56 protein-coding genes, 1 tRNA gene and 1 pseudogene (1 of these 58 cut by a window edge) are annotated in these 56,641 nt (G+C 65.2%); 21 read left to right on the forward strand and 37 right to left on the reverse strand.

Features of this window, described 5'->3' with window-relative positions:
* The first annotated feature begins 426 nt into the window (after positions 1-426).
* The 4 genes from HWX03_RS21295 to HWX03_RS21310 all read left to right on the forward strand — a co-directional run bounded on the left by HWX03_RS21295 (position 427) and on the right by HWX03_RS21310 (position 4,245).
* Positions 427-1,644 (forward strand): DUF2863 family protein, encoded by a 1,218-nt coding sequence (locus tag HWX03_RS21295; RefSeq protein ID WP_174388161.1) that lies wholly within the window; start codon positions 427-429, stop codon positions 1,642-1,644.
* A 211-nt stretch (positions 1,645-1,855) separates the two neighbouring features.
* On the forward strand, positions 1,856-2,698 hold the full coding sequence (locus tag HWX03_RS21300) for a response regulator transcription factor (protein ID WP_175822382.1): 843 nt from the start codon (positions 1,856-1,858) through the stop codon (positions 2,696-2,698).
* A 76-nt stretch (positions 2,699-2,774) separates the two neighbouring features.
* Positions 2,775-3,449, forward strand: coding sequence for an energy-coupling factor ABC transporter permease (locus HWX03_RS21305; RefSeq protein ID WP_175872597.1), 675 nt, complete (start codon positions 2,775-2,777; stop codon positions 3,447-3,449).
* 139 nt (positions 3,450-3,588) lie between these two features.
* Positions 3,589-4,245: a hypothetical protein gene (locus HWX03_RS21310; RefSeq protein ID WP_175872598.1), complete on the forward strand. Its 657-nt coding sequence runs from the start codon at positions 3,589-3,591 to the stop codon at positions 4,243-4,245.
* An 84-nt stretch (positions 4,246-4,329) separates the two neighbouring features.
* Here HWX03_RS21310 and HWX03_RS21315 read toward each other — a convergent pair whose 3' ends face one another.
* Together HWX03_RS21315 and yaaA are read right to left on the reverse strand one after the other, a co-directional pair.
* Positions 4,330-5,484 (reverse strand): carboxypeptidase family protein, encoded by a 1,155-nt coding sequence (locus HWX03_RS21315; RefSeq protein ID WP_175872599.1) that lies wholly within the window; start codon positions 5,482-5,484, stop codon positions 4,330-4,332.
* A 286-nt stretch (positions 5,485-5,770) separates the two neighbouring features.
* On the reverse strand, positions 5,771-6,553 hold the full coding sequence (gene yaaA / locus HWX03_RS21320; protein ID WP_175872600.1) for a peroxide stress protein YaaA: 783 nt from the start codon (positions 6,551-6,553) through the stop codon (positions 5,771-5,773).
* Between the two features lie 57 nt (positions 6,554-6,610).
* On the opposite strand from yaaA, the gene HWX03_RS21325 reads away from it, so the two are divergent.
* The gene (locus HWX03_RS21325) at positions 6,611-7,108 is read left to right on the forward strand and encodes a putative toxin-antitoxin system toxin component, PIN family (RefSeq protein ID WP_175872601.1); all 498 of its coding nucleotides are present in this window, start codon (positions 6,611-6,613) and stop codon (positions 7,106-7,108) included.
* A gap of 28 nt (positions 7,109-7,136) precedes the next feature.
* Entirely contained in the window at positions 7,137-8,309 is a 1,173-nt protein-coding gene (locus HWX03_RS21330; RefSeq protein ID WP_175872602.1) for a pyridoxal phosphate-dependent aminotransferase, read from the forward strand.
* A gap of 42 nt (positions 8,310-8,351) precedes the next feature.
* Here the strand turns inward: HWX03_RS21330 and HWX03_RS21335 are convergent, their stop codons facing one another.
* Entirely contained in the window at positions 8,352-9,008 is a 657-nt protein-coding gene (locus HWX03_RS21335) for a glutathione S-transferase (protein ID WP_175872603.1), read from the reverse strand.
* 202 nt (positions 9,009-9,210) lie between these two features.
* On the opposite strand from HWX03_RS21335, the gene HWX03_RS21340 reads away from it, so the two are divergent.
* Entirely contained in the window at positions 9,211-10,002 is a 792-nt protein-coding gene (locus HWX03_RS21340) for an enoyl-CoA hydratase (protein ID WP_175872604.1), read from the forward strand.
* 219 nt (positions 10,003-10,221) lie between these two features.
* The gene (locus HWX03_RS21345) at positions 10,222-10,914 is read left to right on the forward strand and encodes a glutathione binding-like protein (RefSeq protein ID WP_175872605.1); all 693 of its coding nucleotides are present in this window, start codon (positions 10,222-10,224) and stop codon (positions 10,912-10,914) included.
* A gap of 47 nt (positions 10,915-10,961) precedes the next feature.
* Here the strand turns inward: HWX03_RS21345 and HWX03_RS21350 are convergent, their stop codons facing one another.
* From HWX03_RS21350 to HWX03_RS21485, 28 genes are all read right to left on the reverse strand, one after another.
* Positions 10,962-11,438 carry a MaoC family dehydratase gene (locus tag HWX03_RS21350; protein WP_089435387.1) on the reverse strand — a complete coding sequence of 159 codons (477 nt, stop codon included), beginning with the start codon at positions 11,436-11,438 and terminating at the stop codon, positions 10,962-10,964.
* A complete protein-coding gene (locus tag HWX03_RS21355) occupies positions 11,435-11,896 on the reverse strand; it encodes a MaoC family dehydratase (protein ID WP_006478281.1) in 462 nt (153 codons plus the stop codon). Before HWX03_RS21355 ends, HWX03_RS21350 begins: the two co-directional genes overlap by 4 nt.
* 38 nt (positions 11,897-11,934) lie before the next feature.
* Complete coding sequence (locus HWX03_RS21360) at positions 11,935-13,068, reverse strand: acyl-CoA dehydrogenase family protein (protein ID WP_175872606.1); 1,134 nt, start codon at positions 13,066-13,068, stop codon at positions 11,935-11,937.
* Positions 13,069-13,087: 19 nt separating this feature from the next.
* Positions 13,088-14,284: an acyl-CoA dehydrogenase family protein gene (locus tag HWX03_RS21365; RefSeq protein WP_059781350.1), complete on the reverse strand. Its 1,197-nt coding sequence runs from the start codon at positions 14,282-14,284 to the stop codon at positions 13,088-13,090.
* Between the two features lie 52 nt (positions 14,285-14,336).
* Complete coding sequence (locus HWX03_RS21370) at positions 14,337-14,759, reverse strand: DUF1178 family protein (RefSeq protein WP_006750470.1); 423 nt, start codon at positions 14,757-14,759, stop codon at positions 14,337-14,339.
* Positions 14,760-14,895: 136 nt separating this feature from the next.
* Entirely contained in the window at positions 14,896-15,486 is a 591-nt protein-coding gene (locus HWX03_RS21375; RefSeq protein WP_006478277.1) for an NUDIX hydrolase, read from the reverse strand.
* 39 nt (positions 15,487-15,525) lie between these two features.
* A complete protein-coding gene (locus tag HWX03_RS21380; RefSeq protein WP_006478276.1) occupies positions 15,526-15,822 on the reverse strand; it encodes a DUF2818 family protein in 297 nt (98 codons plus the stop codon).
* Complete coding sequence (gene nuoN, locus HWX03_RS21385; RefSeq protein WP_175822396.1) at positions 15,822-17,276, reverse strand: NADH-quinone oxidoreductase subunit NuoN; 1,455 nt, start codon at positions 17,274-17,276, stop codon at positions 15,822-15,824. The genes HWX03_RS21380 and nuoN overlap by 1 nt, the downstream gene beginning before the upstream one ends.
* A 39-nt stretch (positions 17,277-17,315) precedes the next feature.
* Positions 17,316-18,806, reverse strand: coding sequence for an NADH-quinone oxidoreductase subunit M (locus HWX03_RS21390; RefSeq protein ID WP_175822369.1), 1,491 nt, complete (start codon positions 18,804-18,806; stop codon positions 17,316-17,318).
* Positions 18,807-18,824: 18 nt separating this feature from the next.
* The gene (gene nuoL / locus HWX03_RS21395; protein WP_175872607.1) at positions 18,825-20,879 is read right to left on the reverse strand and encodes an NADH-quinone oxidoreductase subunit L; all 2,055 of its coding nucleotides are present in this window, start codon (positions 20,877-20,879) and stop codon (positions 18,825-18,827) included.
* A 17-nt stretch (positions 20,880-20,896) separates the two neighbouring features.
* The gene (gene nuoK, locus HWX03_RS21400) at positions 20,897-21,202 is read right to left on the reverse strand and encodes an NADH-quinone oxidoreductase subunit NuoK (RefSeq protein WP_004185739.1); all 306 of its coding nucleotides are present in this window, start codon (positions 21,200-21,202) and stop codon (positions 20,897-20,899) included.
* A gap of 18 nt (positions 21,203-21,220) precedes the next feature.
* Positions 21,221-21,871 carry an NADH-quinone oxidoreductase subunit J gene (locus HWX03_RS21405; RefSeq protein ID WP_174388177.1) on the reverse strand — a complete coding sequence of 217 codons (651 nt, stop codon included), beginning with the start codon at positions 21,869-21,871 and terminating at the stop codon, positions 21,221-21,223.
* 112 nt (positions 21,872-21,983) lie between these two features.
* Positions 21,984-22,472 (reverse strand): NADH-quinone oxidoreductase subunit NuoI, encoded by a 489-nt coding sequence (gene nuoI / locus HWX03_RS21410; RefSeq protein WP_124453079.1) that lies wholly within the window; start codon positions 22,470-22,472, stop codon positions 21,984-21,986.
* A 10-nt stretch (positions 22,473-22,482) separates the two neighbouring features.
* Complete coding sequence (gene nuoH, locus HWX03_RS21415; protein ID WP_174388178.1) at positions 22,483-23,550, reverse strand: NADH-quinone oxidoreductase subunit NuoH; 1,068 nt, start codon at positions 23,548-23,550, stop codon at positions 22,483-22,485.
* The gene (gene nuoG, locus HWX03_RS21420) at positions 23,551-25,881 is read right to left on the reverse strand and encodes an NADH-quinone oxidoreductase subunit NuoG (protein WP_175872608.1); all 2,331 of its coding nucleotides are present in this window, start codon (positions 25,879-25,881) and stop codon (positions 23,551-23,553) included.
* Positions 25,882-25,963: 82 nt separating this feature from the next.
* Complete coding sequence (gene nuoF / locus HWX03_RS21425; protein ID WP_006478267.1) at positions 25,964-27,274, reverse strand: NADH-quinone oxidoreductase subunit NuoF; 1,311 nt, start codon at positions 27,272-27,274, stop codon at positions 25,964-25,966.
* The gene (gene nuoE, locus HWX03_RS21430; RefSeq protein WP_006478266.1) at positions 27,271-27,756 is read right to left on the reverse strand and encodes an NADH-quinone oxidoreductase subunit NuoE; all 486 of its coding nucleotides are present in this window, start codon (positions 27,754-27,756) and stop codon (positions 27,271-27,273) included. The genes nuoF and nuoE overlap by 4 nt, the downstream gene beginning before the upstream one ends.
* A gap of 184 nt (positions 27,757-27,940) precedes the next feature.
* Positions 27,941-29,194 (reverse strand): NADH-quinone oxidoreductase subunit D, encoded by a 1,254-nt coding sequence (locus HWX03_RS21435; RefSeq protein WP_034184888.1) that lies wholly within the window; start codon positions 29,192-29,194, stop codon positions 27,941-27,943.
* Between the two features lie 9 nt (positions 29,195-29,203).
* Complete coding sequence (locus tag HWX03_RS21440) at positions 29,204-29,806, reverse strand: NADH-quinone oxidoreductase subunit C (protein WP_006478264.1); 603 nt, start codon at positions 29,804-29,806, stop codon at positions 29,204-29,206.
* A gap of 21 nt (positions 29,807-29,827) precedes the next feature.
* Positions 29,828-30,307 (reverse strand): NADH-quinone oxidoreductase subunit B, encoded by a 480-nt coding sequence (locus HWX03_RS21445; protein WP_006398799.1) that lies wholly within the window; start codon positions 30,305-30,307, stop codon positions 29,828-29,830.
* A gap of 62 nt (positions 30,308-30,369) precedes the next feature.
* Positions 30,370-30,729 carry an NADH-quinone oxidoreductase subunit A gene (locus HWX03_RS21450; RefSeq protein ID WP_006398798.1) on the reverse strand — a complete coding sequence of 120 codons (360 nt, stop codon included), beginning with the start codon at positions 30,727-30,729 and terminating at the stop codon, positions 30,370-30,372.
* 153 nt (positions 30,730-30,882) lie between these two features.
* Positions 30,883-30,967: transfer RNA gene (locus HWX03_RS21455), tRNA-Leu, on the reverse strand.
* Positions 30,968-31,076: 109 nt separating this feature from the next.
* Positions 31,077-31,454: a preprotein translocase subunit SecG gene (secG, locus tag HWX03_RS21460; RefSeq protein WP_174388180.1), complete on the reverse strand. Its 378-nt coding sequence runs from the start codon at positions 31,452-31,454 to the stop codon at positions 31,077-31,079.
* Positions 31,455-31,526: 72 nt separating this feature from the next.
* A complete protein-coding gene (gene tpiA / locus HWX03_RS21465) occupies positions 31,527-32,282 on the reverse strand; it encodes a triose-phosphate isomerase (RefSeq protein ID WP_124679318.1) in 756 nt (251 codons plus the stop codon).
* A 140-nt stretch (positions 32,283-32,422) separates the two neighbouring features.
* Positions 32,423-33,442 carry an NAD(P)H-quinone oxidoreductase gene (locus HWX03_RS21470; protein WP_175872609.1) on the reverse strand — a complete coding sequence of 340 codons (1,020 nt, stop codon included), beginning with the start codon at positions 33,440-33,442 and terminating at the stop codon, positions 32,423-32,425.
* A gap of 148 nt (positions 33,443-33,590) precedes the next feature.
* Positions 33,591-35,738, reverse strand: coding sequence for a polyribonucleotide nucleotidyltransferase (pnp, locus tag HWX03_RS21475; protein WP_174388182.1), 2,148 nt, complete (start codon positions 35,736-35,738; stop codon positions 33,591-33,593).
* A 290-nt stretch (positions 35,739-36,028) separates the two neighbouring features.
* Positions 36,029-36,298, reverse strand: a complete 270-nt coding sequence (rpsO, locus tag HWX03_RS21480; RefSeq protein ID WP_006398792.1) for a 30S ribosomal protein S15 — start codon at positions 36,296-36,298, stop codon at positions 36,029-36,031.
* A gap of 107 nt (positions 36,299-36,405) precedes the next feature.
* A complete protein-coding gene (locus tag HWX03_RS21485; protein ID WP_175872785.1) occupies positions 36,406-37,665 on the reverse strand; it encodes a branched-chain amino acid ABC transporter substrate-binding protein in 1,260 nt (419 codons plus the stop codon).
* Between the two features lie 166 nt (positions 37,666-37,831).
* On the opposite strand from HWX03_RS21485, the gene HWX03_RS21490 reads away from it, so the two are divergent.
* Positions 37,832-38,344, forward strand: a complete 513-nt coding sequence (locus HWX03_RS21490) for a hypothetical protein (protein ID WP_175822360.1) — start codon at positions 37,832-37,834, stop codon at positions 38,342-38,344.
* Between the two features lie 496 nt (positions 38,345-38,840).
* Positions 38,841-40,973, forward strand: a pseudogene (locus HWX03_RS21500) (SulP family inorganic anion transporter); the annotation flags it as partial.
* Positions 40,974-41,045: 72 nt separating this feature from the next.
* Here HWX03_RS21500 and HWX03_RS21505 read toward each other — a convergent pair.
* The 6 genes from HWX03_RS21505 to HWX03_RS21530 form a co-directional block, all read right to left on the reverse strand.
* Positions 41,046-42,590, reverse strand: a complete 1,545-nt coding sequence (locus HWX03_RS21505) for a 2-isopropylmalate synthase (RefSeq protein ID WP_175872612.1) — start codon at positions 42,588-42,590, stop codon at positions 41,046-41,048.
* 322 nt (positions 42,591-42,912) lie between these two features.
* Positions 42,913-43,785 (reverse strand): CDP-diacylglycerol--serine O-phosphatidyltransferase, encoded by an 873-nt coding sequence (pssA, locus tag HWX03_RS21510; protein ID WP_174388187.1) that lies wholly within the window; start codon positions 43,783-43,785, stop codon positions 42,913-42,915.
* Between the two features lie 15 nt (positions 43,786-43,800).
* Positions 43,801-44,445, reverse strand: coding sequence for a phosphatidylserine decarboxylase (locus tag HWX03_RS21515; RefSeq protein ID WP_027784995.1), 645 nt, complete (start codon positions 44,443-44,445; stop codon positions 43,801-43,803).
* A gap of 139 nt (positions 44,446-44,584) precedes the next feature.
* Positions 44,585-45,601, reverse strand: a complete 1,017-nt coding sequence (gene ilvC, locus HWX03_RS21520) for a ketol-acid reductoisomerase (protein WP_006750446.1) — start codon at positions 45,599-45,601, stop codon at positions 44,585-44,587.
* 105 nt (positions 45,602-45,706) lie between these two features.
* Entirely contained in the window at positions 45,707-46,198 is a 492-nt protein-coding gene (gene ilvN, locus HWX03_RS21525; protein WP_006750445.1) for an acetolactate synthase small subunit, read from the reverse strand.
* 110 nt (positions 46,199-46,308) lie between these two features.
* Positions 46,309-48,072 carry an acetolactate synthase 3 catalytic subunit gene (locus tag HWX03_RS21530; protein ID WP_175822355.1) on the reverse strand — a complete coding sequence of 588 codons (1,764 nt, stop codon included), beginning with the start codon at positions 48,070-48,072 and terminating at the stop codon, positions 46,309-46,311.
* A 356-nt stretch (positions 48,073-48,428) separates the two neighbouring features.
* Between HWX03_RS21530 and HWX03_RS21535 the strand changes: the two genes are divergently transcribed.
* The 11 genes from HWX03_RS21535 to HWX03_RS21585 all read left to right on the forward strand — a co-directional run.
* On the forward strand, positions 48,429-48,992 hold the full coding sequence (locus tag HWX03_RS21535; RefSeq protein WP_174388189.1) for an RNA polymerase sigma factor: 564 nt from the start codon (positions 48,429-48,431) through the stop codon (positions 48,990-48,992).
* Positions 48,989-49,408, forward strand: a complete 420-nt coding sequence (locus HWX03_RS21540; protein ID WP_175872613.1) for a DUF3619 family protein — start codon at positions 48,989-48,991, stop codon at positions 49,406-49,408. Before HWX03_RS21535 ends, HWX03_RS21540 begins: the two co-directional genes overlap by 4 nt.
* 26 nt (positions 49,409-49,434) lie before the next feature.
* Positions 49,435-50,202 carry a DUF3106 domain-containing protein gene (locus tag HWX03_RS21545; protein WP_175872614.1) on the forward strand — a complete coding sequence of 256 codons (768 nt, stop codon included), beginning with the start codon at positions 49,435-49,437 and terminating at the stop codon, positions 50,200-50,202.
* A gap of 6 nt (positions 50,203-50,208) precedes the next feature.
* Complete coding sequence (locus HWX03_RS21550) at positions 50,209-50,715, forward strand: RDD family protein (protein ID WP_175872615.1); 507 nt, start codon at positions 50,209-50,211, stop codon at positions 50,713-50,715.
* 225 nt (positions 50,716-50,940) lie between these two features.
* On the forward strand, positions 50,941-51,879 hold the full coding sequence (locus HWX03_RS21555) for a UDP-2,3-diacylglucosamine diphosphatase (protein WP_174388193.1): 939 nt from the start codon (positions 50,941-50,943) through the stop codon (positions 51,877-51,879).
* Positions 51,880-51,907: 28 nt separating this feature from the next.
* Positions 51,908-52,942, forward strand: a complete 1,035-nt coding sequence (locus tag HWX03_RS21560; protein WP_174432786.1) for a glycosyltransferase family 1 protein — start codon at positions 51,908-51,910, stop codon at positions 52,940-52,942.
* Positions 52,939-53,475 carry a diacylglycerol kinase gene (locus HWX03_RS21565; protein ID WP_174388195.1) on the forward strand — a complete coding sequence of 179 codons (537 nt, stop codon included), beginning with the start codon at positions 52,939-52,941 and terminating at the stop codon, positions 53,473-53,475. Before HWX03_RS21560 ends, HWX03_RS21565 begins: the two co-directional genes overlap by 4 nt.
* Before the next feature lie 201 nt (positions 53,476-53,676).
* A complete protein-coding gene (locus tag HWX03_RS21570; RefSeq protein ID WP_175872616.1) occupies positions 53,677-54,435 on the forward strand; it encodes a TetR/AcrR family transcriptional regulator in 759 nt (252 codons plus the stop codon).
* Positions 54,432-55,013 carry a TIGR00730 family Rossman fold protein gene (locus HWX03_RS21575; protein WP_175872617.1) on the forward strand — a complete coding sequence of 194 codons (582 nt, stop codon included), beginning with the start codon at positions 54,432-54,434 and terminating at the stop codon, positions 55,011-55,013. Before HWX03_RS21570 ends, HWX03_RS21575 begins: the two co-directional genes overlap by 4 nt.
* 22 nt (positions 55,014-55,035) lie before the next feature.
* Positions 55,036-55,797, forward strand: a complete 762-nt coding sequence (locus HWX03_RS21580) for an SDR family oxidoreductase (RefSeq protein ID WP_175872618.1) — start codon at positions 55,036-55,038, stop codon at positions 55,795-55,797.
* A gap of 227 nt (positions 55,798-56,024) precedes the next feature.
* A protein-coding gene (locus HWX03_RS21585) for a glycosyl transferase (RefSeq protein ID WP_175872619.1) crosses the window boundary here: on the forward strand, positions 56,025-56,641 show its start. Its footprint extends 1,276 nt past the window's final position; only the first 617 of its 1,893 coding nucleotides appear in the window; its start codon is at positions 56,025-56,027; its stop codon lies off the right edge, out of view.

The following is a 56,641-nucleotide window of genomic DNA, read 5'->3' on the forward strand; positions in this document are numbered from 1 at the left end:
TCCATCAAGCGCCCACACTTATCGGCTGTTAATTTTTAAAGAGCATTTCTGCGAGGAACCTGAAGTTTCTCAGCAGCGCTGCGTTTTCAGCAGCAGAGAAGCGAGATTATGAACCGTGTTTCGCAGATCGTCAACAACTTTCTGAACTACATCGTTGCGACTGCGGGGCTCAACTTCCGTACCGCCAAGGCTCGCTACCACCGAACCCCAACAGCACCGCTTCCCTTCCCCCGCGCCGTGTTTCCGTTAGCGCGAAAGAGGCGTGATTCTAAGCAGCTCACGCCGTGAGCGCAAGGGGCTTGAAGCAACTTTTTTACAAACGCCGCAATTCGGCCGTCTGGCCGTGCCTGGGCACGATACCGCTTATGGTGCAAAGAACGGACTAGAATGTGAGGTTCTTCGCCTCTTTCTATATACGTCTTTAATATGCGCCAGCGAATCGCCAAACGCCTCCCCCCCGATGCCGACAAACTGGTCGGTCTGTCGCTTGCGCTCTTCGCGTCGGGCAGCCGCATCGAGGATCGCTTCTGGGAAGCGAAGCTCGATGCGCTGCTCGCCAAGATTGTCCGCAACGGCAATCAGACCACGCTCGATGCCGCGCTCGACCATCTTCAGCAGAATCATCCCGACGCCTACGGCGCGCTCGCCGACATGGCCGAGACGCACAGCGAGTCGATGGTGATCGAACACGACGGCCAACCGTACGATGCGCTGCTGGTCGCCGTCCCGGTTCTCGCCTGGACGCGCTACATGATTCCGTCCGGCCCGCTCAAGGGCGACGTTACCGACGCGCTGCGAACGCACCTGCAGGCGCACGTGCTCGCGAACGGCACGCTCGTCGGGCTCGCACCGTTCCTCTACAGCATCGACCAGTTGCCGCGGCACCACGTGGAAACCTACCGGCTGGCCCAGCAACTCGCCCATGCGGCAATCGGCCAGCACACCCCGAAGCTGAGCTTCGGCGACCTGCCGGAAACCTCGCCGATCCTGGCCGATCCGCGCTTCCTGCTGGCGGTCGTCGCCGCGCCGGCCGGCTCGCCGCTGTTCCGCTGGCAGGAAGAAGAAAACGGCAGCCGGATCGAGCGCGGCCAGTGCCTCGAACAATGGACGGCCCAGGGCGGCCCGAACCTGTCGATCGCGCTGCCCGGCTGCGAGTTCGAATGCCTGCTTCCGGACGCGTACTACTCGGCCTGTCGCGATGCGGACGAACGCGTGCGTCCGCACACCGTCCGAACGGCCATTCGTTATCTATTCGACACACTTGGTGCGGCGCCGCAGGAGCTTCGCGCGGTGGTCGCCGGCTTCGGCGAACGTCGTATCGACGAGTACCGCGTCGGCTTCACGCGGCGTGCCAGCAACGACGTGATCTACGGCGTCGTGTGGCCGCTCTACGGCCGTGAAAACGGCGACGTATCGATCGACAACGCGACGCTCGAAGGCGAAGCGCCGATCGAAGGGCCGCTCGAGGAAATCGTGAGCCTGCTGAAAGAATGCGGCGTAACCGACGTCCGCCGGCACGCGGGCCGCTTCGAACCCGAATACTGCGACGACTGCGGCGTGCCGCTTTACGCCGATCCGCTCGGTGAAATCGTCCATGCGGAAATGCCGGAAGATGCGTCGCCCGCCCAGCCGCACTTCCACTGACCCACCCCCGCAGGCCCCGACAGCCTGCCCTGCCCAAAGCCGCTTTCGGTGCCCACCGAAGCGGCTTTTTTCTTATCCGATGCCCCGTCGCCCAAAATTTCGAACTTTTCCTAAGCCTTTCAGCCAAGCAGACATCGTGTAAGGTCTTTGTCATTATCGGGCCCAGCCAATACCCGACAGCAGTCAATGACTCACTTCACGGAGGTTGAATATGCGGTTCTTGGTACTTAACTCAGACGCCGAACGGCGTGACGGACTGAAGACCCTGTTGCGGCAGATCGACCGGCACGCCAGCATCAACGATGCCCCTGACGGTTTCCAGGCGCGCCGGCTGCTGCGCACCCAGCGTTTCGACCTCGTCGCGATCGACTGGCTGGACGTAGGCCGGCTCAGCGAGCTTCAGGCACTCGGCAACGCGTGCTCGCCGACACCGGTCGCCGTTCTGGTCGACGACATCTCGCCCGAAGCTATCCAGCGCTTCTTCAATTACGGCGTCGCGGGCGTGATCCCGCATTCCACGCGGCCGCACCTGATCGTGCGAGCGCTCGAGATCGTCCTGCTCGGCGGACACTACATTCCGCCGATCGCCCTCAGCCTGCTGCCGTCCACGGCGACGACGACGGCGCGCCACGACGCCCATTTCCAGAAGCTCGCCGGCTCGCTGCCCCGGCGCCCGCCGAGCGGCCTCCTGTCGCCGCGCCAAGCGCAGATCATGCGGTTCGTCCACATGGGCAGCACGAACAAGATGATCGCGCGTACGCTCGGCATCAGCGAAGGCACCGTGAAGATCCACCTCGCGAGCATCTTCCAGCAGCTCGGCGCCGCAAACCGCGCCGCCGCGGTCGCGATCTACAACGGCTGGCTGTCGCCCCACCTCGAGGTACTGCTGGCGAACCGCAACCGCGCCCGCAAACCGGCCATAGGAGAACACGGCCCGGCTCCGCTGCGTACACAACGGCACGACCGTCCGTACCCGTTGCCCACCGCGAATGCCGACACGCAGGACCTGCCGCTCGCCGCCGAGCCGCCGGCACGGTTCCGGCGCGGACGCTAGGCAAACAGTCTCGATATTGCGACGGTCGGGCATGTGCAGGCTCCCACCTTTGATGCTCAACGAGTAATATGGACGCATGGGTTTTCTTTTCACACCGCTTCCGCTCTGGGTTGGCATCGGTGGCTGGATCGCCGCCGTGGCCCTGCTCGCGCTCGCGATCTGGAATCGCCCCTTCGTACGCCTGCAAGACGCCACGCTTCAGCACGTGTGGCTTGCACTCGTCACTGCGATCACGGTCCTGTGGGCCTCGAACGCATGGCTCGAAGATGGCATCGTCATGCATCTGCTCGGCGCAACGTTGCTCGTCACGCTGTTCGACTGGACACTCGCACTGATCGCGATGGGCGCCGTCACGGCGATCGCCGCGGTCATCTTCGACGCGCCGTGGCAAGGCATCGGCCTGACCTATCTGATCTACGGTGCGCTGCCTGTCGGCGTGTCGGCGTTGCTGCAACGCGCCGCGCTCGCCTGGTTGCCGCACAACCTCGCGTCGTTCATCACCGGGCAGGGTTTCCTGTCGCCAGCCATCGCGATCGTCGCGGTCGCCGCCGCGGCGGCCGGTGTCCAACTCGCGCTCGCGGACGGCGTGCCCGTCGTGATTCCGGCCGGCTATCTGCTGAACACCGCGCTGCTCGCGCTCGGCGAAGCATGGTTCACCGGCATGGCAACGGCACTCATCGCCGTCTATCGCCCAGCGTGGGTCACGACCTTCGACGTCCGGCGCTACCGCCTCGGCGGCCCGCGCGCCTGAATTTCCTCCGGATCGGCTCGGCGCACACGCGTACCGGCGGCACTTCCGCGGCGCGCGCCGAATACGCCACCTACTGCCGCACAACTTTTTTACGCTAAGATTGAACTCCTGTTCTTCATCGGGCATCTATACGTGCCCGATGTCTCCTTCGCTCCTCACCAATAACCAGATGGACAGCTCACCTGCCTCGCTCCGGATTTTCCGGGCGCTCGGCAAGCTGGCAGCCTGTATCGCGGGCCTGTCGCTTGCGCTTCCCGCTCCGGTATTCGCCGACCTGCTCGACCAGCGCTCCGAACTGATCAACAAATTCGTCAACGAGATGCATGCCGATCCGCTCGCCGCCGATTGTGCGGCGCACGGCAGCTTCATCGCCAGCACGTCGACGGCCTTCGACCGCGTCGACTTCGCGCCGAACGCATTCGACAGCGGCAACGCGACGATCACGCCGTGGAACGACTCGTTCGACCAGGGCAAGCAGCGCGTGAAAGTCGACAATATCGTCACCGTCGACGGGCTCGGCATCCACAGCAACGGCAGCGATCCGACGCCGCTGAAATTCCGTTGCGGCTATGTCGGCCAGCAAATGCTCGCGTTCAGCTGGAACGACCCGGTTCCGCCGCTGAAGCCGCGCGTCGAGCGCTCGTCGTCTTCGACGAAGAAATTCAAGGGCAAGTCGCACCGCGGCAAAGCCAAGGCGAAAGCATCGAGCCGTACCGGCAGCAAGAAGGCAGTGGCGACGAAAAAATCAGGCGGCCAGAACAAAGCCGTGAAGAAAAAAACCGCGAAGAAGTCCTGATACGACGGAGCGGCAACGACAACAGCAAAAAAAGCCGGCGCATCTCGCGATGCGCCGGCTTTTTTCATGCGACGACGGCGGTGCTTACGCGAACGTGTCGACGTGCACGAGGATCGCGGCCAGCATCGCCGCGCCGAGCGCCGCGCTGCGCTCGCCGTTCCAGCCGACGCGCTCGTCGGGCAGGTTCGCGTTGTCCTTGAACGGCATTTCGAGCGTCAGCGACAGGCAGCCGAACTGATGGCCAACATACTTCGACGCGAGCTTCAACGCATCTTCCTTGTACTTGCTCGCCGCGTAGCCATGCTCGGTCTGGAAGTCGGGGCTTGCGACCTTGAACGCGTCGATGAACGCGGCCTGCTCCTTGCCCTGCTGCTCGGTAAAGCTCGGCAGCATCTCCGAGCCGGCGACGAACACGTACGGCAGATCCTCGTCGCCGTGAATGTCGAAGAACATGTCGCAGCCGATCGCGTGGATTGCGTCGCGCACGGCCAGGACCTCAGGGCTGCGCTCGGCATCGGGCGCCATCCACTCGCGGTTCAGGTTCGCGCCGGCCGCATTGGTGCGCAGGTTGCCGTGCACGCTGCCGTCCGGGTTCATGTTCGGGACGATGTAGAACGTCACGCGATCGTAGAGCTTGCGCGCCACCGGATCGCCGGCCCAGTCGCCCCATCCGGCCAGCCGTTTGACCAGGCCTTCGACGAACCACTCGGCCATCGACTCGCCCGGATGCTGGCGCGCGATGATCCACACCTTCTTCTTCGGCGCACCGTCCGTTTCCGGCGTGCCGAGCGTCAGCAGCGACATCGGACGGCCTTCGACCGTACGGCCGAGCTCGATGACGCTCGCCTGCGGCAACTGCTGAACCGCGCCGAGAAACGCCGCGTGACGCTCTTCCGAGTACGGTTCGAAATACGCGTAGTAGATGCTGTCGAACTCCGGCGTATGGTCGATGGTCATCGTCTTGCCGTCGAACGTCGTCGGCACGCGGAACCAGTCGACCCGGTCGTAGCTCGCCACCGCGTGGTAGTTGCGCCAGCCGGACGGATACGCGCATTCGGCTGCGTTCTCGAACGTCATCACGCATCGCTCGCCGCGCGCACCCGTCAAGCGGTAGTAAAACCATTGCGCGAATTCCGAACGATTGTCGCCGCGCACGCGCAGCCGGATCGCGTCGGGGCTGTCGCACGACACGACGTCGATTGCGCCGGCGTCGAAATTACTGGTGATCGAAAGGGCCATCTGTCTATCTCCTTTGTCGACTGGCGTTAGCGCTTTAGCGCTTACGCCAGTCCCATGCAAAGCGGTCGACTGGCGTTAGCGCTTTAGCGCTTACGCCAGTCCCATGCAAAGCTGTCGACCGGCGTTAGCGCTTTAGCGCTTACGCCAGTCCCATGCAAAGCGGTCGACCAGCGTTAGCGCTTTAGCGCCTACACCGGTCCCATGCAAAGCTGTCGACCGAAGCAGGCGTCGCACCGCCCGTCCGGCCTCATGCATGCGCCGGCCGTCTCGTGAACGGCCAACAGGGTCACTCGCCGACACGCCGGCGATATACGTAAGTCGAATCGTTCGACGCAGCCGCATCGAACGCATAGCCTTCGGTCGCGAATGCCTTCAGCGCCTTCGGGTCGGTGATACGGTTCTCGACGACAAAACGCGCCATCAGGCCGCGCGCGCGTTTCGCGTGGAAGCTGATGATCTTGTAGCGGCCGCCCTTCCAGTCCTCGAATACCGGCGTGATGACCGGTGCGGCCAGCTGCTTCGGCTTGACCGACTTGAAGTATTCGGTCGACGCGCAGTTGACGAGCACGCGCGCCGCGCCGCTGCGCGTCTCGAGCTGCTCGTTCAGCGCCCGCGTGATGCGGTCGCCCCAGAACGCGTACAGATCCTTGCCGCGCGCGTTCGCGAAACGCGTGCCCATCTCGAGCCGGTACGGCTGCAGCAGGTCGAGCGGACGCAGCAGCCCGTACAGGCCCGACAGCACGCGCACGTGCTGCTGCGCATAGTCGAGATCGGTGGACGACAGCGATTTCGCGTCGAAACCCTCGTAGACGTCGCCGTTGAACGCCAGCACGGCCTGCTTCGCGTTGGCCGGCGTGAAGGTCGGCGACCAGTCGGCGTAGCGCTGGAAGTTCAGGCGCGCGAGCGGATCGGAGATATCCATCAGCGTCGCGATGTCCTGCGGTGACAGCTTGCGCAGGCCGTCGATCAGCTCCGACGCGTCGTCGACGAATGCAGGCTTCGTGTAAGACTGGACGTGCGGGGGCGTATCGTAGTCGAGGGATTTAGCGGGAGAGAGAACGATTATCATAGAGGCTCGCTGGCACGCCGTGCCTTGCGGTCAGACGAAAACCACCGATTGTAACGAATGCCCCGCTCTCTCGCCCCGCACGCCGCACACCGCGTCGTGCTCGACTCGAACGTCTGGATCGACATCCTCGTATTCGACGACCCCGCTACGCGCCCGATCCGTGCCGCGCTGGAGCACGGCATGCTTGCCGCCGTGATCGACGGCCGCTGCCTGACCGAACTCGAATACGTGCTCGACTATCCGCAGTTCCAGTCGCGTGCGATCGACAAGGTTGCCGCGCTCGCCGCGGTCGCCCGACTCGCGAGCCTCGTCGAACCGCCGCCCGTCGACGCCGACGCGCCGCCGCTGCCGAAGTGCAAGGACCGCGACGATCAGAAATTTCTCGAACTCGCCCGCGCCGCGCAGGCCGAGTGGCTCGTGTCGAAAGACCGCGCGCTGCTGAAGCTCGCGAAGCGCACCGCACGCGACTTCGGTTTCCGGATCGCGCAACCCGCGCCGTTTGTGGAAGCCTGCGCACTCGACGCCGCGCCGCCCGCCACGGCGACGCCCGCCTGACGCACTCCATCCGAATTCGACCGTATCGATGAACGCTCCTTCAGATATGCCAACGACGCCCGTTTTCCCCTCGCGCCTGCCGAACGTCGGCACGACGATCTTCACGGTCATGAGCGCGCTCGCCGCCGAAAAAGGTGCGGTGAATCTCGGCCAGGGTTTCCCGGATTTCGATTGCGATCCGCGCATCGTCGATGCGGTCGCAACCGCGATGCGCAACGGGCACAACCAGTATCCGCCGATGGCCGGCGTCGCGCCGCTACGCGACGCGATCGCCGACAAGATCGCGCAGGTGTACGGCCGGCGCTACGATCCGGGCACCGAAATCACCGTGACGGCCGGCGCAACGCAGGCGCTGCTGACGGCGATCCTGTGCGCGGTGCAGCCGGGCGACGAAGTGATCGTCGTCGAGCCGACCTACGACAGCTACCTGCCGTCGATCGAGCTCGCTGGCGGCAAGCCCGTGTTCGTCACGCTGGAGGCGCCCGACTACGCGATCCCGTTCGACCGTCTCGCGGCCGCGATCACGCCGAAAACGCGGATGATCCTGATCAACACGCCGCACAACCCGACGGGCACCGTGTGGCGCGAGGCGGACATGCGCAAGCTCGAGGACATCGTGCGCGGCACCAACGTGCTGATCCTGTCCGACGAAGTCTACGAACACATGGTCTACGACGGCGCGCGCCACGAGAGCGTCGCGCGCTACCCGGCGCTCGCCGCGCGCAGCTTCATCGTATCGAGCTTCGGCAAGACCTATCACGTGACGGGCTGGAAGGTCGGTTACGTCGCGGCGCCTGCCGCGCTGACCGCGGAATTCCGCAAGGTCCACCAGTTCAACGTGTTCACGGTGAACACGCCGATGCAGATCGGCCTCGCCGACTACCTGCGCGACCCGGCGCCGTACCTGTCGCTCGCGGGCTTCTACCAGCAGAAGCGCGACTTCTTCCGGGCCGGCCTCGAGCGCACGCGCTTCAAGCTGCTGCCGTGCACGGGCACGTACTTCCAGTGCGTCGATTACTCGGCGATCAGCGACCTGCCCGAAGCGGAATTCTCGAAGTGGCTCACGTCGGAAATCGGCGTGGCCGCCATTCCGGTGTCGGCGTTCTATCACGAGCCGCACGAATCGGGCGTCGTCCGCTTCTGCTTCGCGAAGCAGGAAAGCACGCTCGCGTCCGCGCTCGAACGGCTCGCCCGCCTGTAAGACCCGCACGGGCGGCCGCACGCCGCCCTTCGGGAACCGCGCTTACGAACGCACGACGTTCGCCGCTTCGACATACGCCTTGCGCTCGGCTGCCACGCGTTGCGCGGCCGGGCGTTCACTCACCGTCTTCGCGTGCGCCTTCCAGTCGATGCCTGCATCGAGCAGGAAGTCGCGGCCGAAGATGGCCTTCGTCGCCATTCCGATGACCGGCAGATGGACCCACGCGGCAATGTCCGCGAGGCCGAACGACACGCCGAGCACATACGGCGAAAACTGCGTCATCTGCCTGAATGCATCGATCGCGCGCGGCAGGCGCTTCTCGACGTGCGCCTTCATCCCGTCGCTCACCTTGCCGCCGAAAAACGCTTCCGTGTACACCTCGCGCGCCATCCATTCGAGATACAGCTCGAGCGTCTCGACCAGTTCGCGCACCTTCGCCGCCGCAAACGGACTCGCGGGGAAAATGCCTTTCTCGGGATAGCGCGCCGCCAGGTATTCGATGATCACCTGCGACTCGAACAGCGCGCCCTCTTCGGTCTTCAGGAACGGAATCTTGCCGAGCGGCGAATCGGCAAGCTGCGCCGGATCGCTGATCGGCAAACCGCACACCGCTTCCTCGAACGGAATGTCGTGCTCGAGCAGGACGAACTTCACCTTGTTGTAGTAGTTGGACAACGGAATACCGCACAGCTGTAGCATCGGAGTCTCCTTCCTTGCTGAAGCGCGGCCGCGTCGACGCCGGCCGCATCGGGATTCATTACGCTGAAAAGCACGTTCGTGCTAGTCTAAAGCAAGTTGTGCGTTCGTCACGACAACATGACCTCCGCTGCGGCGTCGGCTCCGCCTGTCCGCGCGACACATGCGGCGTCGCCGCCGCGCCACCCGATGGAGACACGCTCGCATGAGTGCTGAACTGCTGGCCTCGCGTCCGCCCGAGAGCGAATCGACGCTCGTCCTCACGCTGTCCAATCCCGGCGCGCGCAACGCGCTGCATCCCGACATGTACGCGGCCGGCATCGAAGCGCTCGCCACCGCCGAGCGCGATCCGGCGATTCGCGCCGTCGTGCTGACGGGTGCCGATCGTTTCTTCTGCGCAGGCGGCAACCTGAACCGGCTGCTCGAGAATCGCTCGAAGGATCCGTCCTTCCAGGCCGACAGCATCGATCAGCTCGCGGCATGGGTCACGGCGATCCGCGCGTCGACGAAGCCGGTGATCGCGGCCGTCGAAGGCGCCGCGGCCGGCGCGGGTTTCTCGCTCGCGCTCGCGTGCGACCTGATCGTCGCCGCACACGATGCGAAATTCGTGATGTCGTATGCGCGCGTCGGCCTGACGCCCGACGGCGGCGGCTCGTGGTTTCTCGCCCGCGCGCTGCCGCGTGCGATCGCGGCCGAGATCCTGTTCGAAGGCAAGCCGGTTGCCGCCGAACGCCTGCATGCGCTCGGCGTCGTCAACCGGCTCGCCGCGCCCGGCACGGCGCTGAACGACGCACTGGCATGGGCCGACGCGCTCGCCGGCATCTCGCCGAATGCGCTCACGCGCATCAAGTCGCTGCTCGACGACGCGACCGCGCAACCGCTGGACGTGCACCTCGGCACCGAGCGCGATCATTTCGTCGCGTCGCTGCATCATGCGGACGGGCTCGAAGGCATCACCGCCTTTCTCGAGAAGCGCCAGCCGCGCTACAAGCGCTGATCCGCCGCGTCGGCCTTCGAACCGACGCCACACCGCCGCGTCCATCCGATGCGGCCCGTCGACGCCGCGCACAACGTCGCGGCGATCTCCGGCCCGGCCGCGCATGCCCGTCGGCACGCGCGTTTCCGTCGCCAGCAGCCCGTGTCGATCCATGCTCTAATGACCGCCTGTCGCGGCGCCGCCGGCGCCGTTTTCGCGCATGCCACACAGGAGTTGACGATGATCGACGTCTATAGCTGGGCGACCCCGAACGGCCACAAGGTGCACATCATGCTCGAGGAAACGGGCCTCGCGTATCGTGCGCATCCGGTCGATATCGGCGCGGGCGACCAGTTCGAGCCCGAGTTCCTGAAGATCAGCCCGAACAACAAGATCCCCGCGATCGTCGATCCGGACGGCCCCGGCGGCCAACCGATCTCGCTGTTCGAATCGGGCGCGATCCTGATCTACCTCGCGGAGAAGACCGGCAAGTTCCTGCCGACCGATCCGGCCGCGCGCTATACGACGCTCGAGTGGCTGATGTTCCAGATGGGCGGCGTCGGCCCGATGCTCGGGCAGGCGCACCACTTCCGCCTGTATGCGCCGGAAAAGATCGAGTATGCGGTCAACCGCTACACGAACGAAGCGAAGCGGCTGTACAACGTGATGGAAAAGCGCCTCGGCGAATCCGAGTATCTCGCGGGCGACACGTACACGATCGCAGACATTGCGACGTTCCCGTGGACGCGCTCGTGGCAGAACCAGGGCATCGTGCTCGACGCGTTGCCGAACGTGAAGCGCTGGCACGAGGGGATCGCCGCGCGACCGGCCGTGCAGCGCGGCGTCGAGGTGCTCGCGTCGATGCGCAAGCCGCTGCAGGACGACAAGGCACGCGAGGTGCTGTTCGGCGCAACGCAATACGCGAAGCACTGACAAGCGTGTGACGAGCCGAGCGGCATCCGTGCATGCCGCTCGGCGCTTCAGAAGTAATGCAGCGTGATGAACTCCGCCGCGCATACCGGCAGCGGCGCGTCGGGGCGCTCGACCTGCATCGATACCGACCACGTTACCTGGATGCCGCCGCGCGCGGCGTCGGCGGTTTCCTTCACCGCGAACAGCGCACGCACGCGCGCCCCGACCGGCACCGGCTTCAAAAACCGCACGCGGTTCAGCCCGTAGTTCACGCCCATCTTCTGCTCGAAGCGCATTGCGTCGGTCATCAACGCAGGAATCAGCGACAGCGTCAGGAACCCGTGCGCGATCGGTCCGCCGAACGGCGACTCGCGCCGCGCGCGCTCGGGGTCGACGTGAATCCATTGATGATCGCCGGTCGCGTCGGCGAAACCGTCGACGCGCGGCTGGTCGATCTCGATCCAACCGCTCGCGAGCGGCTCCGCGCCGACCCGCGCCTGCAGCGCCTGCGCCGAGGCGATCAGCGGCAAGGTCACGTCGGTCATGGGTTCGCGCCCCCCGGATGGCGCAGCCCGAAAATCACCTTGGTGTGCACGCTGATCACCGTCTCGCCTGCTTCGTTCACGCCGACCCATTCGGTCGACACGATGCCGCGGTCGGGCTTGCTCTCCGACACGCGCTTGTCGTGCACCTTCTGATACATCGTGATCGTGTCGCCGGCGCGCACCGGCTTCAGCCAGCGGATCGAATCGATGCCCGGCGAGCCCATGCTGGTCGAATCCGGCCCGAGCTTCTGGACCAGCAGGCTCATGAACACCGAGCACGTATGCCAGCCGCTCGCGACGAGGCCGCCGAAATGCGATGCCTTCCCCGCTTCCTCGTCGACATGGAACGGCTGCGGATCGTAGCGCTTCGCGAACGTCTTGATGTCGTCGGGCTCGAACGTGTAGCGGCCCACTTCGGTGGTACTGCCGACCACCAGATCTTCGTAACTGATGCCCACTGATGAGTCTCCTTGTCTGGCGCGCTCGCGCGTCGCCGTCATGCTACGTCGGTCTGCGCGAAATCGGGTAGCGCCGCGATGCGGGCGAGGTGATGATCGGTATCGCCGAGCGTCGTCTCGATGATCGCCAGCCGCTTGAACAGGTGCGCGGCGGCCACCTCGTTGGTCACGCCCATGCCGCCGTGCAGCTGGACCGCCTGCTGGCCGACGAAGCGCGCGGCCGTACCGACCCGCGCCTTCGCGGCCGACACGGCCTTGCGCCGCGCATCGGCATCGCCGTTCGCGTAGCGCACCGCCGCGAGATAGGTCAGCGAACGCGCCTGCTCCGCATGGATCAGCATGTCGACCATCCGGTGCTGCAGCGCCTGAAAACGCGCGATCGGCACGCCGAACTGCTCGCGCGTCTTCGTGTATTCGACCGTCGCGCGATTCAGTTCGTCGAGCGCGCCGACCGCTTCCGCGCACAGCAGGAAGGTTGCGTAATCGGCGATCTGCTCGAGTGCCGCCGCATCGCGCGCACCGCCCGTCAGCAGTCGGGCCGGCGTGTCGTTGAACGCGATCGTCGCGGCACGCTGACCGTCGATGGTCCGGTAGTCGACCACCTTCGCGTTGGCCGCATCGCGTTCGACGACAAAGAGGCCGATGCCGCCGCCGTCGACCCGCGCAGGCACGATCCACACGTGCGCCTGGGCGCCGTGCTGAACCACCGACTTGGTGCCGGTCAGCCGGTATGTGCCGCCCTGCTCGCGCGCGCGCGTGTCGAGTTCGTACAGATCGTAGCGCGCCTGCGGTTCGTGGAACGCGACCGCCACCCGCTTTTGCCCCTGCGCGACCGCCTCCAGCAGCACGGCGTCGTCGCCTGTGCCGGAGCCGGCGATCCGCAGTGCTTCGACGCCAACCGCCGTGGCCCAGTACGGCTCGATCACGAGCGCGCGGCCGAGCTCCTGCATCACGACCAGCATGTCGACCGGCCCACCGCCGAAGCCGCCCTGTGCGTCCGGCACGGGCAACGCGGTCAATCCCAGTTCGGTGAATGCGCTCCACTGCGCGTCCGACACGCCGGTATCGCTGCGCACGATCGCCTGGCGCGCTTCGAAGCCGTATTGCTCGCCGAGATACCGGCGCAGCGCGTCGGCGAACTGCTGCTGCTCATCGGTAAAGCTGAAATCCATGGTTGTCTCCGTTCCCTGATCACAGCCCCAGAATCATCTGCGCGATGATGTTCTTCTGGATCTCGTTCGAACCGCCGTAGATCGACGTCTTCCGGTAATTGAAGTAGTACGCGGCGAGCGGCGCCGCATCGTCGTCGCCCGCGATGCTGTGTTCGCGCTCGCCGTCGAGGAACGGCACGTCGAACGGGGCGGCCAGCGGGCCGATCGCTTCGACCATCAGCTCGGTGAGCGCCTGCTGCACCTCGGTGCCCTTGATCTTCAGCATCGACGCCTCGGGGCCGGGCCCCTTGCCGCTCGTCTCGCGGCTGACGACGCGCAGCACCGTCACTTCCAGCGCCATCAACTCGACTTCGAGCGCCGCGACCTTCGCGGCGAACACGGGATCGGCGAGCAACGGCTTGCCGTTCTTGCGCTGGTTCGACGCCACCCGCTTCAGGAACGCGAGCTCCCGCTTCGACGCGCCGACGCGCGCGATGCCGGTGCGTTCGTGGCCGAGCAGGTATTTCGCGTAGGTCCAGCCGCGGTTCTCGTCGCCGACGAGGTTCTCGACCGGCACCTTCACGTCCTCGAAGAACACCTCGTTGACCTCGTGGTCCTCGTCGAGCATCACGATCGGGCGCACCGTGATGCCGGGCGTCTTCATGTCGATCAGCAGGAACGAGATGCCCTCCTGCTTCTTCGCAGCCGGATCGGTGCGCACGAGGCAGAACATCATGTCGGCGTACTGGCCGAGCGTGGTCCAGGTCTTCTGGCCGTTGACGACGTAGTGATCGCCGTGGCGCTCGGCGCGCGTGCGCAGCGACGCGAGGTCGGATCCGGAACCCGGCTCCGAATAACCCTGGCACCACCAGTCCGAGCCGTCGAGGATGCGCGGCAGATAGTGGCGCTTCTGCGCTTCGCTGCCGTATTTCATCAGGACCGGCGCGACCATCGACACCCCGAACGGCAGCACGGTCGGCGCACCGATCCGCGCGCACTCCTCGTCCCAGATGTGCCGCTGCGTCGCGTTCCAGCCCGGGCCGCCATATTCGACCGGCCAGGCGGGCGCGGACCAGCCGCGCTGGCCGAGAATCCGGTGCCAGCTCGCGAAATCCTCGCGGTCGAGTCGTTTGTGATCGAGTACCTTGGCGCGCAGTGCGTGAGGCAGGTTGGCCTCGAGCCAGGCGCGGACGTCGGCGCGGAACGCGTCGTCGGCGGGGGAATAATCCAGATCCATGCGCAGTGTCTCCTGTCCGCGGCCGTCCCCGGCCAAGGACACACTGCGTACGTCATTGCAGCGGTTCTTTCAGCGCGGCTGGAATCGGCAGCGGCATCACGTCGATGCCTTCTTCGACCAAGGACTGCGCATCCTCCGGCGTCGTGACGCCGCGAATGCTGCGTGCCGGCGCCTCGTTGTAATGGATGCGCCGCGCTTCCTCGGCGAAGCGCTCGCCCACGTTCTCGGTCTTCTCCAGCACCTCGCGCAGCGCGCGCATCACCTGCGCCTGCAGCGCACGCGGATCGGCCGGCTGCGCTTGCGTCGCGCCCGACAGGTTCAGGCGCGGCGCCGACGGCATCCGGTTGATCTCCGTCGTTCCGCACACCGGACATTCGACCAGCTTGCGGGACAACTGCGCTTCGAATTCATCGGCGGAAGCGAACCAGCCTTCGAACCGATGACCGTGCGGACACTGTAAATCGAGGACCTTCATGCTGAATCAGGGCGTGTAACGAGTGTAGCGCAAAAAGCGGTTTTGTGAACGATCGTGCTAAATCCAGATCACGCGACACGAACGCGCCGCGTCACCGGATTGTAACGCGGCGTTCCGGCCGCCGCTGACGCCGTGCTCAGGGCGTGACGACCGGCCCGAGCGGCCACGTGCCGGACAGCACCTTGTCGAGCCACATCGTGCCGATGATCGTCTTCACGTCGGAGATCTGGCCCGTGCGCACCCATTCCTGCAGGTCGGCCAGCGTCGCGGTGAAGGTTTCGAGGAATTCGCCTTCGTCGAGCTTGCGCTCGCCGGCCGTGAGCCCGCGCGCGAGGTACAGGTCGATGAATTCGGTCGAATAGGAAATGATCGGATGAATGCGGGCCAGGAACACGTATTCACGCGCCGTGTAGCCCGTTTCCTCGCGCAGTTCACGCACCGCGCACGCGAGCGCGCCTTCGTTCGGATCGAGCTTGCCGGCCGGGAATTCGGCCATCACCTTGCCGATCGGATAGCGGAACTGGCTTTCCATCAGCACGCGGCCGTCGTCGAACAGCGGGATCACCATCACCGCGCCCGGATGCTGCACGTATTCGCGCGTAGCCTTCTTGCCGTCCGGCAGACGGACGGTGTCGCGCTTGAGCTTGAGGAACGCGCCTTCGAAGATCGCCTCGCTCTCGAGGCAGGTTTCGGTCAGTGCGGCGTCGTGATTGGGTAGTTCGGCCATCGGCGGCTCCTGAATGAGCACGACGGACGGCCGGAGCCGTCAGCGTCGTTTGACGAGATACTGGAACGTGAAGCCGGGAAACGCGAACACGACGAAGAGACTGAACGTGATCGCGTAAAACTGCCAGCCCTGTTCGAAGCGGTTGCCGGCGCGCGACTCGAGCCAGAAGCCGAGCGCGCCGACGACGAAGTACAGCACGATCAGCTCGCCGATCCGCACCCACGCATTCTTCTTCGTCGCGCCGAACGGCACGACGGCGAAGAGGCGTTGGTTCAGGAACGGCAGGTTGGCGCAGACGAGCGCCAACAGCACGATGAACCAGCCGGCTGCCGACATTACAGCGGCAGCGTGTGACGGATTGCCTGCAGGCAGGCGGTCAGCAGCGGGCTCGGGATCAGGCCGAGCACGACGACCGCCAGGCCGTTCAGCACGAGGATCGTGCGCTTGCAGAAATCGCCCGAGATCGGCGTCGAATCCTGCGGGGCATCGAAGTACATCAGCTTGACGATGCGCAGGTAGTAGAACGCGCCGAACAGCGACGTGATCACGGCCAGCACGGCCAGCCACGTGAGGCCCGCGTTGACGGTCGCCTCGAGCACGGCGAGCTTCGCGTAGAAGCCGACGGTCGGCGGGATGCCGGCCAGCGAGAACATCATGACCATCATCACGAACGCGAACACCGGGCTGCGCTTGTTGAGGCCCTTGAAGTCGTCGATCGTTTCCGCTTCGAAATCGCGGCGTGCGAGCAGCATCACCACGCCGAACGAGCCGAGCGTCGTGATCAGGTAGACGATCGCGTAGAACATCGCCGAGCTGTATGCGTTCGCCGGTGCCGCCGCGTCGCCCTTCACGATGCCCGCGAGCAGGCCGAGCAGCACGAAGCCCATGTTCGAGATCGCCGAATACGCGAGCATCCGCTTGATGTTGCGCTGGACGATACCGGTGATGTTGCCGACGATCAGCGACAGCGCGGCGAGAATCACGAGCGCGGTCTGCCAGTTCTGCGCGAGCGGCAGCAGGCCCATCACCAGGAAGCGCAGGCCCCACGCGAACGCGGCAACCTTCGGGCCGCCGCCGACGAACAGCGTCATCGCGGTCGGTGCGCCCTGGTAGACGTCCGGCACCCACATGTGGAACGGCACGGCGCCGAGCTTGAACGCGATACCGGCGACGATGAAGATCACGCCGAACATCAGCACGGCCGCGTCGGTGTTGCCGCCGACCGCCTTGTACACCTCGCCCAGCTCGAGCGAGCCGGTCGCGCCGTAGAGCATCGAGATGCCGTACAGCACGAAACCCGACGCAAGCGCGCCCAGCACGTAGTACTTCATCGCGGCTTCGCTCGACTGCGGAGCGTCGCGGCGCAGCGCGATGACCGCGTACAGCGACAGCGACATCAGTTCGAGGCCGAGGTACAGCGTCAGGAAGTTGTTGCCCGACACCATGACCAGCTGGCCGAGCAGCGAGAACATGCCGAGCAGGAACACGTCGCCGCGGAACATGTCGCGGTCTTCGAGGTACTTGCGCGAATAGACGAGCGAGACCGCGAAACCGAACGACACGACAGCCTTCATCGTGCTCGCGAACGAGTCGACGACGACCATCTTCGAGAAGAAGTAGTACTGCTGCGGGTCGAGCGCCTGGACCGCGAACCACACGCCGGCGACGACCGACGAGACGACCGCGATCAGATAGGTCAGGCGGCGGCCGGACGCACCGGTAAAGGTGTCGTTCAGCCAAGCGACGACGATGGCGGCCAGCACCAGCGCGTCAGGCAACAGGACATTCATAGGGGCGTTTTGCATGATCTTGAGTTCCTCCGCTCGCGATTACTGGGCCAGCGGCAGCTTCGACTGCGCGACGTGGGAGAGGAGGTTTTCCACGGAAACGTGCATCACGTCGGTGAAAGGCTTCGGATACAGGCCCATCAGCATCGTGAACGCGGCGAGCACGGCCAGCATCAGGAATTCGCGACGGCCGATGTCCTTCAGCTTGGCAACGTGATCGTTCGCCACCGCGCCGAAATACACGCGCTTGTACATCCACAGCGTGTAGGCCGCGCCGAGGATCAGCGTGAATGCCGCGCCGAATGCGATCCAGAAGTTGTACTGGACGGCCGCGAGAATCACCATGAATTCGCCGACGAAACCCGACGTACCCGGCAGGCCGCAGTTGGCCATCGAAAACAGCATCGCGAATGCCGCGAACTTCGGCATCACGTTCACGACGCCGCCGTAATCGGCGATCTGGCGCGAGTGCAAGCGGTCGTACAGCACGCCGATGCAGAGGAACATCGCGCCCGACACGAAGCCGTGCGAGATCATCTGGATGATCGCGCCTTCGACGCCGAGCTGGTTGAAGATGAAGAAGCCGAGCGTGACGAAGCCCATGTGCGCGATCGACGAATACGCGACCAGCTTCTTCATGTCGGCCTGCACCATCGCGACGAGGCCGATGTAGATCACCGCGATCAGCGACAGCGTGATCACGACGGGCGCCAGGAAGTGGCTCGCGTCAGGCGTGATCGGCAGCGAGAAGCGCAGGAAACCGTATGCGCCGAGCTTCAGCATGATCGCTGCCAGCACGACCGAGCCGCCCGTCGGCGCTTCCACGTGCGCGTCCGGCAGCCACGTGTGCACCGGCCACATCGGCACCTTCACCGCGAACGCGAGGAAGAACGCAATGAACAGCAGGATCTGCGGCGTCATCGCGATCTTCGCGTTCTGCCACGTCGCGAGATCGAACGAGTGCGTTTCCGTGTACAGGTAGATCAGCGCGACCAGCATCAGCAGCGAGCCGGCCAGCGTGTACAGGAAGAACTTGAACGCCGCATACACGCGGTTCGGACCGCCCCACACGCCGATGATGATGTACATCGGGATCAGGGTCGCCTCGAAGAACACGTAGAACAGCAGGCCGTCGGCCGACGAGAACACGCCGATCATGATCCCGGACAGGATCAGGAAGGCCGCGAGGTACTGCGCGACGTTCTCGGTAATCACTTCCCAGGCGGCGATCACGACGATCACCGTGATCAGCGCGGTCAGCACGACGAACCACATCGAGATGCCGTCGACGCCGAGGTGATACGAAATGTCGAAGCGTTCGATCCAGGTCGACTTCTCGACGAACTGCAGCGCAGCCGTGCTCGCGTCGAAGCCCGTGATCAGCGGGATCGTGACCGCGAGGCCGAGCAGCGCACCGATCAGCGCGACCCAGCGGGCCGTCCCCGGATTTTTGTCGTTACCCACCGCAAGCACGAGGAGGCCGAAAACGATCGGCAGCCAGATCGCGGTACTGAGAATCGGAAAAGCGTGCATTAGTGTTGTCTCCCCGCCTTATTTGCCGCCGAGCGTTACAAACAGGGTCAGGAGCCCCAGCATGCCGATGATCATGGCGAACGCGTAGTGATAGATGTAACCGGATTGGAGGAAGCGGATCACGCCGGCGAACCAGCCGATGAACCGGGCGCTGCCGTTGACGAGGCCGTCGATCACCACGACGTCACCCTCCTTCCACAGGCCGCGGCCGATCGCCACCGAACCGCGGGCGAACACCACTTCGTTGATCTTGTCCATGTAGTACTTGTTGTCCAGCAGCGTGTAGATCGGGCCGAACGCGCGGCGGATCGACGCCGGCAGTTCCGGACGCTTCAGGTACAGGAACCACGCGACGACGACACCGGCGAGCGCCAGCCACACCGGCAGGCCCGACACCGAGTGCAGGCCCATGCCGACCCAGCCGTGGAACTCTTCGGCCATCTCGGCCAGCGCCGGGTGGTTTTCGCCGATGAAGATCACCTTGTCGAATGCGACGCCGTGCTGGAAGAAGTCGCCGAACAGCATCGGGCTGATCGCGAACGCACCGATGATCACCGACGGGATCGCCAGCAGGACCAGCGGCACCCACACGACCCACGGGGTCTCGTGCGGCTCGTGCGCGTGGTCGTCATGACCGTGGCCATGGCCGTGGTCGTCGTGGCCGTGCGCGGCCGCCATGCCCATCGGCGATTCCGGATGCTTCGGCTTGCGGAAGCGCTCTTCGCCGTGGAACACCAGGAAGTACATGCGGAACGAGTACAGCGCCGTGACGAACACGCTCGCGACGACCGCGAAGTATGCGAAGCCCGAGCCCGGCAGGTGCGACAGCTTCACCGCGTCGATGATCGAGTCCTTCGAGTAGAAGCCCGAGAAGAACGGCGTACCGATCAGCGCGAGCGAACCGACGAGCGACGTGATCCACGTGATCGGCATGTACTTGCGCAGGCCGCCCATGTTGCGCATGTCCTGGTCGTGGTGCATGCCCATGATGACCGAGCCGGCGCCGAGGAACAGCAGCGCCTTGAAGAACGCGTGCGTCATCAGGTGGAACACGGCGACCGGGTAAGCGGACACGCCGAGCGCGACGGTCATGTAGCCGAGCTGCGACAGCGTCGAATACGCGACCACGCGCTTGATGTCGTTCTGGATGATGCCGAGGAAGCCCATGAACAGCGCCGTGATCGCGCCGATCACCGTGATGAACGACAGCGCGGTATCCGACAGTTCGAACAGCGGCGACATGCGCGACACCATGAAGATGCCGGCCGTGACCATCGTCGCCGCGTGAATCAGCGCCGAGATCGGGGTCGGGCCTTCCATCGAGTCCGGCAGCCACACGTGCAGCGGGAACTGCGCCGATTTACCCATCGCGCCGATGAACAGGCAGATACAGGCAACGGTCAGCAGGCCCCAATCGGTGCCCGGGAAGTGCAGGCTCGCGAGCTCCGCGCGCTTCGCGAACACTTCGCCGTAGTTCATCGAGCCGGCGAACGCGAGCAGCAGGCCGATGCCGAGCAGGAAGCCGAAGTCGCCCACGCGGTTCACGAGGAACGCCTTCATGTTCGCGTAGATCGCGCTCTCACGCGTGAAGTAGAAGCCGATCAGCAGGTACGACACCAGACCCACCGCTTCCCAGCCGAAGAACAGTTGCAGGAAGTTGTTGCTCATCACGAGCATCAGCATCGAGAACGTGAACAGCGAGATGTACGAGAAGAAGCGCTGGTAGCCGTCCTCTTCCGCCATGTAGCCGATCGTGTACACGTGCACCATCAGCGAGACGAAGGTCACGACGACCATCATCATCGCGGTCAGCGAATCGACGAGGAAGCCGACTTCGAGCTTCAGCGAGCCGACGTTCATCCATTCGTAGACGGTCGCGTTGAAGCTCGCGCCGCCCATCACGTCGAAGAAGACTTTCGCCGACAGGAGGAACGCGATCAATACGCCGAGGATCGTGATCCGGTGTGCGCCCTTGCGCCCGACTGCGTTCCCGAACAGCCCCGCAATCAGCGAGCCGGCCAGCGGAGCGAGCGGAATCGCCAGCAGCAGGTTTTCATTGAGTGTCGTTGACATAACAGCGTTGCCTGAAATTAACCTTTGAGCTGATCGAGATCCTCGACATTGATCGTGTCGAGCTTGCGGAACAGGGTCACCAGAATCGCGAGGCCGATCGCGGCTTCCGCTGCGGCGACGGTCAGCACGAAGAACACGAAGATCTGGCCGTGCACGTCGCCGAGGTAATGCGAGAACGCGACGAAGTTGGTATTCACCGCCAGCAGCATCAGTTCGATCGCCATCAGGATGATGATGATGTTGCGGCGGTTCAGGAAGATCCCGACGATCGCGATCGCAAAGAGGATCGCGCCGAGCACGAGGTAATGAGCAAGAGTCAACATGGTTTCCTTTTCCTCCGCTTAGCCGTTGGTGCCCGAACCGGCTTCGCTCTGCGCCGTTTCCGGCTCCGGCTTGTCCGCTTCCATCTTCACGAGGCGCACGCGGTCGTCGCGGCGCACCTTGACCTGATCCGACACGCGCTGGCGCTTGCTGTCCTTGCCCTTGCGCTCGGTCAGCCCGATCGCGGCAATGATCGCGACCAGCAGCACGAGGCCGGCGATTTCGAACGCGAAGATGTAGTCGGTGTAGATCACCTTGCCGATCAGGCGCGTGTTCGACCAGTTGGCCATCTCGCCCGTCGCCATCGCATGCACGGTGTGCGTGTCGCCGTAACCGCGCCACAGGATCAGCGCGGTTTCGATCACGATGATCGCGCCGACCACGGTTGCCATCGGCACGAAGCGCTTGAAGTCGCGGCGCAGGTAGTCGATGTTGATGTCCAGCATCATCACGACGAACAGGAACAGCACCATCACCGCGCCCACGTAGACCAGCACCAGCAGGATCGCGAGGAACTCCGCTTCCAGCAGCATCCAGATCGCGGCGGCGTTGAAGAACGCCAGCACAAGGAAAAGCGCAGACGCCACCGGGTTGCGCGAAGTGATCACCTTCAGCCCTGATACCACCAGGAGCAGCGCGAAGATGTAGAACAGTACGGTCGTGAATTCCATGATTACCGGTTCATCGTTAGGCCATAGTCAGGCGCGGCTTGCGGAACGCCCGCACCCGTCGCGGCGGCTCGGCCCGTTCATCGTTCATGCCGGGCCGGCACTGCAAACACAATCAACGATACGGCGCGTCGGCAGCCTTCGCCGCGGCGATGTCCTTCTCGTAGCGATCGCCCACCGCGAGCAGCATTTCCTTCGTGAAATACAGGTCGCCGCGCTTTTCGCCGTGGTACTCGAGAATCTGCGTCTCGACGATCGAATCGACCGGGCAGCTCTCTTCGCAGAAACCGCAGAAGATGCACTTCGTCAGGTCGATGTCGTAGCGCGTCGTGCGGCGTGTGTTGTCCGCGCGGGTTTCCGATTCGATCGTGATCGCCAGTGCGGGGCACACGGCCTCGCACAGCTTGCACGCGATGCAGCGCTCTTCGCCGTTCTCGTAGCGGCGCAGTGCATGCAGCCCGCGGAAACGCGGCGAAATCGGGGTCTTCTCTTCCGGGAACTGCACGGTGACCTTGCGCTTGAACGTGTAACGACCGGTCAGCGCGAGCCCTTTCAGCAGCTCGGTCAGGAAGAAGGTTTTAAAGAAGTGTTGGATAGCCGTCATGATTTCGTCCTTACTTCACCCAGATGTTCAGCGGCGACATCATCCAGAAGCCGACCACGACCACCCAGACCACCGTGACGGGCAGGAACACCTTCCAGCCCAGACGCATGATCTGGTCGTAACGGTAGCGCGGGAACGTCGCGCGGACCCAGATGAACACCGACAGCAGTGCGAAGACCTTCAGCACCAGCCAGAAGATGCCCGGGATGAACGACAGGAATTCGAACGGTGCGTCCCAGCCGCCGAGGAACAGCGTCGCAGCCAGCGCCGAGATCACGATCATGTTGATGTACTCGGCGAGGAAGAACAGCGCGAACGCCATGCCCGAGTAGTCGATCATGTGACCGGCGACGATTTCCGACTCCCCTTCCACCACGTCGAACGGGTGACGGTTCGTTTCGGCGATGCCCGAGATGAAGTAGACGACGAACGCCGGCAGCAGCGGCAGCCAGTTCCACGACAGGAAGTTCACGCCGTGGCCGGCGAAGAAGCCGTGCTGTTGCGAATTGACGATTTCCGACATGTTCAGGCTGCCGGCCGTCATCAGCACGAGCACCAGCGCGAAGCCCATCGAGATTTCGTACGAGACCATCTGCGCCGCGGCGCGCATCGCGCCGAGGAACGCGTACTTCGAGTTCGACGCCCAGCCCGCGAGGATCACCGCGTACACGCCGATCGACGAGATCGCCATCGCGTACAGCAGGCCCGCGTTGATGTTCGCGAGCACGGCCTGGGCCTGGAACGGGATCACGGCCCACACGGCGAACGCCGGCACGACGGTCATGACCGGCGCGATCAGGTACAGCCAGCGGCTGGCGGCGCTCGGCTGAATGACTTCCTTCAGCAGCAGCTTCAGCACGTCGGCGATCGGCTGCAGCAGGCCGCCGGGGCCGACGCGGTTCGGGCCGAGACGCACGTGCATCCAGCCGATCAGCTTGCGTTCCCACAGAATCAGGTACGCGACGCACAGCAGGATGACGACGGAGACGACGAGGATGCGCACGACTGCCCACACCGTCGGCCACGCGAAGCCGAGAAGCTCGGCCCCGCCCGCGTTGATCGTATCGAACAAGCTCATTTACGCCTTCTCCACCACCAGTTCACCGGACAGGCTGCCGAGCGCTGCGCCGGCAGGCGTCGCCGCCGACACGCGAACGACCGTCTCCGCAAGATTCGCGTCGCGCACGGCCGGCAACTGCACCGCACGCTCGCCCTGGCGCACGCGCACGGCGTCGCCTTCCTTCAAGCCCAGCTTGTCGAACAGCGCGGCCGGCAAGGCTGCGGCATTCGCCGCCTTCGCGGCGGCCGTCAGGTGCAGCGCACCTGCGCGGCGCACGAGCGCGTCGGCGTGATAGATCGGCACATCGGCCAGGCGCTCGAAACCGCCGTTCGCGGCATTCGCCGCGGCACGAGCCGGCGCGACCGACGTCTGGTTCGACAGGCGGCCCGCGAGGCCGGCTTCGCCGAGCGCGGCAAGACGTACTTCTTCCGCAGTCTCGTATTCGAAGTTCGGCAGGCCGAGCAGGCTGCCGAGCACGCGCAGCACCTTCCAGCCCGGACGCGTGTCGCCGAGCGGGCGCACGACGCCGTTGAAGCCCTGCACGGTGCCTTCGGCGTTGACGAACGTACCGGCCGTTTCGGTGAACGGCGCAACCGGCAGCAGCACGTCGGCGTAGTCGAGGCCGTGCTTGAACGGCGACATCACGACGACCATCTCCGCCTGGTTCAGCGCGGCCAGTGCCTGCGCCGGATCGGCGGTGTCGAATTCCGGTTCGACGTTCAGCAGCACGTAGCCCTTGCGCGGCTGCGCGAACGCTTCGCGTGCGTTCAGGCCGCCTTCACCCGGCAGTGCGCCGACGACGTGCGCGCCGACCGTGTTCGCCGCTTCCGTCAGGAAGCCGAACGTGGCGCCGGTGTTGTCGGCGATCCACTGCGCTACGGCGTGCAGCTTCGCGAATTGCGGATGACGGACCGCGACGTTGCCGAGCAGCACCGCACGGCGCTCGCCGTTCGCGAGCGACTGTGCGACAGCCTGGGCAGCGGCCGATGCGGTGACGCCCGCGAGCGCGTCGGGCAGCGCGACGCCGCGCAGTTGCGCGACGGCCGCGGCGATGCCGGCCAGCTCGTCGAGCCATGCGGACGGCGCGGCGACGATGCGTTGCGCGGTCGGGATCAGCGAATCGTCACCGGTCGCGTGCAGGAAGTGCAGCTTCGCGCCGTTCTTCGCAGCCTGACGCAGGCGCGATGCGAACAGCGGGTGGTCGCGGCGCAGGAACGAACCGACGACGAACGCGGCGTCCACGTTCGACAGATCTGCGATCGGCATGCCGAGCCACGGTGCGCCCTGCACCGGTGCCGAGAAATCCTGCTGACGCAGACGGAAGTCGACGTTCGGCGTCTTCAGTTCGTTGGCGAGCTGCTTCACGAGGAACAGCTCTTCCGCGGTGCTGTGTGCGCTCGCGAGCATCGCCAGCGCGTTCGCGCCGTGATCCGCGGCGATGCCCTTCAGGCCCTTCGCGACGTATTCGAGCGCGGTCTGCCAGTCGGTTTCGATCCACTGGCCGCCCTGCTTCAGCATCGGCTTCGTCAGGCGCTCTTCGCTGTTGAGGCCTTCATACGAGAAGCGATCCTTGTCCGAGATCCAGCACTCGTTGATGGCTTCGTTCTCGAACGGCAGCACGCGCATCACGCGGTTGTTCTTCACCTGCACGACGAGGTTCGCGCCGACGGAATCGTGCGGGCTCACCGACTTGCGGCGCGACAGTTCCCACGTACGGGCGCTGTAGCGGAACGGCTTGCTGGTCAGCGCGCCGACCGGGCACAGGTCGATCATGTTGCCCGACATTTCGGAATCGACCGTCTTGCCGACGAACGTCGTGATTTCCGAATGCTCGCCGCGGCCCAGCATGCCGAACTCCATCACGCCGGCGATTTCCTGGCCGAAGCGGACGCAGCGCGTGCAGTGGATGCAGCGCGACATTTCTTCCATCGAGATCAGCGGGCCCACGTTCTTGTGGAACACCACGCGCTTTTCTTCCGAGTAGCGCGACGACGACTTGCCGTAGCCGACCGCCAGATCCTGCAGCTGGCATTCGCCGCCCTGATCGCAGATCGGGCAATCGAGCGGGTGATTGATGAGGAGGAATTCCATCACCGACTGCTGCGCCTTCACAGCCTTGTCGGACTGCGTGCGGACGATCATGCCGGCCGACACGGGTGTCGCACAGGCAGGCACGGCCTTCGGCATCTTCTCGACTTCGACGAGACACATCCGGCAGTTGGCCGCAACCGACAGTTTCTTGTGATAGCAGAAGTGAGGAATGTACGTATCCGCCTTGTGCGCAGCCTGGATCACCATGCTGCCTTCGGGCACCTCGACCTTCTTGCCGTCTATTTCAAGTTCAACCATGATGGTGAATGGTCCTTAACCTATTTCCGCCCGTTCGCGCCTTGGCCCGACCGTGCGCTCAAATTCCGCAACCGGGTGCTCTTCAGGCTGCCGCCGCGTGCGCGTGGCCGCCGACCATGCAGTGCTTGTGCTCGACGTGGTACGCGAATTCGTCCCAGTAGTGCTTGAGCATCCCGCGTACCGGCATCGCCGCCGCATCGCCGAGCGCACAGATCGTGCGTCCCATGATGTTCTCGGCCACCGAGTTCAGCAGGTCCAGATCTTCCTGGCGCCCTTCGCCGTGCTCGATACGGTTCACGACGCGATACAGCCAGCCGGTGCCTTCACGGCACGGCGTGCACTGGCCGCACGATTCCTCGTAGTAGAAGTACGACAGGCGCAGCAGCGAGCGCACCATGCAGCGCGTCTCGTCCATCACGATCACCGCGCCGGAACCGAGCATCGAACCCGCCTTCGCGATCGAATCGTAGTCGAGATCCGTCTGCATCATGATGTCGCCCGGGATCACCGGCGCCGACGAACCGCCCGGAATCACGGCCTTGATCTTCTTGCCGCCGCGCATCCCGCCGGCGAGCTCCATCAGCGTCGCGAACGGCGTGCCGAGCGGCACTTCGTAGTTGCCCGGACGCTCGACGTCGCCCGACACCGAGAAAATCTTCGTGCCGCCGTTGTTCGGCTTGCCGATCTCGAGGTAATTCTGCGGCCCGATGGACAGCAGGAACGGCACCGCGGCGAACGTCTCGGTGTTGTTGATCGTGGTCGGCTTGCCGTACACGCCGAAGCTCGCCGGGAACGGCGGCTTGAAGCGCGGCTGGCCCTTCTTGCCTTCGAGCGACTCGAGCAGCGCCGTTTCCTCGCCGCAGATGTACGCGCCGTAACCGTGGTGCGCATGCAGCTGGAACGAGAATTCCGAGCCCATGATGTTGTCGCCGAGGAACCCGGCCGCGCGCGCTTCATCGAGCGCGGCTTCGAAGCGTCGATACACTTCGAAGATTTCGCCGTGGATGTAGTTGTAGCCGACGGTGATGCCCATCGCGTACGCGCCGATGGCCATGCCTTCGATCAGCGCGTGCGGGTTCCAGCGCAGGATGTCGCGATCCTTGAACGTGCCCGGCTCGCCTTCGTCCGAATTGCAGACGAGGTACTTCTGCCCCGGGAACTGGCGCGGCATGAAGCTCCACTTCAGGCCGGTCGGGAAGCCCGCACCGCCGCGGCCGCGCAGGCCCGACGCCTTCACGTCGGCGATCACCTGCTCGGGCGGAATCTTTTCTTCGAGAATACGGCGCAGCTGCTTGTAGCCGCCGCGCGCGACGTAATCTTCGAGGTGCCAGTTCTCGCCGTTCAGACCAGCGAGGATCAGCGGTTTGATGTGACGGTCGTGGAGGGACGTCATTTCGAGAGCTCCTCAAGCAGCTGGTCGATCTTCTCGCGGCTCATGAAGCTGCACATTCTGTGATTGTTCACCAGCAGCACCGGCGCATCGCCGCACGAGCCCATGCATTCGCCTTCCTTCAGCGTGAACTTGCCGTCGGGCGTGGTCTCGCCGAAGCCGATGCCCAGCTTCTGTTTCAGGTAGTCGGCAGTCGCTTCCGCGCCGCCGTGCGGGCCGAGCTGGCACGGCAGGTTCGTGCAGAGCGTGATCTTGTGCTTGCCGACCGGTTTGAGCTCGTACATCGTGTAGAACGTCGCGACTTCCTGCACGGCAACCGCCGGCATGCCGAGATAGTCCGCGACGAACTGCATCAGTTCGGGCGACAGCCAGCCGTGCTCTTCCTGAGCAACGGCCAACGCCGACATCACGGCGGACTGTTTCTGATCGGCGGGATACTTCGTCAACGCTCGATCGATTTCCTTCAGGCCTTCAGCTGAGATCATTTTCAGACACGACTCTTTCAATTCCTACCGAACGAACAACCTGCCGCACACTGGGGTGCATGGACGGCAGACCTGGCGCTCACTCTGTTGACAGCTTGCGAAGCCGCGCTGGTTCAGCGCATACCGCATGTGACTTCGCATGTGACTGACTGCTCGCCGCCCGCGCTCGCGGGCGGCGCAACCATTAGCGATCGATTTCGCCGAACACGATGTCCTGCGTACCGATGATCGTGACGGCGTCGGCGATCATGTGACCGCGCGCCATTTCGTCGAGCGACGCCAGGTGCGCGAAACCCGGCGCGCGAATCTTGAGGCGATACGGCTTGTTGGCGCCGTCGGACACGAGGTAGATGCCGAACTCACCCTTCGGATGCTCGACCGCCGCGTACGCTTCGCCTTCCGGCACATGGAAACCTTCGGTGAAGAGCTTGAAGTGGTGAATCAAGTCTTCCATGTTGGTCTTCATGCCGACGCGCGACGGCGGGGCAACCTTGTGATTGTCCGTCATCACCGGGCCCGGATTCTTGCGGAGCCACTCAATACACTGTTTCGCGATGCGGATCGACTGGCGCATTTCTTCGACGCGCACCAGATAGCGGTCGTAGCAATCGCCGTTCACGCCGACCGGCACGTCGAAATCCATCCGATCGTACACTTCGTAGGGCTGCTTCTTGCGCAGGTCCCATGCGATGCCCGAGCCGCGCAGCATCGGGCCCGTCAGGCCCATCTGCAGCGCACGTTCGGGGCTCACCACGCCGATCCCGACCAGACGCTGTTTCCAGATCCGGTTGTCGGTCAGCAGCGTTTCGTATTCGTCGACGCACTTCGGGAAGCGCGTGAAGAAATCGTCGATGAAGTCGAGCACCGAGCCGCTGCGCGCTTCGTTCATCTTCGCGAGCGCCTTCTCATTGCGAATCTTCGACGCCTTGTATTGCGGCATTGCGTCAGGCAGGTCGCGGTAGACGCCGCCCGGGCGATAGTACGCCGCGTGCATCCGGGCGCCGGACACCGCTTCGTACACGTCCATCAGGTCTTCGCGTTCGCGGAAGGCGTACAGGAACACGGCCATCGCGCCGACGTCGAGCGCGTGCGCGCCGATCCACATCAGGTGGTTCAGCACGCGCGTGATTTCGTCGAACAGCACGCGGATGTACTGCGCGCGCTCCGGCACGTCGATGCCGAGCAGCTTTTCGATCGCGAGCACGTAGCCGTGCTCGTTGACCATCATCGACACGTAGTCGAGACGGTCCATGTACGGCACGGACTGGATGAAGGTCTTGGATTCCGCGAGCTTTTCCGTCGCGCGGTGCAGCAGGCCGATGTGCGGATCGGCACGCTGGATGACTTCGCCGTCGAGCTCGAGCACGAGGCGCAGCACGCCGTGCGCTGCCGGATGCTGCGGGCCGAAGTTGAGCGTGTAGTTCTTGATTTCTGCCATGACGCCCCCTTAATGTTTCAGACCGCCATAGCGATCCTCGCGGATCACGCGCGGCGTGATTTCGCGCGGCTCGATCGTCACCGGCTGGTACACGACCCGCTTCTCTTCCGGGTCGTAACGCATTTCGACGTAGCCCGACACCGGGAAGTCCTTGCGGAACGGGTGACCGATGAAGCCGTAGTCGGTGAGGATGCGGCGCAGGTCGGGGTGGCCTTCGAACACGATGCCGTACAGGTCGAACGCTTCGCGCTCGTACCAGTTCGCCGAGGTCCAGATGTCGACCAGCGACGCCACGATCGGCAGATCGTCGTCCGGCGCGAATGCGCGCAGGCGCAGGCGCCAGTTGTTCGTGACCGACAGCAGGTGCGACACGGCCGCGAAGCGCGGACCGTCGTAGGCGCCGTCGCCGAAGGTCTGGTAGTCGACGCCGCAGAGGTCGATCAGTTGCTCGAATCGGAGCTTCGGATCGTCGCGCAGCGTCTTTGCGACTTCGAGGTAATCGCTCGCCTTCACGACGAGCGTCAGTTCACCGATCGCTTCGGTGAGGCTCACCACGCGCGCGCCGAGCGCGGCTTCGAGGTTTGCCTTCAGGGTCTCGATTTTGCTTGCCATATTGAGGGGACGCTCGGGGCTTTATTGACGGGCGATGGTATTGGTGCGGCGGATCTTCGCCTGAAGCTGGATCACGCCGTAGACCAGCGCCTCGGCCGTGGGCGGACAGCCCGGCACGTAGACGTCGACCGGCACGATCCGGTCGCAGCCGCGGACCACCGAGTACGAGTAGTGGTAGTAACCACCGCCGTTCGCGCACGACCCCATCGAGATCACCCAGCGCGGCTCGGCCATCTGGTCGTACACGCGGCGAAGCGCGGGCGCCATCTTGTTGCACAGCGTGCCGGCGACGATCATCACGTCCGACTGACGCGGGCTCGGACGGAATACGACGCCGAACCGGTCCAGATCGTAACGGGCCGCACCCGCATGCATCATCTCGACGGCGCAACACGCGAGCCCGAACGTCATCGGCCACAGCGAGCCGGTACGCGTCCAGTTGATCAGCTTGTCAGCCGTCGTGGTGACAAACCCTTCCTTCAAGACCCCTTCGATACTCATTTGCTTTCCACTCCAGACGAGCGACCGAGCGTGGCCGCTCATGCAAACCGGCGATTAACCCATCACTCCCAGTCGAGCCCGCCTTTCTTCCAGATATAGGCAAAGCCCAGCAGGAATTCGAGCAGAAAAATCATCATTGCGATGAAACCCGGCCAGCCGATGTCCCGGAGCGCGACGCCCCACGGGAACAGGAATGCGGTTTCGAGATCGAAGATGATGAACAGGATGGCGACGAGGTAATACCGAACGTCGAATTTCATCCGGGCGTCTTCAAAGGCTTCGAAGCCGCACTCGTATGGTGCGTTCTTCTCGACGTCCGGCTTGTTGGGACCAAGGAGCTTGCCGATGCTGACCAGCGCTATACCTAAACCAGTGCCCACGAGGAGGAACAACAAGACGGGGTAATAGGCTGCGAGGTTCAAGGCAATCCTCTATCGGTTGGTTCTGAGCGTCCGGAGAATACCACTTCCGGAGGAAGGAATCATTTCGGAGTCCCGGCGATCGCAAGACAATCGCAAGCGCACCCCACAAATGAAAAATGCCAGCCACTAGAAGCGGCTGGCATTGAGTAACTTTGGTGCCGACGGCGAGACTCGAACTCGCACAGCTTTCGCCACTACCCCCTCAAGATAGCGTGTCTACCAATTTCACCACGTCGGCACTGCATGCAACTCGGGTTGTGCTGCTTGTTCCCGCGAATCGCTTCAAGAATTAAATTCTAACCCGAGTTCCAGATTTGTTCAACGCACAACCGCAAAAAATTGACTTTTTATTTCGGGACATCCTGGCCCGGCGCGCTTGCGGCCGAACCGGCGGCAGCGGACGCCGCGACGGCTGGCGCCGATGCTGCGGAGGTCGATGCCGGCGCAGTCACGGCCGCGCCGAGCACGCCTGCCGACGGCGTCGACTTGTACGAACCGAGGTACGTCAGCGCGAGCGTCGCGACGAAGAAGATCGCCGCGAGAATGCCCGTCGTGCGCGACAGGAAGTTCGCCGAACCCGTCGCACCGAACAGGCTGCCCGACGCGCCGCTGCCGAATGCAGCGCCCATGTCGGCACCCTTGCCGTGCTGCAGCAGCACGAGCCCAATCACACCGAGTGCAGACAGCACCTGCACCACAATAATCAGCGTCTTGAATAACAGCATCACACCCACCCGATTGGATCGGGCGACCGGACCGACCGGCCGCCTTCATGGTTCAATTCGATCTCGGACCGCTCAACGCGCGGCCCGGCAGATCGCCAGGAAATCTTCCGCCTTCAGCGACGCGCCGCCGATCAGGCCGCCGTCGATGTCCGGCTGCGCGAACAGCTCTTCCGCGTTGTCCGGCTTCACGCTGCCGCCGTACAGCACGGACACGTCCGCCGCACCCTTTGCCGCGAGACGCGTACGCAGGAACGCGTGCACGTCCTGCGCCTGCGCCGACGTCGCGCTCTTGCCCGTGCCGATCGCCCAGACCGGCTCGTACGCGACGACGATGCGGGCGGCTTCGTCGGCCGTCAGCACGGCCAGCACCGCGTCGAGCTGCGCCCCGACGACCTGCTCGGTCGCACCCGACTCGCGCTCGTCGAGCGTCTCGCCGACGCACACGACCGGCGTGAGACCTGCCGCGAGCGCGCGTTGCGCTTTCGCCGCGACCGTCTCGCTGCTTTCGCCGTGATACGCGCGACGCTCCGAATGGCCGACGATCGCATACTGCGCGCCGAACTCCGCCACCATCGCAGCCGCCACCTCACCGGTGAACGCGCCCTGCTCGTGCGCGGACACGTCCTGCGCACCGAACGCGACCCGGCCACCGCCGAGCTGCGCCTGAACCTGCGCGAGATACGGGAACGGCACGCACACGCCGATCGACGTTTCAGCCGCCACCGCGCCCGCACCCTGCACCACTTCGTTCAGCAGCGCCTGGTTGCCGGCCAGCCGGCCGTGCATCTTCCAGTTGCCGATCACTCGCTTTGTTCGTTGTTTCGACATCGTGTCCGTCTCGTCACTATCTTGTCATTAACGTACCGGAACCCGGCCGTCAGGTTGGATCTGGCGAAGCAAACCCGCGATTTTACTGCGCGCGGCTTGAACCGGTCAAACCGCGCATGTCAAGCCCGCCGCGCGGGCCGTCACGCGTTCGCGCCCCAATCAAGCACGATCTTGCCGATGTGCTCGCCGCTCTCCATCAGCGCATGCGCCTGCGCGGCCTCGCCGGCCGGCAGCACACGATAGATCACGGGCTTGATGCGACCGTCGGCCAGCAGCGGCCACACGCGCGCCTTCAACTGCGCGGCGATGCGCGCCTTGAATTCGACCGGGCGCGGGCGCAGCGTCGAACCCGTCACCGTCAGCCGGCGGCGCAGGATCTCGTTCAGGTTGACCTCGGCCTTCGCGCCGCCGAGCAGCGCGATCAGCACGAGACGGCCGCCGTCCGCGAGCGCGGACAGCTCGCGCGGCACGTACGAGCCCGCCACCATGTCGAGGATCACGTCGACGCCGCGATCGTGCGTCAGCGACTTCACGACTTCGACGAAGTCTTCGGTCTTGTAGTTGATCGCGCGCTCGGCGCCGAGCGCCTCGCACGCACGGCACTTGTCGGCGGTGCCGGCCGTCGCGAACACGCGAAAGCCGAGCGCATGCGCGATCTGGATCGCCGTCACGCCGATGCCGCTCGAGCCGCCCTGCACGAGCAGCGTCTCCTGCTCACCGCCCTCGCCCGCGCCGAGCTGCGCACGGTCGAACACGTTGCTCCACACGGTGAAAAACGTTTCGGGCAACGATGCGGCCTCGATATCGGTGAGGCCGCCGGGCACCGGCAGACACTGCGGCAGCGGCGCGACCGCATATTCGGCATAGCCGCCGCCCGCGAGCAACGCGCACACGCGATCGCCGAGCTTCAGGCCGAACGGGTTCAGCGCCGCATCCGACAAATCGCCGCCGACGATCTCGCCCGCGACCTCGAGGCCCGGCAGATCCGACGCGCCCGGCGGCGGCGCATAGGCGCCCTTGCGCTGAAACACGTCGGGCCGGTTCACGCCGGAAGCCGCCACCTTGATCAGCACCTCGCCGCGCTTCGGTTCGGGGCGCGGACGCTCCGCGAGCTTCAGCACGTCGGGGGCGCCGAATTCGGTGATTTCGATGGCTTTCATGGTGAAAATCGCTCCAGGATCGGAATCGGATGGCATGCCCGTGCGCACGGCGCGGGCGCCTCGCCGGCGCTGCTGCGCCGCACAACGATGCTACAGAAAAAACGGCCGGCACGCTTTCGCTCTGCCGGCCGTTCTCACGCCTGTCCGCTTACTGCTGCGGCGGCGTATCCGACTGCGACGCCGCCGCTGCTTCGTTCAGCAGCGCCTTCGCCGACAGACGCACGCGACCCTTCTCGTCCGTCTGGATCACCTTGACCTTGACCTGCTGGCCTTCCTTCAGGTAGTCGTTGATGTCCTTCACGCGCTCGTTGACGATTTCCGAGATGTGCAGCAGGCCGTCCTTGCCCGGCAGCAGGTTCACGATCGCGCCGAAATCGAGCAGCTTGAGCACCGTGCCTTCGTACACCTGGCCGACTTCGATTTCAGCCGTGATCTGCTCGATGCGCTTCTTCGCTTCGGCCATGCCTTCGCTGCTCGTGCTCGCGATCGTCACGACGCCGTCATCCGAGATGTCGATGGTCGTGCCCGTTTCTTCCGTCAGCGCACGGATCACCGAACCGCCCTTGCCGATCACGTCGCGGATCTTTTCCGGGTTGATCTTGACCGTGATCATGCGCGGCGCGAATTCCGACAGTTGCGTGTTCGCACCCGACACCGCCGACGTCATCTTGCCGAGGATGTGCATGCGGCCTTCCTTCGCCTGCGCGAGCGCGACCTGCATGATTTCCTTCGTGATGCCCTGGATCTTGATGTCCATCTGCAGCGCCGTCACGCCTTGCTCCGTGCCGGCCACCTTGAAGTCCATGTCGCCGAGGTGATCTTCGTCGCCGAGGATGTCGGTCAGCACCGCGAACTTGTTGTCTTCGAGGATCAGGCCCATCGCGATACCCGCGACGTGTGCCTTCATCGGCACGCCGGCGTCCATCAGCGCGAGGCAGCCGCCGCACACCGATGCCATCGACGACGAACCGTTCGATTCGGTGATTTCCGACACGACGCGGATCGAGTAGCCGAATTCGTCGGCGCTCGGCAGGCACTTGACCAGCGCGCGCTTCGCGAGGCGGCCGTGGCCGACTTCGCGACGCTTCGGCGAGCCGACGCGGCCCGTTTCGCCGGTCGCGAACGGGGGCATGTTGTAGTGGAGCATGAAGCGCTCGCGGTATTCGCCTTCGAGCGCGTCGATGATCTGCTCGTCACCCTTCGTGCCGAGCGTCGCGACGACCAGCGCCTGCGTCTCGCCGCGCGTGAACAGCGCCGAGCCGTGGGTACGCGGCAGCACGCCGGTGCGGATCTCGATCGGGCGCACGGTGCGCGTGTCGCGGCCGTCGATACGCGGCTCGCCGTTCAGGATCTGCGAACGGACGATCTTCGCTTCGATGTCGAACAGCACGTTGCCGACCGTGGCCTTGTCGGCCGCGACCGTACCGGCCGCCAGCGCGTCTTCCTCGAGCTTCGCCGAGGTCGCCGCGTAGACTTCCTTCAGCTTCGCCGAACGCGCCTGCTTGTCGCGGAGCTGGTAAGCGGCGAGCAGATCGTTCTGCGCCAGTTCGGTCACGCGCGCGATCAGCGCCTCGTTCTTCGGCGCCGGCTGCCAGTCCCACTCGGGCTTGCCGCCGTCGCGCACCAGTTCGTGGATCGCGTCGATCGCGACCTGCATCTGCTCGTGCCCGAACACCACGGCGCCCAGCATCACCTCTTCCGTCAGCTGGTCGGCTTCCGACTCGACCATCAGCACGGCGCGCTCCGTACCCGCGACGACGAGGTCGAGGCTCGATGCCTTGAGCTGGTCACGCGTCGGGTTCAGCACGTATGCGTTGTCGATGTACGCGACGCGCGCGGCACCGACCGGGCCGTTGAACGGCAGGCCCGACACGGCGAGCGCAGCCGATGCGCCGATCAAAGCGGGGATGTCCGCCGGGATTTCCGGGTTCACGGACAGCACGTGGATCACGACCTGGACTTCGTTGTAGAAGCCTTCCGGGAACAGCGGACGCAGCGGACGGTCGATCAGGCGCGACGTCAGCGTCTCGTGCTCCGACGGACGGCCTTCGCGGCGGAAGAAGCCGCCGGGGATCTTGCCGGCCGAGTAGGTCTTCTCGAGGTAGTCGACGGTCAGCGGGAAGAAATCCTGGCCCGGCTTCGCCGACTTCGCGCCGACGACGGTTGCCAGCACGACGGTGTCTTCGACATCGACGATCACGGCGCCGCTCGCCTGGCGAGCGACTTCACCGGTTTCGAGGCGCACCTTGTGCTGGCCCCATTGGAATTCCTTCACGACCTTGTTGAACATGGACATGGTTGCTCCTTTGTATTCATGCATTTCATTCGCCGCGCCGGCCATCCCGCGCGGCGGCGTCCCGACCGAATCACCCGGAGCAAGGTGTGTTTTTTATGCCATTCCAGCGCGGCGCTCATGCAGCGACGCGCTGGAATGACACAAATCCTGCCCCGGTATCGGTCGTGGCGGCCGCCCCGCACGAACGTGCCGGACAGCCTGCGATGCGTGTGACGCTACGCACCGCGCAAAAACAAAATGCCTGTATCAGCGGACTGACACAGGCATCTTGCTGGCGGCAATCGCCTCGATTACTTACGCAGACCCAGCTTCTCGATCAGCGCGCGGTAACGGTCGGCATCCTTGCCCTTGAGGTAGTCGAGCAGCTTGCGGCGGCGGCTCACCATGCGCAGCAGGCCGCGGCGGCTGTGGTGATCCTTCGCGTGGGTCTTGAAGTGACCCGTCAGTTCGACGATACGTGCGGTCAGCAGTGCGACCTGGACTTCGGGCGACCCCGTGTCGTTGGTACCGCGGGCGAACTGAGCAACGACTTCCGACTTCTTGATATCTGCAACAGACATGTGATTTCCTTTCTAACTGAACAGGCGGACACGGAAGAATGGCCGTGCCGTGACTTACAACCGGCGCGCATTGTAGCACAATTCGGTGCCGTTCTTACCGCCTCCTGTCACGGACGCGTCATCGAGCACGTCGACGGCAGCTCCGTGCGCGGCGCCGGCACCGCGAGCACCGTCCGGAAGCCGTAGCCCGACCCTTCGTTGTCGAAGCGCACGCCCGGCGTGCCGGCCTTGTCCATTTCCATCACGTAAAGGGGCTGGATCAGCTGGTGATCCTGCGCGCGCATCCGCGACGCGTGGAAGCCGTCGTCGAACGACAGGCCCTCGAGCGCACGCGCGACCGCGACCGGGTCGGCCGAACCCGCGCGGGTCATCGCGGCGGCCAGCATCTCGATCATCTGGCTCATCCGCCGCACCGGATAGTCGTCCTGCGCGGCCGGGAAACGGGCCCGGAACGCACGGTAGAACGCGTCGGATTTGGCGCCGCCCGCGTTCGGGTGCCAGTCGGCCACGGCCACCACACGGCCGACGCCCGCGTCGCCCAGGGCCGCCGGCGCGCCGAGGCTGTTGCCGTAGAACGTATAGAACTTCGCGTCGAGCCCCTGTTCGCGCGCTGCCTTCACGAGCAGCGTGAGGTCGTTGCCCCAGTTGCCGGTCACGACGGCGTCCGCGCCGCTCGCGCGAATCTTCGCGATATACGGCGAGAAATCCTTGATCCGGCCGATCGGGTGGAATTCGTCACCGGCGATCGTCACGTCCGGGCGCCGCGCGGCCAGCGCCTGCCGCGCGAGAATGCTGACGTCGTGGCCGAAGCTGTAGTCCTGGTTCAACAGATAGACCTTGCGCAGCGCGCGATCGCGCGCCATCACGTCCGCGAGCGCGGCCATCCGCATGCCGGCGTGCGCATCGAAGCGGAAATGCCAGAAACTGCAGCGCGCGCCGGTCAGCGCCGGATCGTCGGCCGAGTAGTTCAGGAACAGCATCCGGTTGTCCGGATCGCGTGCGTTCAGCTTGTCGAGCGCCGCGACGAGCGCGGCCGCGACAGCCGAGCTATTGCCCTGCGCGACGAAGCCGATATGGCGGTCGGCGGCCGCGCGCAACTGCACAAGCGCCTCCTCCGGGCTACCCTTGCTGTCGAGCACGACGAGTTCGAGCGGGTGCGCGCCGTCGCGCAGCTTCACGCCGCCCGCCGCATTGACCTGCTCGACGCCGAAGCGCAGGTTGCGCTCCACCGCCGCGCCCGCGTTCGCGAACGGACCCGACATCCCTTCGATCAGTGCGATCCGCACCGGCTCGCCGCCGGCAAATGCGGACGACACCAGCATCCACCCCGCGCTCCACGCGAGCGCGCATCGCTTCCACCCCTGCATCGGCCACCTGCCCTTCAATCTGCCCGAGAAGCGCGGATCATAGGCCGGTGCGCCCGCCGCCCGCAAGCGCGGCAGCCCGCGATCCGCACCGATTTTTTCCGCGCGATGCGCGATCACGCGCCGTCCGTGATAAAACGGGACCTGTTTCCGTGTTCTGGAGAATCCGATGCGCATTCGCATTCCCGCGCGCATGCCGGTGCTGGTCGCCTGCGCCGCCGCGCTGCTGGCCGGTTGCGCGCAACCGTGGCAGCAATACCAGGCCGGCCAGGACGAGTCGGCGATCGTCGCGCGCATGGGCCCGCCGCGCGAGATCTACGATTTGCCCGGCGGCGGCAAGCGCCTGATGTGGCCGACCCAGCCGATGGGCGAAATCACGGTCGCGGCCGACATCGACGCAGCCCACCGGATCGTCAACGTGCGCCAGGTGCTGCAGCCGAGCGAGTTCTATCGCGCGGAGATCGGCAAGTGGACGAAGACCGACGTCCTCGTCAATTTCGGACGCCCGGTCGAGACGTCCTATTTCCCGCTGATGAAGCGCGAGGTGTGGACCTACCGGTATCTCGAGGACAACGTCTGGTACATGATGTACAGCTTCTACTTCGATCCGCAGGGCATCCTGCGCACCACGCAGAAAACGCCGGACCCGCTGCACGATCCCGATCGCCGTACCCTGTTCTGACCGATTGCGCATTGACGCGCAATTATCGCAATGGCCATTTACGAATTATTGCGTGAATGGCCATTTCATTTTTTCCGTCGCCTTATTTAATTCAATGAATAAGACGGAAAACTTTTCCGATCGTTAACATTCCGATGGCAATACGCTGACCGCGCCGTCATGCGGGCCGTCGCGCGCAAACAGGCATGGGCAGTGCATATCATGCGTCTCGTTGGTGCATGCAATGCACTACGCCCAATCAATTTGAAACAGTTTGTTTCAACCCACCCGGAATGCTAGGGCATACCCCTAATATCAGTCGAAACCCAACCTTTCAATTTAGAAAGCATGCAATTGCGCCATTTCGATCGATATTTATTTGCCTTTATCAAAAAGGAGTCCTCATGAACCGCCCCAAGAGCATGCTGGTTGCCAACATTGCCTGGGCCCGCGAGACGCGCGAACACACGCCCGGCTTCTTCGACGCGCTCGCGCGCGGCCAGAACCCGCGCGTACTGTGGATCGGCTGCGCCGACAGCCGCGTGCCGGCCGAAACCATCACGCACTGCGCGCCCGGCGAGCTGTTCGTCCATCGCAACATCGCGAACCTGTTCCACCCCGACGACGACAATTCCGCCAGCGTGCTCGAGTACGCAGTGCGGGTGCTGAAGGTCGACCATGTGATCGTGTGCGGGCACTACGGGTGCGGCGGGGTCCGTGCGTCGCTGCTGCCGCCGCCCGCCGACCTGCCGCACGTCGCGCGCCGCATCGCGCCGCTCTGCGCGCTCGCGCGGCGCCACCGCGACACGCTCGACGGGCTCGACGACATGGCCGCCGCCGACCGCCTCGCCGAGCTGAACGTGCTCGAACAGGTGCGGCTGCTGCGCGCGTCGCCGATCGTACGCGGCCGCGAACGGCCGCCGCTCGTGCACGGCTGGATCTTTTCGCTCGCCGACGGGCTCCTGAAGGAGCTCGATTCCGGCTACACGACGTCGCCAGCCGAAGCCGAGCCCCAGCCCGACCCCGAGCCTGCTGCGATCGCCGCCGCGCTCGGTTGACCCGCGCCCCGCCCTCCACGCCAACGAAACCACCCCCAACCATGAAACTGAACGAGCGCCTGTCCACCCTGCCGCGCGACATCGTCGCCGGCATCGTCGTTTTCCTCGTCGCGCTGCCGCTCTGTCTCGGCATCGCCAACGCCTCCGGCGTCGAGCCGTTCGCCGGGCTCGTGTCGGGCATCGTCGGCGGCATCGTCGTCGCGTTGCTGAGCGGCTCGTCGCTGTCCGTCAGCGGGCCGGCCGCCGGCCTCGTCGTGATCGTCGTCGAAGGGATCGCGCAACTCGGCAGCTTCTCCGCGTTCCTGCTCGCGGTGCTGCTGTCCGGCGTGCTGCAGTTCGGCTTCGGCATGCTGCGCGCGGGCCGCTTCGCCGCCTACGTGCCGTCGCCCGTCATCAAGGGCATGCTCGCCGCGATCGGCCTGCTGCTGATCGTCAAGCAGATTCCGTTCGCATTCGGTATCGGCGGCTCGGCATCGCAATCGTTTGCGAACTGGCCGGGCCTGCCCGTCGCATGGGCCGCCACGGCCATCGCGCTCGTTTCGCTCGCGCTGCTGGTGGCGTGGGACAGCCCCGCGCTGCGCCGCTTCGCGCTGGTGCGCTCGGTGCCGGCGCCGCTCGCGGTGGTCGTGCTCGGTATCGGCGCGACGCTCGTGCTGGGCTTCGTCGCGCCGGCGGTCGCGCCGGGCGCCGCTCATCGCGTCACCTTGCCCGAGCTGGGATCGTTCACCGCCTTCGCTGCATCGCTCAAGCACGCGGAGCTCGGCCCGAACTTCGCGCAGCTCGTCAATCCGGACGTCTGGCGCGTCGCGATCACGCTTGCGGTCGTCGCCAGCCTCGAGACGCTGCTGAGCCTCGAAGCGGTCGAGCAGATCGACCCGAAGCGCCGACCGGTGCAGCCCGATCGCGAACTGAAGGCCCAGGGCGTCGGCAATCTCGTCGCGGGCGCGGTCGGCGGCCTGCCGATCACGTCGGTGATCGTGCGCAGCTCGGTGAACGTCAACGCGGGTGCGCAAAGCCGGATGTCGGCGATCGTCCACGGGGTGCTGCTGCTCGCCAGCGTGTTCGCGCTCACCGGGCTGATCAACCTGATCCCGCTCGCGAGCCTGGCCGCGATCCTGATCCACACGGGCTTCAAGCTGGCGAAGCCGGCACTGTTCCGCTCGGTGATGAAACAGGGGCCGGCTGCGTTCGTGCCGTTCGCCGCGACGATCGTCGGTGTGCTGGCGGTCGACCTGCTGTTCGGCATCGCGCTCGGCCTCGCGTGCAGCGTGCTGGCCGTCGCCGTCGCGAACCTGAAGAGCCCCGTCACGCTCGCGCAGCATGACGACCACTTCCTGCTGTCGTTCCGCAAGGACGTATCGTTTCTCGGCAAGGTGCAGGTCAAGCACCACCTGCGGCACATTCCGGACCGGGCGGCGGTGATCATCGACGCGACGCGCGCCGACTACATCGATCACGACGTGCTCGAACTGCTCGATGCATTCGTCGCCGATGCGCCGCGGCGCGGGATCGCGGTCGAGTTCCGCCGGCGCCATCCGGCGCCACGCGCGGCTACGCGCCGCTGGCTGTTCCGCGCGCCGGCCGCCGAATGAGCGGCCAATGAAAAAACGCCCCGGCGGCGCAAGGCCGCACGGGGCGTTTCGGGGCGGCGTAACACGCGGCGCTTACGAGCGCTGCGGGTTGACCTTGTCGTCCTTCGAATGCAGCTTGTTCAACGCGGAAATGTACGCCTTCGCGGAGGCGGCGACGATATCCGGATCGGTGCCGACGCCGTTGACGATCCGCCCGCTCTTCGACAGCCGGACGGTCACTTCGCCCTGCGCCTGCGTGCCGGTCGTGATCGCGTTCACCGAATACAGCAGCAGTTCGGACCCACTGCCGACTTCGCCCTCGATCGCGTTGAACGTCGCATCGACCGGGCCGTTGCCGCGCGCCTCGCCGGTCACTTCCTTGCCTTCGACCGCGAACACGACCTTCGCCTGCGGCTGCTCGCCCGTTTCCGAACGCTGCGACAGCGACACGAACTTGAAGTGCTCCTGCTCGTGCGCGAGCGCCGATTCCTCGGACACGATCGCGATGATGTCCTCGTCGAAAATCTCCGCCTTGCGGTCAGCCAGATCCTTGAAGCGCATGAACGCGGCATTCAATTCGGCTTCGCTGTCGAGCGATACGCCGAGCTCCTGCAGGCGCTGCTTGAACGCGTTGCGGCCCGACAGCTTGCCGAGCACGATCTTGTTCGCGGTCCAGCCCACGTCTTCCGCGCGCATGATCTCGTAGGTGTCGCGCGCCTTCAGCACGCCGTCCTGGTGAATGCCCGACGCGTGCGCGAAGGCATTCGCGCCGACCACCGCCTTGTTCGGCTGCACGACGAAGCCGGTGATCTGCGACACGAGCTTCGACGTCGGCACGATCTGCGTCGTGTCGATGCCGACGTCGAGGCCGAAGTAGTCCTTGCGGGTCTTCACGGCCATCACGATTTCCTCGAGCGACGTGTTGCCCGCGCGCTCGCCGAGACCGTTGATCGTGCACTCGATCTGGCGCGCGCCGCCGATCTTCACGCCGGCGAGCGAGTTCGCGACGGCCATTCCGAGATCGTTGTGGCAGTGCACGGAGAAGATCGCCTTGTCCGAGTTCGGAATGCGCTCGCGCAGCGTCTTCACGAGGTTACCGTACAGTTCCGGCACGCCGTAGCCGACCGTGTCGGCGATGTTGATCGTCGTCGCGCCCTCGGCGATCACGGCTTCCAGCACGCGGCACAGGAAGTCCAGGTCGGAACGGCTGCCGTCTTCCGGCGAAAACTCGACGTTGTCGGTGAACTTGCGCGCGAAACGCACCGCGAGGCGCGCCTGCTCGAACACCTGGTCGGGCGTCATCCGCAGCTTCTTCTCCATGTGCAGCGGCGACGTCGCGATGAACGTGTGGATCCGGAAGCTGTTGGCCGGCTTCAGTGCGTCGGCCGCGCGCTGGATGTCCTTGTCGTTGGCCCGCGCCAGCGAGCAGATCGTGCTGTCCTTCACGAGACCGGCGATCGTGTGGATCGCATCGAAATCGCCGTTCGAGCTGGCGGCGAAGCCTGCCTCGATCACGTCGACCTTCATCCGCTCGAGGTTCTTCGCGATGCGGATTTTCTCTTCCTTCGTCATCGACGCGCCGGGCGATTGCTCGCCGTCACGCAACGTCGTATCGAAAATGATCAGCTTGTCTGTCATGGGGGGCTCCAGGGCTCTTTTATACGGAAGTCAAACGTAACGAGATCGCGCCACCGCTGGCGACGTTCAACAACAGACGAGGCTTGAGACGGGGGGCGAGAACGGTCAGCGCGGCAGGCGCGCCAAAGCTAGCGCGCGTAGCGGCGCACCGGCTAGAAGGAGGGAGAGGCGGGGAAATGCAGTCATGCCAAAGACTATAGCGAGATTCCGTTGGCCGCGCAATCGGACGGCACCCGGGAATCGACGCGGCCCGGCTCGAAAAAGGGGCAAATGAAAACGGCGGCCCCGAGGCCGCCGTTTCCGGGTAAATCGCATGCTGACGTCAGTGATCGCGCTGGGACGAGCGTGCGGGGTTCGCCCGCCCGCGCATGGCCTGGTAGGCCCAGAACACGTAGCCGGACAGCCCGTACAGCACGAACAGGCAGAACAGCATCAGCGGCGGATCGGACGACACGAGCACGAACGCGACGACGACGAGCAGGATGGCCGCGAACGGCACGCGGTGCCGCACGTCGAGCGCCTTGCCGCTGTAGAACGGCGCGTTCGATACCATCGTCACGCCCGCGTAGATCGTCAGCACGAACGCGACCCACGGCAGCCAGCCGAGCTTCATCGGCACGCGGTTGTCGGTCGCGAGCCACACGAAGCCCGCGATCAGCGCCGCGGCGGCCGGGCTCGGCAGCCCCTGGAAGAAGCGCTTGTCGACCACGCCGATGTTCGTGTTGAAGCGCGCGAGGCGCAGCGCAGCGCCCGAGCAATAGACGAACGCGGCGAGCCAGCCCCAGCGGCCGAGATCCTTCAGCACCCACTCGTACATCACGAGCGCGGGCGCCACGCCGAACGACACCATGTCCGACAGGCTGTCGAACTGCTCGCCGAACGCGCTCTGCGTATGCGTCATGCGCGCAACGCGCCCGTCCATCCCGTCGAGCACCATCGCGACGAAGATCGCAATCGCGGCGATCTCGAAGCGCACGTTCATCGCCTGCACGACCGCGAAGAAGCCGCAGAACAGCGCAGCGGTCGTGAATGCGTTCGGCAGCAGATAGATGCCGCGCGTCTTCAGGAATCGCTGGCGCGCGGCGCGGCGGCTTTCGAGCGGCGCCTGATCGGGCGCCATCACCTTGTTGCGGCGGAACGGGCGTGGCGTCTGGCTGGAGCCGCTGCGCGGCCGACGCGGTTTGAATGCGGCCATCGTGCGCCCCGCCCCTTACTGCTCGAGCTCGGCGAGGATCGTCGACGACGCGTAGACCTTCTCGCCGATCGACACCTTCGCGCGGCTGCCGAGCGGCAGGTACACGTCGACGCGCGAACCGAAGCGGATGAAACCGTAGCGCTGGCCGCGCGACAGCGGCTCGCCGGCACGGACGTAGCAGAGAATCCGGCGCGCGACGAGGCCCGCGATCTGCACGGCGGTGACGGTCTTGCCGCTCGCCGTCTGGATCACGACCGCATTGCGCTCGTTCTCGGTCGACGCCTTGTCGATCGCCGCGTTCAGGAACGCGCCCGGGAAGTATTCGACCTTGCTGATCGCGCCATCGACCGGCGAACGCTGCGAATGGACATTGAAGACATTCATGAACACGCTGATCTTCAGCGCTTCGCGGTTCGCGTACGGATCCTGCGCAGTCTCGACCGCGACGATGCGGCCGTCCGCCGGGCACAGCACCGCGTTCGGCTGCGCCGGGATCGGGCGCTGCGGATCGCGGAAGAACTGGACGACGAAAGCGAGCAGCAGCCAGAACGGCCACGCGAAGCCGAAGCCCCCGACGGCATGGATCAACAACGCGATGACGGCTGCAATCGCGATGAACGGCCAGCCTTCGCGCGCGATGATCGGATGAGGATAGTTCATGGATTCGTTCTGTGTTCGGTGAATTGCAAAGCCCGTAGCATAACAAAAGCCGCCCGGGGCACTGCTGCCTTCGGACGGCTTTTTGATGCCGACCCTCCACTCGAAGGGCCGGAACAGCACGTATTGCTTCTAACGGTGCTTAGTTCTTCGTCTGGTCGACGAGCTTGTTCTTCGCGATCCACGGCATCATCGCACGCAGCTTCGCGCCGACCTGCTCGATCTGGTGCTCGGCCGTCAGGCGGCGGCGCGACTGCAGCGTCGGGGCGCCTGCCTTGTTCTCGAGAATGAAGCTCTTCGCGTACTCGCCCGTCTGGATGTCGGTCAGGCACTGCTTCATCGCCTTCTTCGTCTCTTCCGTGACGACGCGCGGGCCGGTCACGTACTCGCCGTACTCGGCGTTGTTCGAGATCGAGTAGTTCATGTTCGCGATGCCGCCTTCGTAGATCAGGTCGACGATCAGCTTCAGTTCGTGCAGGCACTCGAAGTACGCCATTTCCGGCGCGTAGCCGGCTTCGACCAGCGTCTCGAAACCCGCCTTGATCAGCTCGACGGTACCGCCGCACAGCACGGCCTGCTCGCCGAACAGGTCGGTTTCGGTCTCTTCACGGAAGTTCGTCTCGATGATGCCGGCACGGCCGCCGCCGTTCGCCGCTGCGTACGACAGCGCGATGTCGCGTGCCGCGCCCGACTTGTTCTGCGCAACCGCGATCAGGTGCGGCACGCCGCCACCTTGCGAGTACGTGCCGCGCACGGTGTGGCCCGGGGCCTTCGGCGCGATCATGATCACGTCGAGGTCGGCGCGCGGGATCACCTGGCCGTAGTGGACGTTGAAGCCGTGCGCGAAAGCGAGCGCCGCGCCCTGCTTGATGTTTGCGTGCACTTCCTTCGCGTACACGTCGGCGATCTGCTCGTCCGGCAGCAGCATCATGACGACGTCCGCGCCCTTCACCGCTTCCGCGACTTCCTTGACCGACAGGCCGGCGTTCTCGGCCTTGCTCCACGACGCGCCATCCTTGCGAAGGCCGACCGTCACGTTCACGCCGCTGTCCTTCAGGTTCAGCGCGTGTGCATGGCCTTGCGAGCCGTAGCCGATGATCGTGACTTGCTTGCCCTTGATGAGGGAGAGGTCGGCGTCTTTGTCGTAGAAAACGTTCATGATGGTTCCTTCGCTAATTCAAAAAATTCAATAATTCGTTCGGATGGAGTACTGCGGGCCGGGACATGACGGCGCACCCGGCGTGCCTTTTTGGCAATATCGGCATCACACCTTCAGGATGCGCTCGCCGCGTCCGATGCCGGAGCTGCCGGTACGCACGGTCTCGAGGATCGCGCTGGCGTCCAGCCCCTGGATGAATGCGTCGAGCTTGTCGCTCGCGCCCGTCAATTCGATCGTGTAGGTCTTTTCGGTCACGTCGATGATGCGGCCGCGGAAAATGTCCGACATCCGCTTCATTTCTTCGCGCTCCTTGCCTACTGCACGTACCTTGATCAGCATCAGCTCGCGTTCGATGTGTGCACCGTCGGTCAGGTCCACCACTTTCACCACCTCGATCAGGCGGTTCAGATGCTTCGTGATCTGTTCGATCACGTCGTCGGAGCCAATGGAAACGATGGTGAGCCGCGACAGCGATTGGTCTTCGGTCGGCGCCACCGTCAAGGTTTCGATGTTGTAGCCGCGTGCGGAAAACAGCCCGACCACGCGCGACAGCGCGCCCGGTTCGTTCTCCAGCAGGACGGAAATGATGTGTCTCATGTTCGCTTCTTCCAGAATGTGCCGTGTCGATTCACTCGCGCCGCGCGCCGCCGCGTGCCGCACCGCCCTTCGTGAAGGCGGCCGCATCGGGCCGGGCGCGCGTCGCGCCGTTACAGATCTTCCGATCCGAGCAGCATCTCGGTGATGCCCTTGCCGGCCTGTACCATCGGCCAGACGTTTTCGGTCGGATCGGTCTGGAAGTCGAGAAACACGGTGCGGTCCTTCAGGCGCAGCGCTTCCTTCAGCGCCGGCTCCACATCCGAAGTCTTTTCGATCCGCATGCCGACATGGCCGTACGCTTCGGCGAGCTTCACGAAATCGGGCAGCGCATCCATGTACGAATGCGAATAGCGCTTGCTGTATTCGATCTGCTGCCACTGGCGGACCATGCCGAGGTAGCGGTTGTTCAGCGAAATGATCTTCACGGGCGTGTCGTACTGCAGGCAGGTCGACAGTTCCTGGATGCACATCTGGATCGAGCCTTCGCCCGTGATGCACAGCACGTCGTCGTCCGGGTGGGCCATCTTGACGCCCATCGCCGCCGGCAAGCCGAAGCCCATCGTGCCGAGGCCGCCGGAGTTGATCCAGCGACGCGGCTTGTTGAAACGGTAGAACTGCGCGGCCCACATCTGGTGCTGGCCGACGTCCGAGCACACGAACGCATTGCCGTCCGTCAGCTCCCACGCCTTCTCGACCACGTACTGCGGCTTGATGATCTCGCTTTCGCGGTCGAACTTCAGGCAGTCCTTCGCGCGCCAGCCTTCGATGTCCTTCCACCATTGCGCGAGCGCGTCGGTGTCGGGGCCATGCTCGGCCGTCTGCAGTTGCTCGATCAGCTCCTTCAGCACTTCCTTCACGTCGCCGACGATCGGGATGTCGACCTTCACGCGCTTCGAGATCGACGACGGGTCGATGTCGATGTGAATGATCTTGCGCGGGCGCGACGCGAAGTGCGCCGGATCGCCGATCACGCGGTCGTCGAAGCGGGCGCCGATCGCGATCAGCACGTCGCAGTGCTGCATCGCCATGTTCGCTTCGTAGGTGCCGTGCATGCCGAGCATGCCGAGGAATTTCTTGTCCGACGCGCGATAGCCGCCGAGGCCCATCAGCGTGTTCGTGACCGGGTAGCCGAGCAGGTCCGCGAACTGGTTCAGTTCACGCGACGCGTCGGCGAGGATGATGCCGCCACCCGTGTAGATGTACGGGCGCTTCGCCGTCAGCAGCAGCGACACGGCCTTGCGGATCTGGCCCGAATGGCCCTTCGTGACGGGGTTGTACGAACGCAGCGACACGCTCTTGATCGGCTCGTACTGGCACGGCGTCTTCGAGATGTCCTTCGGGATGTCGATCAGCACCGGGCCCGGACGGCCGGTGCGGGCGATATAGAACGCCTTCTTGACGGTTTCCGCGAGGTCGCGCACGTCCTTCACGAGGAAGTTGTGCTTCACGCACGGACGCGTGATGCCGACGGTGTCGCATTCCTGGAACGCATCCTGACCGATCGCGGCAGTCGGCACCTGGCCGCTGATCACGACCATCGGGATCGAATCCATGTAGGCCGTTGCGATGCCGGTCACCGCGTTGGTGACACCGGGGCCCGACGTCACGAGACAGACGCCGACATTGCCGGTGGAGCGCGCATACGCATCGGCTGCGTGCACGGCCGCCTGTTCATGGCGCACCAGCACGTGCTGAATCTTGTCCTGCTTGTACAGCTCGTCGTAGATGTAGAGAACCGAGCCGCCGGGGTAGCCCCAGATGAATTCGACGTTTTCGTCGGCCAGTGCCTTCATGAGCACGGTACCGCCGATGGAGTCGCTATCGGGAGGGGAAAGGGGTTCCGACGTGGAGAATTCCGCGCTGGGCATGTTCATTTTGACCTTTCGAATTTTCGGCAAAAAATTGATCGGGTGCTCTCTGCCGGGCTTGTGGCTCGGGTTCAAGCGGCGCGTCCAGTTTGAAGGGCGGGCTTCTTGGGCCAGCCTCAAATGAGACCATCACTTCATGTTGCGAACCGCCGACGATAGCGGGTCGCGATTGAGCCGTCAAGCAAAATATCCCGCAACGCATCATGCGCGCCGCCCGGCGCCCCCGCCGGCGCGGCTCGCGCGCAACGTGCGGCGCCCGACCCGGTGCCAAGCCGCACGAAAATTTGATAGCATCCGCGGGTTTTACGAAATTTTTCGACCTTTTACACCACGCAGCGGGCCGCAGCGCATACCTTCACGGAATGGCATCAGACAAGGAACTCGCCGACTTTCTGGCGGGCGTCGAAAGGCGCGCGTTCAAGCAGGCTGCGTACGCCGTGCGTGACGACGATGCGTCGCTCGACATCGTGCAGGACGCGATGATCAAGCTCGCGGAAAAATACGGCGACCGGCCGGCGGCCGAGCTGCCGCTGCTTTTTCAGCGGATCCTTCAGAACACGATCCACGACTGGTTCCGCCGGCAGAAGGTCCGCAACACGTGGGTGACGCTCTTCTCGTCGCTGAACAACACCGACGACGACGACTTCGACCCGCTCGAAACGCTCGAATCCGCGGACGACAACGCGGGCGTCGAGAGCAGCGAGCACCGCCTCGAAAGAGAGCAGGTTCTGGCCCTGATCGACGAAGAAATCCAGAAACTTCCGACGCGTCAACGGGAAGCGTTCCTGATGCGTTATTGGGAAGATATGGATGTCGCCGAGACTGCCGCCGCAATGGGGTGTTCCGAGGGCAGCGTCAAGACGCACTGCTCGCGAGCCACTCATACCCTGGCGCAAGCGCTCAAGGCCAAAGGAATCACGCTATGAGCTCCGCAAACCGAGAACACGAATTCGCGCTGAAGGTGCGCCGCGCGCTGGACGAGCGCGCGGCCGCGCTGCCTGCCGCGACCACCGATCGGCTGGCCGTCGCCCGCCGGGCCGCGCTCGCGCGCAAGAAGCCCGAAGCCGCGACCGCGCCGGTGTTCGTGCCGGCGTTCGCCGGCGCAGCCGGCGCCTACGGCCCGACGCCCACGAACCGCCCGCCGACGTCGCTCGCGCGCCGCCTGCTGCGCGCATGGCCGCTCGCGTTGCTGCTCGCGGGGCTCGTCGGCATCGCGTACTGGGAAGACATGCAGCGCACCGCCGAACTCGCCGACATCGACGCGGCGATGCTCAGCGACGACCTGCCGCTCAATGCATATCTCGATCACGGGTTCAACGCGTATCTTTCGCGCGCTCACTAACAGACAATAACGAGGGGATCGTACGGGTGAGTCAGAAGCGCGGCCTGGCCGTATTTTTCGGATGCGTGATCGCGATCGCCGTTTGCTACGTCGCCACGTATCCCCGATTCCACCCGGCCCCCGCGACGGCTCCCGTCGCGACCACCAGCCCCGCCGCGCCCGCGTCGACCGCGACCGGGCCGACCACCGAACTCCCGCCGCTGCCCCTTCCCCTGCCGCTGCCGGCCGCCTCCGGCCCGCTGTCGTGGGCGCGCCTCACGCCGGCGCAGCACGCGGCCCTCGCCCCGTTCGCCGACCAGTGGGACGGCTTCAGCGATGCCCGCAAGCGCAAATGGCTGAAGATCGCATCGCGTTTCGCGAAGTTGTCGCCGGATGACCAGAAGCGCCTGCAGGAGCGGATGACCGAATGGGCGAAAATGACGCCCGAGCAGCGCCGCGTCGCGCGCGAGAACTACCAGAGCGCGAAGGAGCTGTCCGCGCAGGCGCGCGAGCGCGCGTGGAAGGCCTATCAGCAACTCCCCGAGGAGCAGAAGGAACGGCTCGCCGCCGCCGAGCGCCGCCGCAAGCCGAGTGTCGTCAGTGCGCCGCCGACCGTCGCCGACCGTGACGTCCGCCGCCTCGTCAACTCGCACGAACACCCGGCGAGCGGCGCGGCCGCCGCCCCGGCGCCCACGTCGGCCGGCGCCGCCGCGCAGCCGGTGCCTGCCTCGTCGACGTCCGGCACCGCATCCGCACCGGCCGCCGTGGCGCCGGTGTCGCCCGCCGACGCGCCTTCGCTGTTCAAGGGCTCCTGAGCGGCCGTGGCAATCGCCCACGCTCCCCAAGCCCCGGCCGCCGCGCCGTCCGTGCGACGGCGCCTCGCCGCGCTGCTCTACGAAGGCGTGCTGCTGTTCGGCGTCGTGTTCTTCGCGGGACTCGCGTTCAGCCTCGCGACGCAGCAACGCAACGGCCTCGTCCATCACAACCTGCTTGCCGCGTGGATCGCGCTGGTCGTCGGCGCGTATTTCGTGTGGTTCTGGACCCACGGCGGCCAGACGCTGCCGATGAAAACCTGGCGGCTGCGGCTCGAATCGTCGAGCGGCCGGCCGCTGAGCGCCGGCCACGCGCTCGTCCGCTACGCGCTCGGCTGGCTGTGGTTCCTGCCGCCGCTCGCGCTGCACCCGCTCCTCGGCCTGTCGGTCCCCGTCACGCTCGCGCTCACCGCCGCCTGGATCGTCGTGTGGGCCGGCGCCGCCCGGTTGCACGCCGGACGCCAGTTCCCGCACGACCGAATCGCACGCACCCGCGTCGTCGCGATCCCGCGCTGACGCGCCGCATTCGCCAGACGAAAGCCGCTCGCCCGGCGCGCCTTCATCCCGCCGGACGGCCTTGCCGGACAAACGCCGACCGTTCAGTGTGGCAGGTTACGCAACGCCCGCTCATTCACTGCTAAACACCCTTCATCGGTCGTAATAAGAACGTCTCGTGACTGTCATGGCACAGTCACGCCCGCATGGCGGAATGCCGGTAATGTCAACCGGCGCGAGTCATGCATGGGCCAGAAAACGTCCGCGACTTCACTGTTTCGTCACCCCATCGGCGCCCGCGCCGCCACTGCGTTCCTGTCCGGCTCGGGGTCAACCGACGGAGTGGTGTCGCAAAAGCCGCCCGTCGCGCACACCACGCAGCACGAGGACCCCGAGCCGTCCGCCCACCGCTACCGCACCATCTGGCTGTCCGACATCCACCTCGGCTCGAGCGGCTGTCAGGCGCCCTACCTGCTGGATTTCCTGCGTCACAACGACTCGGAATACCTGTACCTCGTCGGCGACATCATCGACGGCTGGCAGCTGAAGAAAGGCTGGTACTGGCCGCAGGCGCACAACGACGTCGTGCAGAAAATCCTGCGCAAGGCGCGCAAGGGCACGCAGGTCGTCTACATCCCCGGCAATCACGACGAAGGCGCGCGGCAATTCTGCGATCTCGCGTTCGGCGACATCCAGGTGCGCGGCGAGGCATTCCACACGACGCTCGCAGGCAAACGTTTGTGGATCGTGCACGGCGACCTGTTCGACGGCGTGATCCAGCACGCGAAATGGCTCGCGTACCTCGGCGACACGCTCTACACGCTGATCCTCGTGCTGAACCGCTGGTTCAACCGGATCCGCAGCCGGCTCGGCTTCCAGTACTGGTCGCTGTCGCAGTACCTGAAGCACCAGGTCAAGAACGCGGTCAACTTCATCTCGCAGTTCGAGACCGTGATGACCGACGAGGCGCGCCGCCGCGGCTGCGACGGCGTCGTGTGCGGCCACATCCACAAGGCCGAGATCCGCGACATCGACGGCGTGCTGTACTGCAACGACGGCGACTGGGTCGAAAGCCTGTCCGCGCTCGTCGAAACGATGGAAGGCGAACTGAAGATCGTCTACTGGACGGTGATGCGCACCGCACCGTCGGAGACCACGTCGCGCAAGGCCAAGGCCACTGCCTGACACAACCCTACTTACAGGACATGCCGCGATGAAGATCATGATCGTCACCGACGCGTGGGAACCGCAGGTCAACGGCGTCGTGCGCACGCTGAAGAGCACGTCGCGCGAACTCACGGCGCTCGGCCACCGCGTCGAACTGCTGACGCCGCTGGAATTCCGCACGGTGCCCTGCCCGACCTACCCCGAGATCCGCCTGTCGATCCTGCCGTACCGCAAGCTGCGCGCGCGGATCGATGCGTTCGCACCCGACGCGCTGCACATCGCGACCGAAGGCCCGCTCGGCCTGGCCGCCCGGCGCTATGCGCGCGCCCGCAAGCTGCCGTATACGACCGCGTATCACACGCGCTTTCCGGAATACGTGCAGGCGCGCTTCGGCATTCCGCTCGCCGCGACCTATCGCTTCCTGCACTGGTTCCACGGCCCGTCGCTCGCGGTGATGGCGCCGACGCCGGTCGTCAAGCAGGACCTCGAGAAGTTCGGCTTCACGAACGTGGTGCTGTGGACCCGCGGCGTCGATCTCGACACCTTCCGGCCGATGGAGTCGAAGGTGCTCAATACCGCGCGGCCGATCTTCCTGTACGTGGGCCGCGTCGCGATCGAGAAGAACGTCGAGGCGTTCCTGCGCCTCGACCTGCCCGGCTCGAAGTGGGTCGCGGGCGAAGGCCCCGCGCTCGCGGAACTGAAGTCGCGCTATCCGGAGGCGAACTATCTCGGCGTGCTGTCACAGGCGGAGCTCGCGAAGGTGTATGCTGCGGCCGACGTGTTCGTATTCCCGAGTCGCACCGACACGTTCGGCCTCGTGCTGCTCGAAGCGCTCGCCTGCGGCACGCCGGTGGCCGCGTATCCCGTCACGGGCCCGATCGACGTGCTCAGCGGAGGCGACGCCGGCGCGATGCACGAGGATCTGCAGGAAGCCTGCCTCGAGGCGCTGAAGATCGAACGCACGACTGCGCGCGCGTGGGCGGAACGCTTCTCGTGGCGCGCGGCATCCGAGCAGTTCGCGTCGCATCTGAAGCCGCTGCCGAAGACCGCGTACTCGCCCGCCGAAGGTGCTGCCGTTTGAAACGAGACCTGAACGACAAGATCCCGCCCCCCGCCGCGACGCCGCCACGGCACCACCCGTTCGACGAGGAAGAGCCGCACGCCGAAACGGACGCGCATCCGCACGAGCCGCTCGGCCCGGACGATCAGCTGACGCCGCTGCCGCCGAACCCGTACAAGCGCCACCGCGGCATCACGCGTGCGTGGTACGCCCTCAAGCATTCGCTGAACGGCTTTCGCGTCGCGATCCGCGAGGAAAGCGCGTTTCGCCAGGAGCTCACGCTCGCCGCGCTGATGCTGCCGATCGGCGCATTCGCGCCGGTGCCGGCCGCGTCGCGCGCGCTGCTGATCGCGTCGGTGCTGCTGGTGCTGATCGTCGAGCTGCTGAACTCGAGCGTCGAAGCCGCGATCGACCGCATCTCGCTCGAGCGCCACGAACTCTCGAAGCGCGCGAAGGATCTCGGCAGCGCGGCCGTGACGGTCGCGCTGTTCGCGTGCGTGACGACCTGGGGCTTCGTGCTCGGGCCGGTCGTCGCACGCTGGCTCGGCTTCTAGGCAAGCACCGGGCGCCTGCCCCGCCACCCGCGTGCGGCGCTGCACCATGCGCCGCGCGGGGCCGCGCTCACGAAATGCCCCGATGTGGCGAAACCCCGGTTTATAATCGTCCGCTAGACATAGAACAGCAACCCGCGCCGGACGAATCACGCAGCATCGATTGCAGCGCCCGCCAGTCCGGCACACACAGGGCCGGACGACATGGAAGCGAAACCTCCCCGCCGCACCCGCGAACGGATTCTCGAGTTGTCGTTGAAACTCTTCAACGAGATCGGCGAGCCGAACGTCACCACCACGACGATCGCCGAGGAAATGGAAATCAGTCCAGGCAACCTGTACTACCATTTCCGCAACAAGGACGACATCATCAACAGCATCTTCGCGCAGTTCGAGCAGCAGATCGAACGGCGGCTGCGCTTCCCCGAAGATCACCGTCCGACGATCGACGAAACCTGGTCGTACCTGCAGTACATGGCCGACTTCATGTGGACCTACCGGTTCCTGTATCGCGACCTCAACGACCTGCTCGCCCGCAACCGCACGCTCGAGACGCACTTCAAGCAGATCATCAGCCACAAGGTGCGCTTCGCGCACGACATGTGCGAGCTGCTCGTCTCCGATGCCGAAATGGTCGCGACGCCCGCGGAGATCGAAGTCATCGCAACCAACATGGCGGTGATCTCGACGTACTGGCTGTCGTACCAGTACGTGATGCATCCGCGCAAGTACAACGACCAGGATGCGATCCGCGAAGAGCTGCACCAGGTGAGCATGCACGTGATCTCGATCATGGCCCCGTACCTGCGCGGCCGTTCGCGCCAGCTGTTCGACGATCTCGTCTCCGGCAAGCTGCCCAAGCGCCAGTTCACCGATTACCTGCCGCCGCGCGACGGTTCGCCGCGCCCGGCCGACAGCCCGGTCGTCACCGGTCAAGCCCCCGCCAAGGACACCAAGCAATGAAGGCGGTCTGCGTTTACTGCGGCTCGTCGTCCGGCGTGCGGCCCGTCTATGCCGATGCCGCGCGCGCGTTCGGCCGCGCGCTCGTCGAGGCGGGCCTCACGCTGGTCTACGGCGGCGGCCGCGTCGGCCTGATGGGCGTGATCGCCGACGAAGTGATGGCGGCCGGCGGCCATGCGGTCGGCGTGATCCCCGAGTTGCTCGTCGACAAGGAAGTCGGCCATACGGGGCTGTCGGAACTGCACGTCGTGCCCGACATGCACCATCGCAAGAAAATGATGGCCGACCTCTCCGACGCGTTCGTCGCGATGCCCGGCGGCGCCGGCACGCTCGAGGAGCTCTTCGAGGTCTACACGTGGGCGCAGCTCGGCTATCACCGCAAGCCCGTCGCGCTCTACAACATCGATTCGTTCTACGATCCGTTGATCGCGCTGCTGCGCCATACGGTCGACGAAGGCTTCATGCGGCCGGCCTATTTCGACGCGCTGTGCGTCGAAGCGGAACCCGCCGGGCTGATCGAGCGGCTGCGCCGCTACCAGCCGCCCGCCCGCGACAAGTGGGCGCCCGACGCAGCGAAGTAACCCTCACCGGAACCCGCACACGATGACCGCATCGTCCGACCGCAAGGCCGTCCTCATCACCGGCGCGAGCCGTGGCATCGGCCGCGCGACCGCCGTGCTCGCGGCCGAACGCGGCTGGGACGTCGGCATCAACTACGCGCGCGACGCGGCGGCGGCCGAACTGACCGCGCAGGCCGTGCGCGACGCGGGCGGCCGTGCGTGCATCGTCGCGGGCGATGTCGCGAACGAGGCGGACGTCGTCGCGATGTTCGACACCGTTGCGGCCGCGTTCGGGCGCCTCGACGCGCTCGTCAACAATGCAGGCATCGTCGCGCCGTCGATGCCGCTCGCCGACATGCCGGTCGACCGGCTGCGGCGCATGTTCGATACCAACGTGCTCGGCGCCTACCTGTGTGCGCGCGAAGCCGCGCGCCGGCTGTCCACCGACCGCGGCGGCCGCGGTGGCGCGATCGTCAACGTGTCGTCGATCGCGTCGCGGCTCGGCTCGCCGAACGAGTACGTCGACTACGCGGGCTCGAAAGGTGCGGTCGATTCGCTGACGATCGGCCTCGCAAAGGAACTCGGCCCGCACGGCGTGCGCGTCAACGCGGTACGCCCCGGCCTGATCGAGACCGAAATTCATGCAAGCGGCGGCCAGCCGGGCCGTGCGGCCCGGCTCGGCGCGCAGACGCCGCTCGGCCGCCCGGGCGAAGCGCAGGAGATCGCCGAGGCGATCGTCTGGCTGCTCGGCGATACGGCGTCCTACACGACGGGCGCCCTGCTCGACGTCGGCGGCGGCCGCTAAGCTGACGCGCGGCGCAACAATACGGCGGTCGAAAACGCCCCGTGGTCACGGCGCCACAAATCTCCACAATTCCGTGACAGTTTCAGTAAACATCCGTAACAATTCCGTGCTCTACTAGCGGACATTCAGACAGGTGTCTTAAACACGCTGTCCGTTACCCGGATGTAGCCCCTTATCGGTCCTGCCCATGTCGCCGGACCGGCTCGACTCGACCCGAGATCTTTTCCATGCCTGGAACCGCAGCGCCCAGCCGGCGACGCACGTCCGTGCCCGCCCCGGCCGCGCACACCCACTCGACCGCCGATACCGACGTCATCGCGACGCTGGACGCCGCCGGCACGCCCGTCGTCGCGTCGACCGCCGCCATCAGCACCCCACGCAACCGCTCGCTGCTGCTCGGCTGGCGCGCGTGGCTGTTCGTCGTCGCTCTGGTGTGCGCGTACACGCTGCCCGGCGTGCTCGGCCACGATCCGTGGAAACAGGACGAAACCTACACGTTCGGCATCATCCAGCACATGCTCGAGACCGGCGACTTCGTCGTGCCGACCAATGCCGGCCTGCCGTTCATGGAAAAGCCGCCGCTTTACGCGTGGGTCGCAACCAGCCTCGCGTGGCTGCTGCAGCGCGTGATACCGCTGCACGACGCGGCGCGCCTGGCGAGCGCGCTGTTCGCCGCGCTCGCGTTCGGCTTCATCGCACGCGCGGCCCGCGTGGCCAGCCGGGCGGACACCTGGTTCGACCTGCGCGTGCTCGGCCCCGTCGTGCTGAGCGCGGGCACGCTCGTCGTCATCAAGCACGTGCACGACATGATGACGGACGTCGCGCTGTTTGCCGGCACGGCAAT

It is taken from the genome of Burkholderia sp. BCC0397 (genome assembly GCF_902832865.1).
In the GTDB taxonomy this organism is placed as follows: Bacteria; Pseudomonadota; Gammaproteobacteria; order Burkholderiales; family Burkholderiaceae; genus Burkholderia.

Coding starts and splice junctions, on each gene's coding strand:
- HWX03_RS21345 (WP_175872605.1), top strand. CDS start 10,222: ATGATCGACGTCTATAGCTGGGCGACCCCGAACGGCCACAAGGTGCAC.
- HWX03_RS21575 (WP_175872617.1), top strand. CDS start 54,432: ATGAAGGCGGTCTGCGTTTACTGCGGCTCGTCGTCCGGCGTGCGGCCC.
- HWX03_RS21435 (WP_034184888.1), bottom strand. CDS start 29,194: ATGGCAGAAATCAAGAACTACACGCTCAACTTCGGCCCGCAGCATCCG.
- ilvC (WP_006750446.1), bottom strand. CDS start 45,601: ATGAACGTTTTCTACGACAAAGACGCCGACCTCTCCCTCATCAAGGGC.
- HWX03_RS21535 (WP_174388189.1), top strand. CDS start 48,429: ATGGCATCAGACAAGGAACTCGCCGACTTTCTGGCGGGCGTCGAAAGG.
- HWX03_RS21340 (WP_175872604.1), top strand. CDS start 9,211: ATGAGTGCTGAACTGCTGGCCTCGCGTCCGCCCGAGAGCGAATCGACG.
- nuoK (WP_004185739.1), bottom strand. CDS start 21,202: ATGTTGACTCTTGCTCATTACCTCGTGCTCGGCGCGATCCTCTTTGCG.
- HWX03_RS21330 (WP_175872602.1), top strand. CDS start 7,137: ATGAACGCTCCTTCAGATATGCCAACGACGCCCGTTTTCCCCTCGCGC.
- nuoG (WP_175872608.1), bottom strand. CDS start 25,881: ATGGTTGAACTTGAAATAGACGGCAAGAAGGTCGAGGTGCCCGAAGGC.
- HWX03_RS21580 (WP_175872618.1), top strand. CDS start 55,036: ATGACCGCATCGTCCGACCGCAAGGCCGTCCTCATCACCGGCGCGAGC.
- yaaA (WP_175872600.1), bottom strand. CDS start 6,553: ATGATAATCGTTCTCTCTCCCGCTAAATCCCTCGACTACGATACGCCC.
- secG (WP_174388180.1), bottom strand. CDS start 31,454: ATGCTGTTATTCAAGACGCTGATTATTGTGGTGCAGGTGCTGTCTGCA.
- HWX03_RS21555 (WP_174388193.1), top strand. CDS start 50,941: ATGGGCCAGAAAACGTCCGCGACTTCACTGTTTCGTCACCCCATCGGC.
- HWX03_RS21570 (WP_175872616.1), top strand. CDS start 53,677: ATGGAAGCGAAACCTCCCCGCCGCACCCGCGAACGGATTCTCGAGTTG.
- nuoI (WP_124453079.1), bottom strand. CDS start 22,472: ATGACGGCTATCCAACACTTCTTTAAAACCTTCTTCCTGACCGAGCTG.
- HWX03_RS21505 (WP_175872612.1), bottom strand. CDS start 42,590: ATGACAGACAAGCTGATCATTTTCGATACGACGTTGCGTGACGGCGAG.
- pssA (WP_174388187.1), bottom strand. CDS start 43,785: ATGGCCGCATTCAAACCGCGTCGGCCGCGCAGCGGCTCCAGCCAGACG.
- HWX03_RS21350 (WP_089435387.1), bottom strand. CDS start 11,438: ATGACCGACGTGACCTTGCCGCTGATCGCCTCGGCGCAGGCGCTGCAG.
- nuoL (WP_175872607.1), bottom strand. CDS start 20,879: ATGTCAACGACACTCAATGAAAACCTGCTGCTGGCGATTCCGCTCGCT.
- HWX03_RS21405 (WP_174388177.1), bottom strand. CDS start 21,871: ATGGAATTCACGACCGTACTGTTCTACATCTTCGCGCTGCTCCTGGTG.
- HWX03_RS21490 (WP_175822360.1), top strand. CDS start 37,832: ATGCGCATTCGCATTCCCGCGCGCATGCCGGTGCTGGTCGCCTGCGCC.
- HWX03_RS21325 (WP_175872601.1), top strand. CDS start 6,611: ATGCCCCGCTCTCTCGCCCCGCACGCCGCACACCGCGTCGTGCTCGAC.
- HWX03_RS21295 (WP_174388161.1), top strand. CDS start 427: ATGCGCCAGCGAATCGCCAAACGCCTCCCCCCCGATGCCGACAAACTG.
- HWX03_RS21380 (WP_006478276.1), bottom strand. CDS start 15,822: ATGTCGGCAGCCGGCTGGTTCATCGTGCTGTTGGCGCTCGTCTGCGCC.
- HWX03_RS21560 (WP_174432786.1), top strand. CDS start 51,908: ATGAAGATCATGATCGTCACCGACGCGTGGGAACCGCAGGTCAACGGC.
- HWX03_RS21485 (WP_175872785.1), bottom strand. CDS start 37,665: ATGCAGGGGTGGAAGCGATGCGCGCTCGCGTGGAGCGCGGGGTGGATG.
- nuoN (WP_175822396.1), bottom strand. CDS start 17,276: ATGAATGTCCTGTTGCCTGACGCGCTGGTGCTGGCCGCCATCGTCGTC.
- HWX03_RS21305 (WP_175872597.1), top strand. CDS start 2,775: ATGGGTTTTCTTTTCACACCGCTTCCGCTCTGGGTTGGCATCGGTGGC.
- HWX03_RS21445 (WP_006398799.1), bottom strand. CDS start 30,307: ATGAGTATCGAAGGGGTCTTGAAGGAAGGGTTTGTCACCACGACGGCT.
- nuoE (WP_006478266.1), bottom strand. CDS start 27,756: ATGATCTCAGCTGAAGGCCTGAAGGAAATCGATCGAGCGTTGACGAAG.
- HWX03_RS21300 (WP_175822382.1), top strand. CDS start 1,856: ATGCGGTTCTTGGTACTTAACTCAGACGCCGAACGGCGTGACGGACTG.
- nuoH (WP_174388178.1), bottom strand. CDS start 23,550: ATGAGCTTGTTCGATACGATCAACGCGGGCGGGGCCGAGCTTCTCGGC.
- tpiA (WP_124679318.1), bottom strand. CDS start 32,282: ATGTCGAAACAACGAACAAAGCGAGTGATCGGCAACTGGAAGATGCAC.
- HWX03_RS21315 (WP_175872599.1), bottom strand. CDS start 5,484: ATGGCCCTTTCGATCACCAGTAATTTCGACGCCGGCGCAATCGACGTC.
- HWX03_RS21370 (WP_006750470.1), bottom strand. CDS start 14,759: ATGAAGGTCCTCGATTTACAGTGTCCGCACGGTCATCGGTTCGAAGGC.
- HWX03_RS21440 (WP_006478264.1), bottom strand. CDS start 29,806: ATGGCAAGCAAAATCGAGACCCTGAAGGCAAACCTCGAAGCCGCGCTC.
- HWX03_RS21310 (WP_175872598.1), top strand. CDS start 3,589: ATGTCTCCTTCGCTCCTCACCAATAACCAGATGGACAGCTCACCTGCC.
- HWX03_RS21390 (WP_175822369.1), bottom strand. CDS start 18,806: ATGCACGCTTTTCCGATTCTCAGTACCGCGATCTGGCTGCCGATCGTT.
- HWX03_RS21360 (WP_175872606.1), bottom strand. CDS start 13,068: ATGGATTTCAGCTTTACCGATGAGCAGCAGCAGTTCGCCGACGCGCTG.
- HWX03_RS21365 (WP_059781350.1), bottom strand. CDS start 14,284: ATGGATCTGGATTATTCCCCCGCCGACGACGCGTTCCGCGCCGACGTC.
- pnp (WP_174388182.1), bottom strand. CDS start 35,738: ATGTCCATGTTCAACAAGGTCGTGAAGGAATTCCAATGGGGCCAGCAC.
- HWX03_RS21540 (WP_175872613.1), top strand. CDS start 48,989: ATGAGCTCCGCAAACCGAGAACACGAATTCGCGCTGAAGGTGCGCCGC.
- rpsO (WP_006398792.1), bottom strand. CDS start 36,298: ATGTCTGTTGCAGATATCAAGAAGTCGGAAGTCGTTGCTCAGTTCGCC.
- HWX03_RS21530 (WP_175822355.1), bottom strand. CDS start 48,072: ATGAACATGCCCAGCGCGGAATTCTCCACGTCGGAACCCCTTTCCCCT.
- ilvN (WP_006750445.1), bottom strand. CDS start 46,198: ATGAGACACATCATTTCCGTCCTGCTGGAGAACGAACCGGGCGCGCTG.
- nuoF (WP_006478267.1), bottom strand. CDS start 27,274: ATGACGTCCCTCCACGACCGTCACATCAAACCGCTGATCCTCGCTGGT.
- HWX03_RS21335 (WP_175872603.1), bottom strand. CDS start 9,008: ATGCTACAGCTGTGCGGTATTCCGTTGTCCAACTACTACAACAAGGTG.
- HWX03_RS21515 (WP_027784995.1), bottom strand. CDS start 44,445: ATGAACTATCCTCATCCGATCATCGCGCGCGAAGGCTGGCCGTTCATC.
- HWX03_RS21375 (WP_006478277.1), bottom strand. CDS start 15,486: ATGGCCGAACTACCCAATCACGACGCCGCACTGACCGAAACCTGCCTC.
- HWX03_RS21470 (WP_175872609.1), bottom strand. CDS start 33,442: ATGAAAGCCATCGAAATCACCGAATTCGGCGCCCCCGACGTGCTGAAG.